The following is a 44539-nucleotide window of genomic DNA, read 5'->3' on the forward strand; positions in this document are numbered from 1 at the left end:
TGGTAACACAATCCTTGCATCACCTGCTCTTCCTGAGCTGCCAAGTTCCGTGGCGTTAGTTCCTGTTCCGTGTGTCAGTATCCTTCCGACACCGCAAAGACTACGCGAAACAGTTTCCTAAGCAACCCACCCAAGCCAGACTGCAGTCACAAAATTACTCCCTCAGCAAAACGTGAATAGTAACTTATTGTTTTTAAATCCTTTAATAAAAAGAAAAAAGACATTTCCTCGTAAGAAAACAGGATAGTCCTACCGATTTGTAAGAGATCTCTCACAAGCGATTGAGACCGGATTGAACACGAGCTTCTATACTTTCGAAACACTAAAAAGTCGTTGGGCCGATGGAGGAAACATTGATGGAAGTGTTTAACCACAATCTTGAAAACCTGTTTCAGCAATTAGGGCTCCCCTCTGATAGAGAAGCTATCAACTCCTTTATTGCTGATCACCATTTAGAATCAGGTGAAGACCTAACCTCAGCTGCTTTTTGGTCTGCGAGTCAAAAACAGTTTCTCGAAGAGGCAAAGTTGCAGGATGCCGATTGGGTTGAGCAAATTGACACTCTCGATACTTTATTGCGTAAAGACTGAAGTTGCGGTATTCATTGCCCTCTCCACGGATTTTGAAAAGATGTTAGGGAAGAGACAATGAGTACAGATTTTACCCCTTTGCTCGAGCAAGCCATTCAATCTTTGGTGAGTGAGGGGAAAGAGCCGACTGTCGCGTTAATTAAAAGTCGTCTCACCAGCCCGGTGCCCATGCCGCTTATCATCAGCGCGCTACAGCGTTGGAAGAAAAGCGGCACAGTGCCAAAAGTCGAGCTGGTGAAAAAGGATGACAGTGCGGAAGCCCGCATTAAAGATTTAGAAGAGCGGGTGAAGGCACTGACAGAACGTCTTGAAGCCCTTGAGCAACGCCTTCCTTAAATGGTTTAAAGTGGGATTACTGAAAATCCCACGATAAGTTCGATACCAACCGACAATCGTCGCATTTGAAGTGGAATACATCGTGCAGTGGTGACTCAAGTAACCAGTCGCCACCGCATTTTGGGCATTTCCGAGTCAACTCCGATTCCGCATCCTTCCCGCCAACACGGTACTGATAGTAATAGGTGGGCACTTTGGTCAGATACTCGATACGTCCGCGAATGTCCCAGCCTTTTCGAAACAGCAGACTCTCTACGTCCTGAATTTCCGCCAGCGCGGCGTGTTCAGCTTTGAACGCCCCAGCCATCTGAATTTCATCGCACGCTTGCCATTCAGTTTGCCACTTTACTTCCGCTTTATGATCGCCGTTAAAGGTCGCAGGGATGTGGTAAAGCGGTATGGGCAATAAGGTTTCACCGCAACGCAACGGTGAACAGGTATGAACATAAGTGGTGTACATCACCTGCCAGCTGCGCTCAATCTCTGGTGCGCTCTCTTCAGAATTGATATCACGCCCTAACACCTTCACCTTGGGTGACAAAAGACTCGCATCCGCCAGTTGGCTCAACTTCTGTTTAACCTGTGGGCTATTGTTCTTAGGGTTCAGACTATCTTTTTCAGGACAAACAGCTCGGACATGGAATTGCCCATCGCCCAGTACCATCGGAAATTCTCGCCCCAGCACCTGACCATTGTAGCGAAGGGCATCCATCAGGCCATTTACTGCGCGGTCTACCGCAGAAATGGTTGTATCGTCGAAGCACTCAAACGTCAATTCAACCACATACATAGACGATTATACCTCTGGCTCTAACTGCTCTAGAAACGCTTCAATGTTGGGTGCCAGCACCATTCGCTGTTTGGTGCCAATACGCTCCTTGATCACTTCACCGCTGACGTTACAAATCGAAACCACATCCAGTTCATCATCCGTCGCCGCAATAAAGATGGTCGGGTTGTGTTTAAGGCGTTTTTGCATCAGAAGATGGCCCAGCATGTTCTCTTGAAGACGCGGTAAGTCTTCTTCGCTCCACACTTGGATGAGCTCCAGAGAGTGTCCGTCAAACCTTGCCGTCATATCACCGCAATACTGTCCCGCATAAAACGACTTAATGTCCTCATGCAGCGAAATACCAATGCCTTCTTCAACATTGGAGAAATCCGCCAGCTCTTTACGTTGAACCGGTTGCCAAATCACCACCTCGTCAGTTTCCTGCACCACACAAGGCGATTCCAGGCCAAGATAGGCGTCGCTTTGTGGCTTAGAACCGTGTTTCTTGTGCCAGGCGTCCACAAAGCGCTCACTGAAAGACCAAAGCGCACGGGAGACAGAGTGATTCATTAGCAAGATTCCTCAAGATTCAGTAAACTTTGCGCATTCTAATCGATCCGTGGCAAAACCGTATGAGCAAATATCAAGATGCAAAAGAACTTGCTGGCCTGACGTTGGGTCAGAAAACGGACTATCAGGAGCATTATGCCCCTGAGCTGCTGCAACCCGTACCACGAAGCCTTAACCGCGATGACCTTGATTTGGGCGATTCGCTGCCATTTACCGGGTACGATATCTGGACGCTCTACGAACTGTCTTGGCTGAACAAAAAAGGGGTACCGCAGGTGGCGATTGGTGAAGTTCGCCTGCCAGCCACGACGCCAAACCTGATTGAATCCAAGTCTTTCAAGCTTTATCTGAACAGTTTTAACCAAACCAAGTTTGAAAGCTGGCAGGAAGTGGTAGACGCGCTGGCGAAAGACCTATCAGCGTGTGCGGGTGCTGATGTGGACGTAACACTTTCCCCTCTGGAAGAGTTCACCAATACCCCAGTGATTGCATTTGGTGGCGAGAACATTGACGAGCAAGATATCGAAATCGACAACTATGAGTTCGATTCATCACTGCTCGAAGGCGCGGCTGAAGGGCCAGTAGTGACTGAAACCCTGAACAGTAATCTGTTGAAGTCTAACTGCCTGATCACCAGCCAGCCAGATTGGGGCTCTGTACGCATTGCTTATAAAGGTAAGCGCATCGACCGTGAAAAATTGCTGCGCTACATTGTGTCATTCCGCCGCCATAATGAGTTCCATGAGCAGTGTGTTGAGCGCATCTTCACTGATCTGATGAAGTACTGCCAACCAGAGCTTTTGACCGTTTATGCACGTTACACCCGTCGTGGTGGCCTAGACATCAACCCATACCGTACTAATATGGGTAAAACGCCAAGCGAAAACAATCGATTGGCGCGTCAATAACCTCGCGAGCAGGCTCTGACTTCAGAGCCTGTTTTTCTTTATCCGATGAGGGTCTGTAGACCCGGAAACGACATTAATCTGCCATGCGATTCTTGCTAGCCGCACTGTTTTCTTTCTCTTTGTTCTTTAGTGTCTATGCCGATGCCAAACTCTATTCCACGCCGATTTTGGCGGAAGCAGAAGCATTGATCCCCACCGCACCAGAGAAAGCGCTGGCCGTCACAGAACGCTACCTGTTGCAACGCCGTTTGGCCGAATCGACTAATCGTCCCCACAGTAACAATGAATCCGACCGCTCTATCCGCACGCCGTTGAACACAGTGCACGCCTACCTTATCACCGCCAAAGCACACAGCGCCCTTGGCAATCAGGAAGCTGCATGGCAGGCATTGGATAACGCAAAAAGCACGGTCGAAGGACACGGCATGAAACAAGCCAAGCTTGAAATCATGCTCACGCAGGCCAGCATACTCTATTATCTCGATGATAAACCCGACGACGCTGTCGCCCTCTTACAAGCGCTGCTGAACACTATCGCTGACCAAAAAGGTCCGAAAACGACTGGCGTTGAGCGAATCGATTTCGAAGCCAAACTACTCAACGCGATGATCACCACCAGCGACGAGACAGAAGCAGAAAGCCTTGCGCAGTTTTCTCAGGTGGAACAGGCTTTGGGTGAGCAGCCAGATCTGGAACAGAAGGTGCGTTACCAAATTGCCATTGGCAATTATTACCTTGGGATTGAGTCTTACGAGCGTGCGCTTTCTGAGCTTCTCAGCGCGTACTGGCTTGCCAGCGAAAATGACTTTGCTTCGCAGATTGCCAGTGCCAGTCTTTCCTTGACCAAACTCTACCAGCAGCAAGGTGCAATGGATAAAGCGTTGCAACACGCTAATCAGGCCGCTGAATTCTACGAACAATACGATCTGAGCCGCGGACTGTCCGAAACCCAAACCCTTCTGGCCAACATATACAGCCAACAGGGTCGCTACAACTTCGCACTGGTCCATTACTTCAACGCACTGGACCTGGAAAACTTGCTCTCCAGAGCAACGAACATTGCCGATATCAACGTCTCGATAGCACGAACCTACCTCAAGCTACTGCGCTTTGGTCAAGCAGAGGAATACGCGACCCGCGCCATCAAGGTGGCCAGTGAACACGAATTAAACCTGCCACTGGCACAGGCTCTCATCCTCAAAGGTGAGTTGGCGGTGAAAAACAAAGAGCCTGATGTTGCTATCGATGCGCTGAAACAGGCAATGACAAACGCAGAAGCATTGAAAAACCGGGGACTGATGATCGAATGCCTAGCCCGTCTATCGCAGGCTTATGAGCAAAAAGGCGATTTCAAGCAGGCACTGAACATCCAACGCCGCTTCGACATGCTCGAAAAACGCAATGAAAGCCAAAAGCAGATACTCGAAGCGGAATCGTTCAAACATCGTCAGCGTGTGATTGAACGCCAACTGCAGCTTGAAGATATGCAGCGAAAACAGGCGGCCGACGAAGAAATCATTGTCGAACAGAAGAAAATCAACCTGTTTCTGTTGGGGGGGCTGGCCGTGCTGTTGCTGGTTCTGGTGCTGCGACATCGTGCTGCGAATCTTCGCCAGCATCAGCTGGAAGACCTGCAAAAAGAGCTCTACACCCACCCAAGAAGTGGGCTCAGAAACCTGCGTATGCTGAACGACAGACTCTCAAATTCTCTGGCGAAAAGCAGTGCTCACTTCGAACAATGGTATCTCGGCGAGATGATCCATGAGCCCTTGAGCGACAAACTCAGCTTCGCGATGTTTGAAGTACCGTTCCTTAAGGTGGTTTATCTTCAACACGGTTACCACCAAGGGTTAGAGCTAGAACGAAAACTCGGGGACTACCTGCAATCCCATATCGAGAAGCCAACGCGCCTTTATCACTTCTCTGACGCCATGTTCATTTACATTGAGCCAAATGCAGAAACGCTGAATGAACCTGAAAAGCTGGCCGGAAAAATCCAGTCGCTCATTGATGATTTTGTCCAAGAAAGCAGACTGGAAGACGTCGATGACCGTCTTCGTATCGGTATGGCGGATTACCCCTTCCTGCCACGCGCTTTTACCTCAATAAACGACAAGGAATTGATAGACATCCTACTGATGGCAACGAGTGCAGCACGTCAGGCCAGTAAACTCGAACACACCAGCCAATGGGTGCATTTAAGCGCCATAGATTCGACACCTGCCGCCTGTTTTGCTGACAACAATGTTCGTCAGGCTTGTCTGGACGGCATCAACACAGGTCTTATCAAGGTCAAAACTTCGGCACTCAGCGGAATTAACTGGCAGACGGTTCACGAATCTGATAAAAACTGACGCCAATCTATTGATAGCCCTAGTAATAAACCGTTATAGCTAACCGTTGCCCACATGTAATGGTGAAATAGTAACTTCTCTTGCAGACTTTTTTCGTGCTGCATTGAAGTTCGGAGATGTAGTCGCGTTTTATGTCCAACTTCTCGTCAGATGACGATGTCATTCTATTGAAAGAAAAGTTGCAGCAATCCCAGCTGGTTTTCCGTGATTTAGCCCTTAAATCGCGGCGCGAAGCGACGATCCTGAAACGTCTCATTTCACGATTAATTGCAGCCTCCCAGGCTCATGATGACCCTCTTCTCAACGAGCGCCTCTCACAAATCCGACGTGAGCTTGACTCTCAGGAAGATGTCAGTAGATTGATCCCGCAACTTGCATTGGTAGAGCGCATGGTCAACAGACACAATCAGGCAACGGAACGTGCCAAAGATTCACTGGAATGCCAATTCCAGCAAAGCGGGGAAACGCTTAAGTGTCTGCCCGGCTTGCCTGCGCAATTAAAACGCGACCTGCGTACTCTGTTGACCAGTCCTGCCGCAGAACAAAAAGGCAGCACTGAAAAAATTGTGGCACTGCTTCAGCTCTATGAACGCGCCCTCAAATTACTTTCTCTGCCATCCAACGGCCTCAGTGCCCGCGATCTGCTGAACATCGATCGCATCAACCAGCTATGCAGCGAACTCCAACACCTGATCACCGAACTCGACTTTGACGGCGAAGTTGGTGACCGCTTGTTGGATATCCGTAGCCGCTTGTTGCTATCACCGGATGCACAGACCCTGCTTGAACTCACTCTGGAATCTGTTCAGCTGATCCTCGATGGAACGCGCAATGAGCGCAAAGCGTCTCAAGCGTTTCTTTCCCAGCTCAATGAGGATTTGTCGATTCTGCAGCGCCACAATGGCCGATCAATCGACAGCTCGCAGGCCATTGCTACCCAGCGCAGTTCGCTCAATGAAGAACTGACAGCGTCGGTGGATTCGATTCATACCCATCTTCAAGACGCAGAATCACTGGAAGAGCTACGCCCTAATCTGTCACAGGTCGCCGTCAACCTTGCTTCTCTTGTCGCTCGTAACCGCGAGTTGGAAGAACGAGAGCAACAGTTGATGGAGCAGCTGCAGCACAACGAGCAAAAGCTGGAAGCGCTGTATCAACAAACCATGGATTACCGTCGCCGCCTTGGTGATCAGGAGCGCAAGCTGCTGCTTGACCCTCTCACCAAGGTGTATAACCGTGCCGCGCTCGATGACCGCCTGGAACATGAATACCGTTGCTGGATTCGCTACCAAACGCCTTTCTGTCTGGCGATGATCGATATTGACCATTTCAAGAGCGTGAATGACCAGTACGGCCATTTGGTCGGTGACAAAGTGCTGAAAGTGGTTGCCCGCACCATTCACCAATGCCTGCGTGATACAGACTTTATTGCGCGGTTTGGCGGTGAAGAGTTTGTGGTCCTGCTACCGGATGCGGATGAAGAAACCCGCAAAGCCCTTCTGAACAATGTTCGCGAAACGGTTTCACGTTTGCCCTTCAAATTCAAAGACACCCGCCTGACCATCACGGTTTCTATCGGTGGCAGTCTTTTCAAAGACAATGACAGCACAGTGGAAGTACTGGAACGTGCTGATAACGCCCTGTACAACGCCAAACACAACGGTCGCAACAAGCTGGTCTGGGCTTAACCCTCAAGCAATCAATCACCTACCCCCTTTTCTTACCCTACAGCGTTTTGGTTTTTTAATACCTGAACTGGATAAACCGCTTTTCTGTGTGTATGGTTAATTAACACACTGATTTTTAAACCATTGAAAATAAATTCTGATAAAAACGAAATGGTGTCACCTACACCCTCCCTCTAATACAGTGTGTTTTCTCTACACAGGAGGTGATTATGATCACTCACATCAGCCCAGTCGGGGCCATGGATCTTCTTTCCCAGCTTGAAGTAGACAGACTGAAAGACACTGCTAAAAGCGACCTTTATCGCCTGTATCGCAACTGTTCGTTAGCGGTGCTGAATTCCGGCAGCCACACAGACAGCTCCAAAGAGTTGCTGGAACAATATAAGTCTTTTGACATCCGCGTGATGCGCCGCGAGCGTGGCGTGAAGCTAGAGCTGATTAATCCGCCTGAACATGCCTTCGTTGACGGCCGCATCATTCGTGGTATTCAAGAGCACATGTTCTCGGTGTTGCGCGACATCATTCACGTTAACGTCCAGCTTGAGCATGCCAAAGTGTTCAACCTGACCAATTCAAATCATGTGACCAACCTGATTTTCGATATTCTCCGGAATGCCAAAACCCTGGTGCCGGGGAAAGATCCGAACCTGGTGGTGTGTTGGGGCGGTCACTCAATTAATCCGATCGAGTACCAATACACCCGCGAGGTCGGTCACGAACTTGGTTTACGCGAACTCAACATCTGCACCGGTTGTGGACCCGGCGCGATGGAAGGCCCTATGAAAGGGGCGGCCATTGGCCATGCAAAACAACGCGTCAAAGGCAGTCGATTCCTTGGTTTGACAGAGCCTTCCATCATTGCTGCTGAACCACCCAATCCAATTGTGAATGAACTGGTGATCCTGCCGGATATCGAAAAACGTCTTGAAGCCTTTGTGCGTGTTGGGCATGGCATCATTATCTTCCCGGGTGGTGCGGGTACCGCTGAAGAGCTACTGTATCTTCTTGGCATCTTGATGCACCCAGACAATGCTGATCAACCTATGCCTGTGGTTCTGACAGGACCAAAAGAAAGCGCCAATTACTTCCGCGTTATTGATGAGTTCATCCGTGATGTGATTGGTGAGGAGGCCACCAAGTACTACCAAATCGTCATCGGCGATCCGGCAAAAGCGGCGCGTATCATCAAGCAAGGTATGCCTGCGGTAAAAGAGCACCGCCAATCAACGGGTGATGCCTACTCATTTAACTGGTCACTGAAAATTGCGCCTGAATTCCAACTGCCGTTCGAGCCGACCCATGAAAACATGGCAAACCTCGACCTGCACATGAATCAGCGTCCAGAACTGCTGGCTTCGGCGCTTCGCCAAGCCTTCTCAGGCATTGTTGCTGGTAACGTGAAAGAGGAAGGTATCAGGGAAATTGAGCGTAATGGCCCGTTCAAAATCAATGGCGATGCTGTGCTGATGAAGAAGATGGACAAGCTCCTTCGCGGATTTGTAGAGCAGCAACGCATGAAGCTGCCTGGCTCAGAATATATTCCCTGTTACGAGATCGTTCAGGGCTCTGATGGGCGATAGGCTTTCATTTATCTCTCAAGCAATTAGAATGGCCCCAACGGGCCATTTTTATTTGGGTAATCCATGTCAATTCATCTTGTCATCATTGATGCCATGAACCTCATCCGCCGGGTGCACGCTGCGCAGCCAGATCCGGAAGATATCGCCTCGACGATTCAAGTCTGCAACCGCGCTTTGACCAAGATTATCCGCTCTTCAGAACCTACCCACATTGTCGCTGTGTTCGACCATACGGAGCAGGACAGAGGCTGGCGGGCTGAGCTGGTCCCCGAATACAAGCAAGGCCGCAAACCCATGCCAGAAGCTCTGCAAGCTGGACTGGATAAGATTCAGGATGCGCTTTGGGATATGGGTATTGATTCGCTGCTTTCGTCCGGCGATGAAGCGGACGACATGATTGCGACACTCGCGGTCAAAGTGGCCAGCCACGACGGTCAAGTCACCATAGTGTCAACCGACAAAGGCTATTGCCAGTTACTACAACCAACGCTGCGCATACGCGATTATTTTCAGCAACGCTGGCTCGACAGTCCGTTTATTGAAAAAGAGTTTGCCGTTCAGCCTCAGCAACTGACCGATTACTGGGGGCTGACGGGCATTAGCTCTAGCGGTGTTTCTGGTGTACCGGGCATTGGCCCTAAAACCGCTGCAACCCTCCTGCAGCGTTATGGCAACTTGGAACAACTTTATGCCGCTGAAGATGTTGAGCCCAAATGGCAGAAAAAGTTAGACGGGACAAAAGAACTGGCACTTCGCTGTAAGCAAGTTGCGACGTTGAAAACAGATATAACGCTGGGTTTTAACCTTCAGGATATCCGCTACACCGCCCCCTAACTCTTGCAAAGCTCAAATGCGAGAAGGCAGCCGATTGGCTGCCTTCTTGTTATTTCAGTACACGAATATGAACCGTGATTTCTTCCCGGTCGTGATAAAGATGCTTCGCCTGCATCTCAAATTTCACACCGTTTTCAATCAGGAACTTTTTCAGATTCTGTAGATCGTCTTTCACTTGCTCGAAGCGGCGATTCATCGGCAATTTAAGGTTAAAGATGGTCTCTTTCGCCCAGCCTTCAATCAGCCACTCACCCATCAATTGTGCCACACGGTAAGGCTTTTCAATCATGTCACACACCAACCAGGTCACGTTCTTACGTGGTGGCTCGAACTTAAAGCCGTCAGCAGCATGGTATTTCACCTGGCCGGTTTCCATCAGGCTTTCCGCCATCGCACCGTTATCCACCGCGTGAACGAACATTGAGCGCTTCACCAATTGATACGTCCAGCCACCCGGACAAGCGCCAAGGTCAACCGCCCACATTCCCGGTGCCAATCGTTCATCCCACTCTTCACGAGGAATAAATGCGTGGAAGGCTTCTTCCAGCTTTAACGTCGAACGGCTTGGCGCATCCGTTGGGAACTTCAAACGATGGATACCCATGTAGTGTGGTGAGTTGTTATTCGACAGTGAGTAGCCGACGAAACAGCAGCCCGGCGCAGTGAAACACACATGCAGCACTGGCTTTTTCGGGTTGTCTTTTGCCAGCAATACGCCACGTTTACGCAGCGCCTGACGCAATGGCACAGTAAATTTTCGGCAGAATTTCAGTAACTCTTTTGCCTGCGCGGTATCTGGTGTTTCCACACGGATATCACCGCATTTTGGCAGTTCCCCGCCGAGCGCCAGAATCGGAGAAATACGGTCACCCGGATCCAAATCGTTCAGGGTATCCACTACCGCAATCATCTGACGCGCAAAAATCAGTGAGGTCAGCGGCAGCGTCTGAAGCAGTTTTTCTGCATCGCCTTGCTGGTAACACTCAAACAGCACGTAGCCAGTGTTTTTTTCCACACGTGGAAAACCGTACACTTCGACTCCTGTCGCTTTGTCCTGAATCTCACCCGCACACTCTTTTTCAAAGCCCTGGCGGCAATACAATAAAATCTGGTTCATCTCGGGCCTGTTACCTATAAAAATGACGCGACATTATGATGAAGCAAGGTGCTGAACTCAAGCTTTGCGCCAGAGTGTTACCGCAGCGAGAAGCCATCCCACCAAGAAGCTGGTGCCGCCAAGTGGCGTGATAGGCCAAAGCCATCGCCAATCTGTCAGCGCCAAACCATACAAGCTGCCACTAAAACAAAGCATGCCGATGGCAATAAACCCGCAAGCAAGCGAAAGCATACGCTGTGGCTGGATATGATTCCAAAAACCCAAGGCGATTAATGCCAGCGCATGCCAGAACTGATACTGCACACCTTTTTCGATAATAGATAGCTCATAGGCGGGAAGCTGCGCTTTTAAGGCGTGAGCTGCAAACGCCCCGAGTGCCACTGCAATACCCGCGAAGATACAGCCAAGTGAAGCGTATTGGCGGCCATTCATTAGCACACCTCTTTGATAAACGCCGCGATGTGATCAGCTGCCATCTGACGGTTACCGGTTTCGGTGTGGCCCGATGCTTTTCGCGGTTTAAAACTGTGGTCACCATCAGGAATGAACGTCAGGGTGACCTTATCTGACAATGGGTAGCCCTCCAGCTCAGCGCGGTTACCGAAAGTGTCACGCTCCCCCTGCAAGATCAGTGTGGAAAGTGACAAATCGGCAAGATGCTCGCCCTTGTCTTTTTCTGGCTTACCTGGTGGGTGAAAAGGAAAGCCTAAACAAGTTACGCCTTTCACCCCCTCGACATCAGCGAGGTGACTCGCCATTCGCCCCCCCATGGACTTTCCGCCAATGACCGTTTTCTCTGTGCTATATTCCGCAATCACTTCTTTGAATGCTTCCAGCAGTTTGGGCGCGCGGTCTGGCGGACGCTTCTTACCATCTTCAGCGCGTCTGACCATATAAGGGAAGTTAAAACGCACAACACGAATGCCATAAGCGGCAATCATTCCAGCGACTTCCTCCATGAAGTCGTGCTCCATGCCTGCTCCGGCACCATGTGCAAAAATAAACGTACGTTCAGCCGACGCCGGACCATCAATCAACACACTCTTTTCCGAAAACTCACTCATGCAGAAATACTCTCCTGTTCGGCAGCAGCTTTCGCCAATACCCATTCCCTAAATGCTGCGATACGGCCTGAATCCGCATCTTTTTGTTGGCTGACAAGATAAAACGCATTTTTACTCATCAAGAAATGCTCAAACGGGCACACCAGTCTGCCAGATTCCAACTCCGGCTGTGCAAGTACATTGTTACTCAATGCGATGCCCTGCCCCAGTGCAGCAGCCTGAAGCACCATGGTGGAGTGACTAAAAATCGGGCCATAATTTAGATTAATGTCACTAATCTGATAGTACTTGGCGTAAGTCTTCCAGTCCTTTCTTGTTCTGTCATGAAGCAAAGTGTGATGCTTCAAATCTTCGAGACTATGGAGTGGCTTAGGCCCATTGAGCACTGCTGGGCTACACACTGGCAGCAGAAACTCCGGATAGAGCTCATCACAGCGCAGTCCAGGCCAATTTCCTCTTCCATAATAAATTGCTACATCGACATCGTCCGTCAGGGAGCCATCTTCCATGTCTACCGCTTTAATGCGCACATCAATTTCTGGGTGTTGTTGGTTAAAGTCCGCCAAGCGGGGGACCAGCCACTGAATCGCAAAACTTGGCGGTAAACTGATGGTCAGAGCCCCTTTCGCCCCTCGCTCTAACACCCTATCCGTGGCATCCGCTAAAGAAGTGAATATATCTTTTATATCAAGGAAATAACTTTGCCCCTCTTCCGTTAACAGGAGGGAGCGGTTACGACGTCGGAACAGCTTTAAACCAAGGAACTCTTCCAGCGCTTTTATCTGATGGCTCACGGCAGCTTGAGTCACAAACAGCTCTTCAGCGGCACGGGTAAAGCTCAAATGACGGGCTGCGGCTTCAAACACACGGAGCGAATTGAGAGGGGGAAGACGTCGGGCCATGGTGCGTCCTTAACATATAAGTTTTTCTAATGAACAGTATTATAAAATGTCGATTGTTCTGGCTCCAGAGAAAACCTATAGTTTGCGCGCACCACGGGATTCTCGTTCCCTACGTACGACAGATTTTGTGGTTGCGATGTTGTGTTTGCATATTTCGGCATCGCCGAAATTCGGTAGAGATATCTACCTTTCATACTCGCTGTATTTTTTGAATCCTATCAATCAAAAAATTTGTCGTAGCACTGAGCAGATTGCCCGGTGCTTTTTTTTGCCCTTCGTTTCGACTTGAAACCATTTCACATCCATTACTTTCTCTTGAGTTAATATGACGAAAAAGCGATCATTCGCCTCCATTAACTGAGTCAGTGAAGCGAAACCGAAACCATGACCAACCGCCCTTTTGATGTAGATATCATCCGACGCGATTTCCCATCGCTGGATCAGCACATCCATAGCCAGCCACTGGTTTATCTGGACAGTGCAGCCACGTCGCAAAAACCACGGGCGGTGATCGAGAGCATTAGCCAATACTACTCGGGTGCCAACGCCAACGTGCATCGCGGTTCCCACTCACTAACGGCTTCAGCAACTAACCGCTTTGAAGCGGCGCGTCAAACTGTCGCAGATTTCCTGAATGCCCCTGTTGAAGGTATTGTCTGGACCCGTGGCGCGACAGAAGCCTTAAATCTTATCGCGCAAAGTTATGCCCGCCAGAACCTGAAGCCGGGCGATGAAATCATCGTGACCGAAATGGAACACCACGCCAATATTGTTCCCTGGCAGTTAGTCGCCGAACAAACGGGCGCAAAAGTGGTGAAATGGCCTGTTAATCCCAATACCTGCCAATTAGAACTGACCGCGTTAGATAACCTGCTGAACACCAAAACCCGCATGGTGTGCATTGCGCATATCAGCAATGTGACAGGCACCAGAAACCCGATAGAGGCGGTTATCGAAAAGGCTCATCAGTCAGGTGCAGTAGTCGTGGTTGATGGCGCGCAGGCAGTGGTACATGAGAATATTGATGTGACAGCGATGAACGCAGACTTCTATGTTTTTTCCGGTCATAAGCTGTTTGCTCCAGCAGGTATAGGAGCGCTATACGGCAAGCCTTCACTGCTCGAAGCGATGCCTCCGTGGCATGGTGGTGGGAAAATGGTCGAGAAGGTCAGTTTTTCCGGCACCCTGTATGCCGAGTCGCCTGCGAAGTTTGAGGCTGGCACTCCCAACGTTGCAGGCGCCATAGCGCTCGGTGAGGCCATTCACTGGTTTGGCAATATTAACCACAAAGGTGCAGAAGCTCATATCGGCACACTTCAGAGCTTACTGGTTGAAGGCATCCAACACATTGAGGATGTACGCATTATCGGGTTACAACGCGGAGCCAGTGTCGTCGCCTTTACTGTCGATGGCGTTCATCACTCCGACATTGCCACCTTGTTGGATCAACAGGGTATTGCGGTGCGATCAGGACATCATTGCGCTCATCCTTTAATGGATGCGCTTGGCATCAATGGCTGTGTCCGTATATCAATTGCCCTTTACAACACAAATGAAGACATCGCCCGATGTGTTGCTGCCATTCAGAAAGCCTGTGATTTGCTTTAAAATACCGACAACCTCTTTTCGCTGACCATTGAGCCAAACCATGATAAACATTCAGCCAACCCATCCTTTTGGTACCGATATTTCGACCGAAGACATCTTAAACGAAATGTCTCAATGCAAAAGCTGGGAAGATAAATACCGTCTGGTTATTCAGATGGGAAAAAAGCTGCCAAACATGGACGAAACATTAAAAGAAGAAAGTATTTCCGTGCCTGGCTGTGAAAGTAAAGTTTGGCTTACATGGAGAATTTGCGAGGGAGTCTACTATTTTTCTGCCGACTCAGACGCAAGAATTGTTAAAGGATTGTTGGCTATCATTCTTGCTGCCGTCGAAATGAAATCAAAAGAAGATATCCTCACTTTTAATTTCGAAAGCTACCTTGAAGCCTTGGATCTTCTTGCTCATATCAGCCAATCAAGAAGTAACGGCGTCCGGGCGATCATCAATCAGCTAAAAGCCTTATAAAACCTGCCTAACAGCCCCGTTTTCGTTATAAATTCACTGTTTTAACTGACCACTTTACCGTACAAGAATCACTTTAAAGCTGAGAGGCTGGTCAATTATTCTGCGTTTATAGTTGCGAAAACGGAGGTTTCTTCCTTAAATTCATCTGGTGTATTTTTAAGCAGCACGAATACCTATTTAGTGCATCAATAAATGGTAAATAAAAAAGAAAATCGTTTATTAAACACAAAAAACACTCCAAAAGATCCAAATGAAAACCATAATTTAACACACTGTTAACTTATGGTGTTTTGTTGTAGATCAAGATCTTGTTTCTGTAATTCTCTCCTAATTCCTTTTGCCTTACTCATAAGATTGTATATCTTTAATTTCGGTGGTCATAAAACCATCACACATAATAACTATTCTAAATTCGAGACTAGATGAGTTTCCTTAGTCTCAACCCTTACGCGCTAAAACTAATAAATTACAGGTGCCTGTATTTTTGGATAACCAAATGCAGTTACAGGGGTCAAACGTTCAATTGCTTGTTGTTAAGAATGGAGTCAACAATGAAGAAACTCGCGCTCATCACCGGTTCAAAAGGTGGTATCGGCTCGGCGATCACAGAAAAATTGGTAAGTCAGGGCTATCGCGTGATTGCTACCTACTTCACCGGGAACCTGCAATGTGCCGAGGAATGGTTTGAAGAGAAGAAATTCAACTCAGACCAGGTACGCCTGTTCGAACTGGACGTGACCAGCACAGCTGACTGTGCAGAGCGTCTCCCCAAGCTTCTTGAAGAAGAAGGCACTATCGATGTTGTCGTCAACAACGCCGGTATCACACGTGATGGTCTCTTCAAGAAAATGGCAGCAGATAACTGGCATGCAGTTATCGATACTAATCTCAATAGTCTTTTTAACGTAACCCAACCTCTTTTTGCCGCTATGTGCGAAAAAGGCGGCGGCCGTGTCATCAATATCTCATCTGTTAACGGCCTAAAAGGTCAATTTGGTCAAACCAACTATGCAGCTGCAAAAGCAGGCATGATTGGCTTCACCAAGTCACTGGCATTTGAAGGTGCGAGATCCGGAGTGACCGCCAATGTTGTAGCCCCTGGCTATACAGCAACCCCAATGGTAGAAGCCATGCGCGATGAAGTGCTGGAGTCTATCAAAGGTGAGATTCCAATGAAGCGTCTGGCTCGTCCAGAAGAAATTGCAGAAGCGGTTGCGTATCTTGCAAGTGACGCAGGCGCTTATATCACCGGGGAAACGCTGTCGGTCAACGGCGGCTTGTACATGAACTAAACGGGAAAAGACGACACATGGAAAAAGTGTATATTGTCGCGGCCAAGCGTACCGCGATCGGCGCATTCACAGGTTCTCTGAAAGATGTTCCAGCAGGAAAGCTGGCAGCATTTGCAATCAAAGGCGCTCTGGAAGCAGGTAATGTTTCCCCAGACGCCATCAACGAAGTGATTCTCGGCAACGTAGTCAGTGCAGGCCAAGGCATGGGTATTGGTCGCCAGGCCGCCATCTATGCTGAATTGCCAGAAACCGTTCCAGCTTATGCCATCAACATGGTTTGTGGCAGCGGCATGAAAGCGGTCATGGACGCGGTTGCACACATCCGCTGCGGCGACGCAGAGGTCGTGGTTGCAGCAGGTGTCGAGAACATGTCTCAAATTCCGTTCGCAGCGTCAGGCTCTCTACGCGGCGGACAGAAAATGGGCGACATCGGCCTCAAAGATCTTTTGATCAACGACGGTCTGACTGACGTCTACAACCAATACCACATGGGCGTTACTGCTGAGAACGTTGCTGAGCTCGTCGGCCTAAGCCGTGAGCAACAAGACGCGTACGCGCAGCAGAGCCAACAAAAAGCCGTTGCTGCTGTTGAAGCAGGTCGATTCAAAGATGAAATCGTGCCTGTTGAAGTAAAGCAACGTCGCCAAACTGTCACTTTCGATACTGACGAATACCCTAAAGCAGACTGCACACAAGAAGGTCTGGCGAAGCTTCGCCCAGCCTTTAACCGCGAAGGTACAGTCACAGCTGGTAACGCGTCTGGTCTTAACGATGGTGCCAGCGCTGTGATCGTCGCTTCAGAAGCAGCGGTTCAGCGCCTTGGTCTGAAACCGTTGGCTGAAATCACCAGCTATGCGCAAGTTGGGTTAGATCCAAAAATCATGGGCCTTGGCCCTGTAGGTGCTGTAACAGAAGCTCTGAAAAAAGCAGAGCTGTCTATTTCCGATGTGGATCTGTTTGAGCTCAACGAAGCCTTCGCTGCTCAGGCTCTGGGTGTTGTTCACCAATTGGCGGACAACCACAGCGTCAGCCCTGACAGCATTCTGGAGAAGGCAAACGTCAATGGTGGCGCAATTGCATTGGGTCACCCGCTCGGCGCATCAGGTAACCGCGTTCTGGTTTCACTGATCCACGAGTTGGAAAAACGCGAAGGCACATATGGTGTTGCTTCGCTTTGCATCGGCGGCGGCATGGGTACGGCAGTTGTCGTGAAACGTGCTGATAGCTAAGAACGTTAAACCCCCTTGGATCTAATTAATACACTTAGGAGAAACACCATGTACACCGATATGTTTAAAGCATTCTCTGAGCAAACAGAAAAAACGCTGGCACCTTACGTTAAGTTCAACAAACTGGTTGCTAAGAACGTTGAAACTCTGACTGAACTCCAACTGAGCGCTGTTAAAACTTACAGCGAAATGGGTCTGGCACAAGTTAAAGCAGCAAGCGAAGTGACTGACGTGACTTCTATGACTGCATACAGCAGCCAACAACTGGCAGCGCTGACTAAACTGTCTCAGCAAATGATGGACGACAGCGCGAAGCTGCAATCTATCGCGAAAGAGTTCAAAGACGATCTGGAACAACTGACTACTGAAAACCTGAAAGCTGCTCAACCAGCTTAATTTTAGGTAGACCCGCCCTCTCGCTGCAGAGGGCGGTGTTGTTTCCGATCAAGAGGGTTTACACATGTATCAGAACTTCTTCTCGGACTACCTTGTAAAACTCCAAGAGAGTAACCAGCAATGGTGGAAGGATCTTGAGCAAGGCAAGGCAGCCGTAAACACCCCCCTGAACAAAGCCATCCAAGAGCAGAGTCTCGAAGACACAGCCAAACTTCTTGAGGGTGCTGCAAATCAACCCGCCGCGATGCTGCAAATTCAAATGCAGTGGTGGGAACAGCAAATGCAAATCTGGCAAAACGTTGCGCTTGCAGCAAACAAAGAAGAAATCGTTACGCCGGAAAAAGACGACAAACGTTTCCAGGACAAAGGCTGGCAGGATGAAGTGTTCTACAACTTCATCAAACAATCTTATCTGCTGTTTGGCCGCACTTATCTCGAAACCATTAACGCGGTGGAAGGATTAGATGACAAAGCCAAAGAGCGCCTGAACTTCTTTTCTCGTCAGGCTATTAATGCCATGTCACCAAGCAACTTCGTGGGCACAAACCCTGAACTGCTTAAGCTGACCATGGAAAAGAACGGCGAGAATCTGGTGAAAGGTCTGCAAAGTCTACAGGAAGATATTGAGTCCAGCTCAGATATCCTGAAGGTTCGCATGACCAACAACAACGCATTCCGTATTGGCGAAGACATTGCCAATACTCAGGGTGATGTTGTGTTCCAGAACGAACTGTTCGAGCTTATCCAGTACCGTCCGTTGACGAAAACTGTCAATGCAACGCCACTGCTGATCGTGCCGCCGTTCATCAACAAGTACTACATCCTCGATCTTCGCGAGAAGAATTCGATGGTGCGCTGGTTGGTTGAGCAAGGCCACACCGTATTCATGATGTCTTGGCGCAACCCAGGTGTTGAGCAAAAAGACGTTGAGTTCGGTGACTACGTGACCGAAGGTGTTGTGAAGGCGGTGTCTGCGATTGAGGACATCACAGGCCAATCACAAATCAACGCTGCTGGTTACTGTATCGGTGGTACTGTTCTGGCAAGCACTATCGCGTACTACGCAGCAAAACGCATGAAAGCGCGCATCAAGTCGGCGTCTTTCTTCACCACTCTGCTCGATTTCGCGCAACCAGGTGAAGTAGGTGCTTACATCAATGACAGCGTGATCAGTGCGATTGAGCTGCAAAACACGGCACGTGGTTATATGGATGGCCGCTCACTGAGCGTGACTTTCAGCTTGCTGCGCGAAAACAGCCTGTACTGGAACTACTACATCGATAACTACCTCAAGGGCAACAGCCCGGTAGATTTCGATCTTCTGTACTGGAACAGTGACAGCACCAACGTCGCAGCAGCAACGCATAACTTTATGCTTCGCGAGCTGTACCTGAACAACAAACTGGTTCAGGACAAAGGCGTGAAAGTGGGTGGCGTTTGGATTGATTTGAACAAAATCAAAATCCCTACCTACTTCATCTCAACCAAAGAAGACCATATTGCACTTTGGCAAGGGACTTACCGTGGCGCACTGAATGTGGGCGGCAACAAGACCTTTGTATTGGGTGAGTCCGGCCACATTGCTGGCATAGTGAACCATCCAGCGAAAGGCAAGTACGGTTACTGGGTGAACGATGAGCTGAGTGAGTCTGCAGAAGAGTGGTTTGAATCTGCGGAACACACTGCCGGTTCTTGGTGGACTCATTGGGATGAGTGGCTATCTGCTTACAATCCGAAGGAAAAGATCGAGCCTTATGCACAAGGTTCAGAGAACTTCCCTGTACTCGGTGTTGCACCAGGTAACTATGTGAAGCAAGTGCTTCCGATTCAGCCTGAAACTGAAGCCAAACCTGCTGCAAAAAAAGCACGCGCTAAAGCTGACGCTTAATGCTCCAAAACCAAAAAGGCCGCGAACGTTCGCGGCCTTTTTTTGTACTTTTTAAAGCAGCTATTTTTTCGCTGTCAGTTTGGTGATGATGCGTGAAACGGCGACAAAGCCAAACGTCGCGGTGACCATGGTTGCCGCTCCGAAACCGCTGGCACAATCCATTCGCTTTGGTCCTTCTGCCGTCGCTTTGGTCTCACATACAGAGCCGTCTGGCTGAGGATACTTCAACTGCTCAGTCGAGAACACACAATCAATACCAAACTTACGCCCTTGAGTTTTGGTGAAGTTATGGAAACGGCGCAGGTTATTGCGAAGCTTTGCCGCCAGTGGATCTTGAATCGTTTTAGTCAGATCCGCGACCTGAATTTGGGTCGGATCAATCTGCCCACCAGCACCACCTACTGTGATGATTTTGATCTTATTGCGCTTACAGTAGGCCAACAATGCCGTTTTTGGCTTGATGCTATCGATGGCATCAAGCACGTAGTCATAGTCTTTGGTGATGTACTCTGGAATGTTGTCTTCAGAGATAAAGTCGTCAATCAGGTTGATTTTACAATCCGGGTTGATTGCCCGAACACGCTCAGCCATCACCTCGATTTTGCTTTGACCCACAGTGCCAGACATAGCGTGAATTTGACGATTGATGTTGGTAACACACACGTCATCCATATCAATCAGGGTCAACTCGCCAATACCGCTTCGAGCCAGCGCTTCAACCGCCCATGACCCCACTCCACCAATACCGATCACGCAAACGTGCGACTGGCGCAAAATCTCAAGCTCAGTGGCGCCATACAGACGGCGAGTACCGCCGAAGCGTTGCTGATAGCTTTCCGATGCAGGTTGAGTTGTTGTCATAGTAGTTCGCTCTGTTGCTCGATTTTCGACGTGGACTGCGGTTTATACTCGCTTGAACGCAAAATGTCCATGACTCCCAAAACCGCAGTCAAGAGTATTTAATGTGCACTGGCATCAACTCTTGTTTCAACCAGTCTATTACCTGTTTCACTGGCCCCAATCTTCGTTTATAGCCATGACTAAACAGAAAGTAGCCATACAAACTGTCGAAGCTCAATGAAAGTGGGTTGCTCACTTCCTGACAATCTAACGAATCTTGAATCAAAAACTGGGGTATCAGCGCCATTCCTTCATTATGCTTCACGGCCTCTAGTGCCATGTAAAAGTGCTCAAAGCCAGCACCATAGTTAGGGCCGTTAGGTGCGACTTTTAGCTCGTGCCAGAACTGGTTCCAAATTTGGGGACGGGTAATATGGCTGATGGCATTGAGCGGCAAAAGATCTTCCACTGACTCCGCATCAGAAACCATGACTGGGGAAGCCACCAGCATCAGCCTTTCTCTCACTAAAAGCTCCGCTTCTTCTTCATGGGTCGACAAAGGCAAACAGTGAATAGCAATATCGCTTTGATATCGGTTATGGCTGTCCGACGTCACACTCGCACGAACCGCCAGTTCAATGTTCGGATAAGCTTGCCTAAATGCCGCCAAGCGAGGGATCAACCACATACTCGCCATCGAAGGTGGTACCGATATTTCAATACGGTTCTTGGTTTCTGATGTCTGCATGACGGTCGATGTAGCGTGCTGGAGGTTTTCCAGCGCTTCGACCACGGAAGGCAAATAGCGTCTTCCCGCGTCTGTCAGCTCGACCTTTCCGCCAGTACGTTCAAACAGTGAACACCCCATCAATTCTTCCAAATGAAGGATTTGTTTACTGATAGCACTTTGTGTCAGGTTTAACAGTTTCGCCGCTTTTGAAAAACTCAATGTTTGCGCCACCACCGTAAAGGTTCGCAAGGTTTTCATTGGCGGAATAGGCATTGCCATATAGCTACCCTATGAATTTTAGGCATACCCTCCGAATTTATATCGTTTGCTGTTCAATTTCCAACCTGTTCATACTGAGCATTATAACAACGATACCTTTTGCTCAGGAAAACCATGACACACATACTACAAAGACACTGTCACTCTGACTTACCTGTCGTCGCAGGCGGCAGCGGTGTATTTCTTGTTGATAGTGAAGGACGTCAATACCTCGATGGATGCGGCGGTGCTGCAGTATCTTGCCTCGGACACAGCCATCGCGGCATACTGGGTGCGATAGAAAATCAATTGCACACTATTCCATATGCTCATACTGGATTTTTCACCTCGCCAGCAGCGGAAGAATTGGCTGCACGTTTGGCAGACAAAGCGCCAGGCCCTTTAAACCATGTTTATTTGGTAAGCGGTGGCTCTGAAGCCGTAGAAGCTGCACTTAAAATGGCGCGCCAATACTTCCTTGAGAAAGGCGAAACCTCTCGAACACGATTCATCGCGCGCCGCCAGAGCTACCACGGTAATACGCTTGGTGCGCTGGGGGTTGGGGGGAACATGTGGCGCAAAGAGCCCTTCGCTCCTCTGATGCAAAATGGTGAGTTGATTGCACCATGCTATGCCTATCGGGATAAGCGTGGTGATGAAACCGACTTTGAGTACGGACAGCGCGTGGCCAATGAACTTGAAGAGAGATTATTGGCTGTCGGCCCGAAAACTGTGATTGCGTTTGTGGCTGAACCCGTTGTTGGCGCGACCGCTGGCGCTCTGGTCGCTGAGAAAGGTTACTTCAAACGCATCCGTGAAATTTGTGACAAGTACGGTGTCTTGCTCATCCTCGATGAAGTGATGTGTGGGTGTGGCCGCACTGGCACTTATTTTGCCTATGAGCAGGAAGATATCGTCCCTGATCTGGTGACCATGGCAAAAGGACTCGCTGCAGGTTACCAGCCTATTGGCGCGGTGATGATCCACGACAAAATCTATGAAGCGATTTTCCATGGCACGGGATATTTCCAGCATGGGCACACTTTTATGGCTCATCCTTTGGCATGTGCCGCAGCGTGTGCCACGCTTGATGCACTGGAAGACGGCGTGCTCAGTGAAGTGACTGAACGGGGTCGTTATCTGGTCAAACAGTTAAACAATACATTGGGCGATCACCCTTTTGTCGGGGATATCCGCGGACGTGGCATGTTCATCGGTCTGGAGTTTGTGCAAGACAAAGCGTCAAAAACACCGTTTGACCCTTCGCGCCCACTCCACGCAAAGGTGAAAAAGACTGCGATGGCGAATGGCCTGATGTGCTACCCCATGGGCGGCACCATTGATGGTAAACGCGGTCATCACATTCTGTTGGCTCCACCATTTATCATCACAGAGAACGAAATTGACGAGCTGGTAAAACGTTTGGCCGTCACATTAGACAACGTATTCGCATAGGAACGTCGGGTGCAAAAAGGAAGAACCATTATTGTTGCGCCGAATGGTGCAAGACGTGGCAAGGAAGACCATCAACAATTGCCAATGACCATTGACGAAATGGCCGTATGCTTAACGCAGTGTCACCAAGCTGGTGCTGCGATGGCTCACATGCATGTGCGTGATGGACAGGGCAAGCATTCACTGGATGTTGGACTGAATAAAGAGTGGCTCGTGGAAACACGGGCCCGTTTTGATTCTGACATGGTCATCCAACTGACGACCGAGGCAGTTGGACTGTATCAACCCGAAGAACAAATGGCTTTGGTACGAGGCACCGAGCCGGAAGCTGTCTCCCTCGCCCTTCGCGAACTTCGCCCCAACGCTGCGTTTGAAAAAGACGCCAGCCGTTTCTTTTACGAGCTCAATGAGCGACGTATCTATGTGCAGTACATTTTGTATGACGCTGCAGATTTGTCGCTTTACTTTCAAATGGTTAATGACAAGACGTTGCCTAATACCGGTCATCACCTACTATTGGTACTAGGCAAGTACAAAAAAGACATGTTGTCAGCACCAACTGATTTGCTCGAATTTGATATTAAACGCATAACCAGCGAGGGAATTTCGTGGGCGACCTGTGCATTTGGAGAACATGAGCATCAATGTCTAAGTGCAGCGATGTCATTGGGAGGAGATATACGCGTTGGCTTCGAAAATAACCTAATGAATTTAATGGGACAGTGTGCGGATAATAATGCAGAACTTGTACAGCAAATCGCCGTTATGTCTCAAAACATGGGTTTATATATCAACTCTGCAGAAGATTTAAGAAAAAATATCTCCTGTAGCTTTGAATCGTGAGGCGCATCTCTTGCGATCGAAAAACTAACTATCAGATAATTTCGGCGCAATATGGGCTCACAAATTATTAACAGCGGACTCTCACCGCGTTAGCAATCACATCATCGACAAGGACTAAAGCATGAAAGCGTTAAAACCAACTTTGGCCGCAATGAGCTTTGCAGCTGCTTTAACTGCCGTACCCGCACAAGCTAATCAATTCGTTACTATCGGTACTGGTGGTGTCACTGGTGTTTACTATCCAACAGGTGGTGCAATCTGCCGTCTGGTAAACAAAACCAAGAAAGAACACGGCATCCGTTGTTCGGTTGAGTCTACCGGTGGTTCTATCTACAACATCAACACCATCCGCGCAGGCGAACTGGACATGGGTATTGCCCAGTCTGACTGGCAGTTCCACGCTTACAATGGTTCAAGCAAATTCCAAGACCAAGGTGCTTACAAAGACCTGCGCGCAGTCTTCTCTGTTCACCCAGAACCGTTCACTGTTGTTGCACGCGCAGACTCAGGCATCAAAACGTTTGATGATCTGAAAGGTAAGCGTGTCAACGTGGGTAACCCAGGTTCAGGCCAGCGCGGTACTATCGAAGTACTGATGGGCGAAATGGGCTGGACCATGGACGACTTCAAGCAGGTTTCTGAGCTGAAAGCCGCAGAGCAGTCTAAAGCACTGTGTGATAACAAAATCGACGCAATGGTTTACACTGTGGGTCACCCAAGTGGTGCAATCCAAGAAGCCACCACTGCGTGTGATAGCGTGATTGTTGAAGTGAACAACGCAGCATCTAACAAGCTGGTTTCTGACAACGACTACTACCGTACTGCGACTATCCCAGGCGGCATGTACCGTGGTAACGACGGTGACGTTCAAACCTTCGGTGTTGGTGCAACTTTTGTTTCTTCAGCTGAAGTACCAGAAGACGTTATCTACAACGTAACCAAAGCGGTATTTGAGAACTTTGATGACTTCCGTCGTCTGCACCCAGCATTCGCAAACCTGAAGAAAGAAGAAATGGTTTCTGACGGTCTGTCTGCACCTCTGCACCCTGGCGCAGCGAAATACTACAAAGAAGTTGGCCTGATCAAATAAGCCACTCTTTCCAAATAAAAAAGGCGGGTTTCAAACCCGCCTTTTTTGTCTCTATTGGTTAGGTTACTGCTGAGCAGGCTCTTCATTCTCAACTGGCTTTGTCAGCTTCCACACACGACCGAAGTGTTTGTGGTGACCAGCCTTAATACCCGCTTCTTCCCCCATGCCATGATAAAGATCGAGGTGGTTTTTCTTCACAGCGCCGCCTGTATCCAGCGCCATTAGCAATTTCAGTACATGCTGACCGTTCCAGTTACCCTCTTCATTAAGCTGCGGCACTTCTGCCAGTAACACTGTACCCATTGGCAAAAATTCACGGTCAGCAGCCACTGACGCACCGGACAACAATGGAATGCCCGCAGTCCCTGTCACCGGATGCGCCGCTTTAGGGGCGAAGAAAACAAATGATGGATTCTGATTGAGCAACTCAATCACTGTGGGTTCGTCTTGCTGTGCGACCCAGTCTTTAATGGCTTTCAGTGACATTTTTTCACGCGGCACTTCATCACGTTCGATCAACACTTTGCCAATGCTGACATAAGGGTGGCCATTTTTACCACCGTAGGCAAAGTACTCAAGCTGGTCGTTATCGCCAAAGTGAATGAAACCACTGCCCTGCACTTCCATGATGAAGTTGTCGATCAGCGATGCACTGTAACCCAGTTCCAAACCCAGACCATCGAGCGCGCCGTTGTAGATCTCTTCACGTGTCGGACACTTTTCATCGCACTGAGGCATGGCGTATACCGGATAACGGAACAAGGCATCCGGCTCGTGGCGCATTTCAATCACTGGAGAGAAGTAGCCGGTAAACAGCACATTGCCATAACCGTCACCGCCGCCCATCTGCTCAAGAGACAAGCCGTAGTCGCTCAATGCCGTTGGCTCTCCACTTTCTGCCAACCAGGCTTTCACGCTTTCATAAACGGCCTGATTCGCTTTCGTCAATGAAGGAGAACGAGACTCAACCTTCTCCAGTTGAGCCGGAAACAGAGAGTAGTCTCGGGATTTATCCGAGGCAACTTGCTCGACCGGATTAAGAACTTGATTAAAACGTCCATCAACATATTGCTGACCTCGGTCAGTGGGACGCGCGCACGCGGCAAGGAGTAGGGAAATGCCGACAACAGAAAGTGCCTTTTTCACAGGTCATCCTGAATCAGAAAACAATGAAAAAGAGGGTGACAGAACCCTGTCTTTTCTGCAATCAAAAGGCGAGATAGACCGCATAAACCCTCAAAATTACTGGGAGATATAATGCGATCGAAAGCATATGCACCGAACTTTGAAATACTTTGTCACATTTCTGTCATAGAAATTCGTTTAAATCCGATGAAAAGAAAATGTCTTAAAAACTAAACACACTCGTAAAGGAGTACGGTATGGATTTAAAAGTAGGACGTAAGACGCTGCTCGACACTGACTCTATCGAGTATCAATGGATTCGCACGTTAGCCAGTGACGGTAGCAGCGATGAAATGATCAATAACAGCATTCGCCGGTGCCTCGGTGGGAATGAAGATATCGCAGATCGGATTCGCCGTGTGGCACTTGGCTTGTGCCCCGTGACTGAACTATTGAGAGTGTTACCCGCAAACTATTGATTGAGCGTCAACGCTTCGTAAATGGTGTGCTGTAGTGGTAAGGCTTTTCTCTTTGTAACGTATTTTTATCTTCCACGGTGTAAAGGTAAGTATTATTTCCCACCGTATAAATGAGTTTGCTGCCAGTAAACTCATAGTAACTGGTCGTGCGGGCACCTTTTATGTAGATACCATCTTTTCGCACTTCGAACTTGTCCGCAGCGTACGACGGCACACCCTGCTCAACCCATTCACCGTATATGATTGTTTGGTCCACTTCAGTGAAGATAGGAATATCATTTGCCGCCAGGTAGCCAATGGCCCCCGAAATCAACACGACGAAAAGCGTTAAAGATTGTCCGACGATACCCACAAATAAACTCTCAAATAAGAGACAAACTCTCAATTACTAACAATACTATTATAAAAAGGACATCACTGCCGACCAAATCAGGCATCCAATGTTTGAATCCGTGTCACGCCCCTTGCCAAATCCAGAATAATTAGTCACTATCACAGCATATAAAGTCACAATCATGGAGTAAGGTGTTGAAACTTCGCAGTACAGCACTCGTAAATGGATTTAGGCAATCAGCGCCTTATGTGAACGCACACCAGAACAAAACCATCGTTGTCATGCTAGGTGGTGAAGCGATTGCAGATCCCAATTTCGGCAATATTGTCAATGACATAGCGCTTCTTAACAGCCTGGGTTTGCGGCTGGTATTGGTGTATGGCGCCCGCCCTCAAATCAGTCAGAACCTTGCTAAGCAAGGGGTTGAGACGCCTTACCATAAAGGTGTTCGTGTCACAGATTCTGCTGCACTCGAAGTGGTAAAACAAGCTGCAGGTCAGCTACAACTCGATATCACTGCCCGCCTCTCCATGAGCCTAAATAACACGCCCATGGCTGGCGCGCAGATCAACGTGGTCAGCGGGAACTTTGTGATTGCACAACCACTTGGCGTGGATGAGGGTATAGATTACTGCCATAGCGGGCGGATCCGCCGGATCGATATTGATGGCATTCATCGACAGCTCGATCAACACTCGATCGTTCTACTCGGTCCAGTCGCCAGTTCGGTAACTGGCGAGTGCTTTAACCTCACTTCTGAAGAAGTGGCTACCCAGCTTGCGATTCGCCTCAATGCAGACAAGCTCATCGGCTTTTGTTCGCTGCAAGGTGTGATTGGTCCTAATGGCAATGTACTCTCAGAACTTTTCCCGCATCAGGCAGAAGAAATTTTGCGTCAGCGAGCAACAGCGGGTGATGAGAACTCCGGTACTGTCAGATTCTTACGTGGTGCCGTTGCTGCATGCCGTTCAGGCGTGCCAAGAAGCCACCTTCTCAGTTATAAAGTCGATGGTTCACTGATTCAGGAACTCTTCTCCGTGGAAGGTATCGGTACACAGATTGTGACCGAAAGTGCAGAGCGAATCCGTCAGGCCACTATTGATGATATCGGCGGTATTCTTGAGCTGATCCGTCCATTGGAGGAGCAAGGGATTCTGGTGAGACGCTCACGGGAGCAACTGGAGCAGGAGATTCCACGTTTTACTGTGATTGATAGAGATGAGCGCATCATTGGTTGTGCGGCACTTTATCCTTACCCCGAGTCACAAACAGCAGAAATGGCCTGTGTTGCCGTTCATCCTGAATACCGTGATAGCGACCGCGGCACCAACTTGCTTCAATATATCCAGCAACAGGCGGTGCAATCGGGTATCAAAACGATTTTTGTGCTGACCACCCGCAGTATTCACTGGTTCCGTGAGCACGGGTTTGTAGAAGCCGATGTCACTGCACTGCCGGATGCCAAGCAAGAACTTTACAACCTGCAGCGCCGCTCCAAGATACTGACCCTCGCACTTAACGGACGTGTAATGCGTCTGCCAAGCCGCTAAACCGCTGCGTTTTCCGTTTCACCGCCCGCGCCAAACTGGTGCGGGTGGCATAAACATCCAATCTGTCTTTTGCCCGTGTCACACCGGTATACACCAGCTCTCTTGTCATGACGGGGGTCGGGGTAGGTGGCAACATCAAAATGGTATGACTGAATTCAGACCCCTGGGATTTGTGAATTGTCATTGCATATGCCGTTTGATGCTCGGGAAGACGGCTTGGCAGAAAGGCCTTTACTGAACCGTCCGCCATTTCAAACACCACACGAAGCCCTTCTTCCTGTTTCACCACAATGCCGATATCACCATTGTATAGGCCAAGACCATGGTCATTTTGCGTCACCATAATGGGTCTTCCGGGATAAAAAATCTCTTCCCCTGGTGCGATCAAACCCGTTTTTGTCAGCGCTTTTTCAATTGCTGTGTTCAAGCCTTTCACCCCAAACGGGCCGTCTGAAAGCGCACATAGCAGGCGGATATCAGAGAAATGTTTCAGCAAGGTGCGGTTATCTGCACCCTCTGATAATGCCGAGAGATAGCAGCGGTACCCGTTGACCACCATAGCAATGGCTTCGCCATACACATCGCCATCAAGATCATGAAGGGCGATATCACTAAAGCCTTGTTGCAGCACCCTTTCAACCCAGCGTGTTTCGCCGGCGTTAATGGCATAGGCCAGTTGGCCAACACCGGATTTAGCATGGAAGCGGTAGCTTTTGCGCAGCAAACATACGCCATCAGACACAGCAGGTACAGAAGCTTCCTGCGGTAAACAAAAGCCTGTCAGTGACGCTAAGGTCTTTGCGCGTTCAGCACTAAAACCACTTCCGGCATGCAGACAGATATCACCCAACACAGCACCCGCCTCAACAGAAGCTAACTGGTCGCGATCTCCCAGAAGAATCACTCTGGCATGCTGAGGCAATGCCGCGAGCAATCGGGCCATCATAGGCAAATCAACCATTGACGCTTCATCGACCACCAGCACATCAAGGTGAAGCCGATTACCAGCATGATGTCGAAACTCAACACGGTTTGGAATGGCACCGAGCAGTCGGTGAATGGTTGATGCCTGAGTCGGAATTTTGTCTCTCACCTCATTGCTCACCGGCAATGCCGCAACGGCTTTTCCGATGGATTCGGTCAAGCGGTTTGCCGCTTTCCCCGTCGGTGCCACCAGCTTGATTTCAGGGCCATTCGGGTTGTCGCTACTGCTGACGATCGCCGCCAGAAGCTTCGCCACTGTTGTCGTCTTCCCCGTTCCAGGGCCACCAGAAATCACTGCAAAGCGATAACTCAGTGCCACGGCGGCCGCGACTTTTTGCCAGTTTAGCCTTGCGCTGTCTGGCACCAGACTCAGCACCTGGGTATCCGTTGCTCCTGAATCTAGCGCCGTTTTCAGTCCGTCTACATCAACCTGCGTCAAATCGTTGATATCGAAGAAGTCGACCAGTTTCTCCGCTTTTTCGCTATCTTCCCATGTGCTGTAGAACTGACGGAGCAAAGCCATATCCGGTAGGAAAAGATCGTCCAACACGCCGCGCAGCGTCATCGGCAAAGGAAGCTCAGTGGCACGTGCAGTAATTTCGTTAGTCACCAGACGCTCTGCAGCCCAATAACGATAAAGATAGAGGCGAGAGCCACTCAGCACCATCGGTGTCGGTTCACTTCCATCACCGACAACCGGAGATGCAGACACCAACGCGAGCACATTTTCTGGTGTCATCAAGATGGCCAGTTCCGCGGATTCCGCTGGCATCAGGTCAAAGAGCCTTGCGCTGTCTAAGGCTGTCAGATCAACACAGACATTACCTTTACCCAGCTCAAAACTGACTAAAGCAGCCCATCCCACCATAGGAGATTCAACGTCCCCAAGCTGCTCACCGATAAACTGGGAAAACTGACGGTCGATAGCTCTGATGGCTTTTCGCTTATACAGCGCGTTGAGTTTTTCACTTATCGCCATTTAGGCTCTCCCCATCAGAAAGCTGTCCTTCGCCGGAAAAAATGGCATCAAGACCATCGAGAAGCTCAAGGGAAGGTGAAGTGTAAAAAATCCCATGGCGAGTACCCGCTTCAATACCACGAACAAAAAGATAGAAAACACCGCCCAGATGACGCTCAGGCGAATAATCTGTTAAACGCTGACGCAGGAAACGATGCAGAGCGAGAGAGTAAATCTGGTATTGAAAATCATAGCGGTGATCCGCCATGGCATCTGCCAGTGCCTCCTCAGTGTAATCGGCAGGCGAATCTCCAAGATAGTTCGACTTCCAGTCCAACACGTAATAACGCCCCTGCCAGCAGAACACTAAGTCGATAAAACCTTTCAGCATGCCACTGGCGGTATCAAAGTGCAGCTCACCAGCCTGCGCTGAAAGAGGATCGTGTTCGGCAATTAACCGGTTCACACGGCCACTATCAAGTCTTTCCACCGGCATCACGAATTCCATCTCGGTCAATCTTGCGGGTTCATCAACCTCAGACAGCATCAATCCTTCATCGCTGAGCGGCTGCGAAACGACATCAGACAACAGTTTCTGCAATACAGGAATCCAGCTTTCGTCATAGTTTTCGAGCAGCAGGTAATGGCGGATCATTTCGGCCACTCCCTCGCTGAACATGTCCTGCCCAAACTCGACATTTTCAAACAAGGTGTGCAGGAAAGTCCCCGGACGCGCACCTTTCGGAAACTGGAATATGGTAGGCGCGCTGTCGGTCTCCGTGTCGCTTTCATCATGCTGCTCTTCAGCGGCATCAATATCAAAGGCTGGTAAATCAGGTAGCGCACTGCTGTGGCCTTGCTTCACCAAACCGGAATAACTGGTCAGGCGCCAATCACGGCGGATACGTCCTCCGAAGGTTCGCGCTTCAATGACGTCATCATGAGCCAACTCTGGCTCCAGTTTGCCGTCCACCACTTTAGGTGGTTCGGTTTTCTCAATGCCGTCACAGCACGCTGCCAGTGAATCAACAGCAGCAACCAACCCCGCTGCATCTGAGGCCTCACCTTTTTGAATCAGGTAACCCAATGCCGATTTATGAAGTCCGGTATCACCGGAAGATTTCCTCCCATCTTTGAGCGGTGCCAAACCGATAAAGCAGCCGTAAACGGCACGGGTCAGAGCAACGTAAACGAGTCGGAGATCTTCGGCCAAACGCTCTTTATCTGCCTGTTCAATAGCAAAGTCAGGTTCAGTCAACGACAGCACGGGCGTATGGTCTTCATCATGGAAAAATGGTCTGTCTGATGGACGGAAATTGCAGGCAAACGGTAAGTAAACCAGATCGTATTCCAGACCTTTAGATTTGTGGATGGTGACGATTTGCACCAAGTCACGCTCAGACTCCAAACGCACCTGCTGCTCTTCACTGTTGCCGTTAGGGTTATCGATATGGTCAGCCAGCCAACGGATAAGGGCATGATGGCTATCCAATGTCTGACTTGCCTGCTGCAAAAGTTCGCCTAGATGCATCAGGTCAGTGAGTGCCCGCTCACCATTGTCTTCACAAAGTAAGCGTTCTGCGATACCACGGCGTTGCATCACCTGACGGAGCATGGGCATCACGCCTCGGGTAAACCATACCGTTTGGTAGGTAGAAAACTCCATCACCGCCCTCTCCCACGCTTTTTCGTCATGGTTCAAGGTATCGATTTCACTGGCCGTCAGCGCAAATAGGCCGCTTGCCAGTGCAGCACGAAGTGTTCGCTCACTATCAGGCGTCAGTACCGCAGCAAGTAGCCTTTGAACATCCGCTGCTAGATGGTTTGAGAACACGCTGTCGCGGTTAGAGAGGTAAACGGAAGCAATGCCCTGCCTTGCCAAGGCAATCTTTACTTTGGCGGCCTCGCTACCAGTTCTCACCAGAACTGCAATATCTCCTGCCTGAATAAGCTTGCGTTTTTCACCTTTGCAGAAATGCGCGTTACCTTCCTGCGCTTTTGTCAGCACTTCACGGATGTTGCTCGCCGTGGCATGAGCCATTTGCTTTTCATAATCCGCTTTCGAAACCAGATCTGCCGTTTCATCCAGCCAAAGGGTCATCGAGGCTTGTTTATTGCCATTGACCTCCCAATAGCGTTCATCAGCCCCCGGCGAGTAAGCGACAGCAGTAAAAGGAATATCTTCGTTATAGATAAAAGGCGATTCCGCATTTTCAAAGACATGATTGACCGCTTTTACCACACCTGCTGTCGAACGCCAGTTGGTGCCAAGGTTGTAATGGTCGGCCACCTGACGGCGTGCATGGATGTAAGTGAAAATATCAGCACCACGGAAAGCATAAATCGCCTGCTTAGGGTCCCCAATCATAAAGAGGCCACATTCAGGCTGCTCGGCATAAATATCGCTGAATATTTGGTATTGCTGAGGGTCGGTATCCTGGAATTCGTCAATCATGGCGACCGGATACAATGTGCGGATACGCTCAGCCAGAATGCCTTCACTGTCACTTTCCAGTGCCGATGAAAGCTGCGACAGCAAGTCATCGAATGACAACCAACCAAAGCGTCGTTTTTCTTGAGCCAGTAATGTTCTCACTTGACGAATGGCGTTTGCCGTCAACGCATCTTTCAGTGTTGGTGGGTTGGCCACCAGCTTATCAATCGCGTCAAAAACCGGATGCGCCGGCACTTCGCCTTTCTTAGTTTTTTCTGCCAGCATCGATGCCGAAAAGCGCTCAAGATTTTTCGGCAATTCATAGCTGGCTGTTGAACAGGACGCCCAGTCCGTGACTTCAGAAAGCCAGTTTGGCAGCGATTTTTTACTGTAGCTGCGTTTATCAACGCCTGATCCTGAGATCAAAGCTTCAAGATCAGCGACAGCTTCTCGCCAGAGTCTTTTCACCTCTTCGATTTTGGCCAGGTTCTCCTGATGCAAGTCATCGAGGTTTTCCGGCATATTCGGCGCTTTGATGGTGACCAGCGGTCCAGAGAGATAAGTGCTAATGTCTTTCAACAGTGACAGTGGCGATTCCCAGTAACCCCGCACGACACCGGCAAGCGACTTGGGCAATGGATAGAACTGACGTCGCCAGTAATCCGAAACCGCACGTTCGCGTAAAGCGCTCTCATCAGTAATGAACTCATTGGTAAACAGGCTGCCAGACTCGAAAGCATTTTGGGTCAGCATACGCTGACAAAAACCGTGAATGGTGTAGATCGCCGCTTCGTCCATCTGGCGCTCGGCTTGCAGAAGCAAACGCTCTGCGTGTGAATAATCCTGCACCTCTTCCAGTAGCGGTTTGATCACAGGATCTTCGCTATGCCCTCGACTGAACGCGAGACGGGCATCATGGATACGCGCGCGGATACGATCACGAAGCTCCTGAGTGGCCGCTTCGGTAAAGGTCACCACCAGAATCTGATCAACACTCAGCGGCAAAGCGTGCGCTGTATCTTCGGCGCCATGCCCCAACAGTAGTCGTAAATACAGACCCGCAATGGTGAAGGTTTTCCCCGTACCAGCAGACGCTTCAATCAGTCTTTGTCCGTGAAGGGGAAATGACATGGGGTCAAGAAGTTGGGTTGGCATGCACTGTTGGCTCAAAGGGGAATAATGTCCCTAGTTTATACCCAAACCACCTGAAAATGCTCGCTTTCAGAGTTCATTGTTCGGTTCAATTCGAGGCTAATTTCACGATAAATAGTCATTCCATTTCCATAGAGGCGAATGAAGGAATACAAGCGTTGAAACTCTCTCTTTAAGCGAGTTATCTGAGTCAAAAACACGCAGTTTGTGTAGAGATATTAATACTGTGACATTTTGTCATTGGACTGCAGACGCTGAAATTATCTACTTCCTTTACAATCACGTTGCAAAAACTGGACATTTTATGTAATGAAAAATAAGTCTGCGAAGCAGATCAATCAAAAACAATTATCATTACGAGTCTATCTATTGATAGTTTTCTCTAATTGAGTAACCCTTCGTGTTTCATTTTCGTTACGGACATCTAAATACACGGATATACTAAGTATGAAATTTGTTGAAAATCTATCTGTGCGATATAAGTTGCTACTTATTGTATGCATCTCAGTGATTAGCATTGTCCTGCTAACAGCTTTCCAAGCGAGAAGCCTGCATAAAGACCTCCTATTGGAGAGAAAATCTAGCTTAATGCAAACCATCGAGCTGGCGACGCAAATAGTCGACAGTCATTATCTGAGTGATCCCTCCGAAGCTGGTCGTGAGAAAGCGATGGCCGCCATCCAACCGTTAACTTTTGGTGCGGACGGTTATTTCTTCGCTATCGATAAAAAAGGCATCATGCAGGCAGGCGCGAAAAGTCTGCTCGGTAAAGATTTCAATAGCTTCCGAGACAGTAAGGGAAACCTGCTTCTCAGAGATTTCCGTCGTGTTGCCCAGCCAATAGAGGGCGGCTTTACCAGCTACTGGTTCCCAAAACCGGGCGGTAAAGAGCCTTTGGAAAAAGTCAGCGCCGTAAAACGCTATGAACCTTGGGGGTTGCTGATTGGTACTGGCCTCTACGTTGATGACTTAGAGACACTGGTATGGAAAGAAACCTCACAGGCTGCATTTTTTGCGCTGTGTGTCACTGCTATTCTGGTGCTGCTGGCAACCATGCTCTCTCGCATGCTAGTCAATTCAGTACGTGAAATTCAGCGCGCACTGAGCGTGGTAGCTGGTGGTGATTTGACCGCTCGCGCCAATGTCAACAGCACTGATGAGCTGGGCGAAATGTCACGTAACCTCAACGCTGCTTGTGAGCAATTGCAAGGCCTGCTTTCCAACGTGGATTCCACGTTGCTTCAGCTAGATTGCGACAGCAAAACCATGGCTGATTTGGCGAACCGCTCTACGGATGGCATTCGCAACCAAAGCCAGGAGCTGGATTTAGTGGCCAGTGCGATGGAAGAAATGTCCTCTGCCATCAAGGATGTAGAATCCAGTACACTCAATGCACAAGAGAGTACGCGTCATTCCCGTAAGCTGGTAACTGAAGCAGAAGCATCACTGTCCGCCTCTCTGGGTAAGTTTGAGCAGGTGAATGACGACGTGATTGATGCTGAAAAGAGCATCCGTGAGCTGGCCGCATCAAGCGACCAAATCAGCGATGTGGTCACTGTGATTAACGATATCTCTGAGCAAACTAACCTGTTGGCGCTCAATGCCGCGATTGAAGCAGCACGTGCAGGTAGCGCAGGCCGAGGGTTTGCGGTGGTAGCAGATGAGGTACGTAAGCTTGCGCACTCCACGAAGGAGTCGACAACTCAAATCAACGCCATCATCGAAAGGCTGCAGGAGCGTGCTCAAGTCGCCGCTAAGATCATGAGCAGCGGTACAGACAAAACCGCACAAAGCCTTGAGCAGGCAAGACTTGCCCAAACTCAGCTGACAGCCCTATCTCAACTGATCAATGAATTGGAGCAAATGAACACTGCTGTGGCAGCATCCACCTCACAGCAAGCCAGCGCTTCTCAGGAAGTGGCCCGCAGTGTGGTCAATGTCAGCGATATTTCTCACACCAACCGCGAAGCGTCGGAAGATACACTAGGACTGAGCGATAAGGTAAAATCTCTGAGCGACACCGGACGCAGTCAATTGTCGAAGTTCAAGATCAACGCTTGAGTGTATGAAGAAGACTGACTCCTGAGTCAGTCTTCTTTTTTCTCGCCATTTAGCGCAGGTAGCAACAAAGTCTTACCCAGTTCAAAAACCTGATCGAGCAGCTCATCTTCTACGTGTGGCCAGACCCGAGCCACGTAAGCATTTTCTCCTTCTCCAGAGACCATATAGCCCCCTTCAAAGGCTGCGCGCATCTTGCTGCGCACTTTATCCAATGTTGCATCGTCTTCAGACCAGTGACCTTTCTTATCAATGCAAGCCGCTAAGCCTGCCTGCGCAGTATTTGGCAGATAAGGCAGTGGTGCTTCCGTCCCCGCAAGATAATATTCGATGTAAACCCCAAGGCTCGATAAAGCGTCTTCTTTGGCAATAGGACTCCACACAACATCGTCATCTACTCCGATGAAGCGTGTTTCCAGTTGCTCACCTGACGCGCACTGGCAAAGATGATCAATCCATGCTGCCAGCTTGTCTCTCGCCCTGACTTTTCCACTTCGATACAAAATGCGACCGGCGCGGTAACGCTCATCCAGCCAGCCTTGAAGTTTGACCACGCCACGGGAGGTGGCGACAGAAAGATTAACCTCCAACGCTTGTCGTTTGTCGCTCAACAATGGTTTCAATTGCGCGTACTGAGCCAAAATTCCGGCTTGTTCCGTCTCAAGTGTCAATTCACCAAAATGATTGAGTGGCAAGCTGCCGCTCGCTTTTTGCTGCCTGAAGAAGGCTTCCAGCGAGGCTTCACTGTCATCATGGGCAATAACATGGGAAAGGAGCGCATCGCGTAACTGGTAACGGTGAAGATTATCGAGCGCAAAGGGTTCAGCGTCTTCCATTGCCCCTTCCGGCGACTCAAAGAATACCTTTAAGCGGCGGTTGAAAAAGTACTGAACAGGTAAGCGCCAAAATCGCTGAAGCTCTGCAAGTTCGACCACACCGGATTGCAGATCAGGCTCTTCACTCAGTGCTTTACCATCAAGGAAAGGCGCTGCAAGTTGCCCTTCGCCACGCGCTGCTGGTAACCATTCCACCGCGTAACTTTGACGACTTTCAATAAAGGCCTGCCGGCTGAAAGGGACGAGTGGATTATGGTGATTCAAGGCGTTGAGCAGATGCTCGCCGGATTCGTGCTCCGGCAGAGCTTGGTCACCTTCAAGACAATATCCTAAACGGCAATAATCGAGTAATTCAGTCACCAATACAGAAGGCACTTTTTCTGTGTTGTCCTGAACGGAACGGCCTACATAGCTGATGTATAAACGTTGCTGCGCTGATTGCAGCGCTTCGAGGAACAGGTATCTGTCATCATCCCGACGGGAACGGTCACCTGCGCGGGTGCGGCCCGCCATCAAATCAAATCCAACCGGCGCAATGGTGCGCGGGTAATCGCCATCGTTCATACCAAGCAGGCACACCACCTGAAACGGGATAGAACGCATGGGCATGAGAGTACAGAAGTTCACCTGACCAGCAAGGAAGCGCTGACTGACACGCTCACCGCCGAGCTTTTCTTTCAGGTAATCACGCACTATCGGTAACGCCAACGTTTGGTTGAATCCAGCGTCATCCAGTTGGGTCAGCCAGTTATCCAGTTGAGTGCGGATAAGCTGCCCAGCTAATTCTTCGCCCGTATCCAGTGCAAACATCTCGTCAAAGAGTGATGTGAGTGCCTGCACCCAGGCATGTCCGTCTTTTGCGCCGAGCAGCACTTTTTGCGTCGCCGACATCACACGGAAGAACTCACCCAACTTACCTGCCAGCTCTGCTTCCAGCCCTTGTACTTCGTCATACGCCAACACATCGTTGTAAAGCCCGGCCTCGCTCGGCATAGCGTAGCCCAGCAACATGCGGTTAAGACCAAACAACCAGGTGTTCTGGTGTTGAAGAGGCAGGGAGAAATGATCCGCCGTCGAATCATCGAGTCCCCAGCGAATGCCGGATTCTTCTACCCAGAATTTCACCTTCTCAAACTGGCGGTTATCAAAACCAAATTGACGCATCACGGAAGGCACTTCGAGGATTTCCAGAAGCTCCGCTGCGCTGCAACGGCTGTCTGGAAGCCCCAATAATCGCAAGAACGTTGTTAGGATTGGACTTTCCTGATCCGCGGTGCGGTCGGAAATTGAAAACGGAATAAAACGCTCACCGGGCGCATTGCCGAATACCGCCTGAATTGCCGGGCTGTAGGCATTAATATCTGCAACCATCACAATGATATCCCGTGGAGATAAATCCGGGTCTTGTTCAAGCATCTCAAGCAGCCTGTCGTGCAGCACTTCCACTTCACGCATCGGACTGTGGCAAACCTCCACCATAACAGAGCGATCTTCAGCAGAAATGCCCACCTTGCTCTCACTGGTAAGGGTTTCCTGGATGTTGCCCGGTTCAATCAAATCAAGAATATCAGCCTGAATATGATGGAGTAGGCTGTCACGCTGCACATCGACAAAACCCTGATCGACCTCATTACACTGGAGTTCAGAAATCAGCAGCAGGTTGTCACGGCCAAGCTTACCCATAGACGCCAGCAGGCTATTACCGACTTCGGCCGAGTCATCTTCACTGACTAATGGCAGGGCAAACTGCGCCGGCTCCTGAGTATCGCTGGCGCGGCTAATGCGTGAATCCAAGCTGGCTGCACGTCTCGCCAGATAACGTTTGTCGCGGATATCTCCCCAGTAATAACGACAGGGGTTAGTGAACATATAGTGGACATCGACATGCTCACCTAGCGCTTTGAGGGCATCTAGATAACGAGGAGGCAAAGCAGAAATGCCAAACACAAAAACGCGCTCAATACCTTTCAGACCTTCTGGTTTCCCTTTATGAGACGCTAGCGCCTCGATAAACTCTTCATAGAGATTGGCACGGTGAAACGGCGACTGCTCCTGCTGAAGGGTGTAATCGTAAAGCGCCTGCCAAAGTGTGGGTTGCCAGCTTTTCTCCTCAGCCAACTCATCAACAATCTGCTCGTTTTCCCATGCCTTTATCCACTCTGGTCGGTACACCAGATATTGGTCATAGATATCGGCAATCTTACCCGCCAGTTGGTAAAGCTTCTGATTGTCATCATCGCCTTCGAGGTAACGCTTGAGTTCATCAAAGTCCGGTTGATCAAGGAGCTCTGGCAGGACAGTCATCAACTTCCAGGTCATCGCTTCTTTGTTGAAAAAGCTTCGCTGCGGCACATCATCCAAAATCTGAGTGAACATCTGCCAAATGAAAGTGGCGGGAAGTGGGAACTCAACGTTCGCAACTATCCCCTGTTCTTTGGCTATTTCCAGCTTGAGCCACTGCGCCATGCCCGGGCTTTGCACCAGGATTAATTCCTTTTGGAAAGGATTATCCAATGGCTTTTGCTGAATAATGGCGACCAGCAGACTTTTCAAAAGATCCAACTGGTTAGAGTGATAGACAGTGAACACGGGCAAGACTCTTGAGAACGGTATTGGAGAGATTGTGGCGGAATGCCCTCAAGAGTGCAATTTCATGCAGTTAGAAATGAAAAAGCCTGCACAAGATGCAGGCTATTTGGGGTCATTTCGCGAACGTTATGCTGTGGCTGGCATTTTCCATTGCAGGGAAATGAAGCGGCGGTAATGCATGGCCACATACCCAACCACGATAGTGGCGACTACCAACTCGATAATACCCAGCACATAAACCTGATTCACGTAAGTTGCCGCCACGCCAACCGACTCTAACCAAGCCGCAGTTTTAAACAATGCTGTCGCGCCGATCACCATTGGGAAGGTAAACGCGGCATAGCCCGGTGAGAATGGCAAACGCAACAACCTGGCAAATGACACGTAAATCACCAGTGTCATCAGCAAGGCAATCCCCAGAAGTACTGCCACAATGACAGGTGAGGGAGATTGACTCACGGTTAAGTAACCAGCCAGAGACAGACTTGCCGGAGCGGCCAGAATCGCAATGGTTGGTTTCGCCGCATCTGGCACCTCACCACAGAAAATCAGGCGGTAAAGCATGAGTGGCAACAATACAGCATAAGCCAGTAAACCAAATAGCATAATGCCGTCCGCCACGGGACGCAGCGCAGGGTTACCTGAGAAAGCAACATCCGCAACTATCAGGCCCACAGGTGGCACAAACCAGCTCGGTACCATGTGTGTCAGTGAGAAGTCACGGGCACGGTGATAAACAAAAGAAACAAGGAACGCGACGTGGGCGACCACGGCCAGCATCCAAAGAGAATCGCCCGCAAGAGGAGACACTTTGCCAACAGAAGCAGAAACAATCATCACGCCCATAGCAAAAGTAGGCACCACACTGCCGACAACAGGGTGCTGCAAATCGCACCAAAGACCTTTGGGAGAAAAAGTAAATTTCAGTGCGATCATCAATAACATCACACCACCGATCACCGCCCCTAAAACCTGAGCATTCCCACCGAAATTACCGACATTTTCCCAGCTCCAACCAAGGCTTGCGATTGCCAGCGCGAGTCCAGCCATTGGAGTAGGAAGTAAGTTGAGACGTCTACGCATTGCTCTGTCACATCTTTAGAAGAAAAACACATAAAATATGATAGAACGGCATCAGCATTTAGTATATCTGAATATCTTTAACCCAAAGTTAAATTATACTTAACCTAGGTTAAATCGACGGGTAAATAGCTAGATGTCATTGTCTCTTCGCCAGCTACAGGTTTTTGTCGCCGTTGCGCAGGAAAAAACCATCACGGCTGCATCCAGTCTACTTTTCCTCTCCAAACCTGCTGTCAGCATGGCTATAACAGAGCTGGAAAGTCAGCTGGGACACAAACTGTTTGAGCGGGTCAACAACCGTTTGATACTCAACGATCAAGGCCGTCGGCTCCTCCCGATGGCAGACGAACTGCTTACCCGAAGTGATGAAATTACCAAGGTTTTGAACTCTGATGGCGAACTATCCGGCCACCTTAGGTTGGGCGCGAGCGATACGATAGGAAACCAACTGGTGCCATTTTTGCTGAGGGATTTCAGGGCACAAAGTAATCATATTGACCAAGAGCTGGTGATATCTAACAGTCAGTCGATCATCGACAGATTGCTCGCATTTGAACTCGATATTGGACTGATTGAAGGACAAGGCGAGAGTAAGCACCATTTGGGAAATGATGATTTACACATGCAGCCTTGGCTCTCTGACGAAATGTGTATTGTTTGCGCCATCGACCATCCTTTGGCGCAAAAAGAGGGAATTACTTTGTTTGATTTGGAAAACCATGCCTGGCTGTTGAGGGAAACAGGCTCCGGCACCCGTGAGCATTTCCTCTCACGAATCGCCCCAAGGTTAGAGAACTGGACGGTAGCTTTTGAGCTTCGAACCACTGAAGCCATTATCAATTGTGCAGCTGCAGGACTCGGTTTGGCTTACCTTTCAACACTGGCCGCCAGGCATGCCATCAGCAATAAAAGACTTCATAAGCTGACATTGCCGCTCGATCTGCGCCGTCAGTATTGGTTGGCACACCACAAAAGCAAACACCACTCGCTGCTGTTTGAACGTTTTCTAACCTTTACCAGCGAGTGGCAAGTTAACGATTAATAGCTGTTATCACCCACGCTGAAAGCAATAATCTGGCTAATTTGGCAAAGTGGACGTCCACTTTCTTCCTGCCATTGATTAAAAGCTTCCTGCGCCGCATTCAAAGATTTTTGGGTATCCCGGCCACCATCAATGATCTTGTGAGCCCGCAGATATCCCTCAACATCGCCAGACAAGATAAAAGTATCTTTACCCATCATGCGAAGTGAATAAGGCCCGGTATTACCACCTAAGCGACTTCCATGCTTTTTCAGGTGTGCCCATAAGCCAATGATGTCACTTTCCGGCCACTCCGCGACAAACTTGGCAAAGCTGCCGTGTTGCTTCGCTGCGCTTTTCATCATCTGTGCATTGTGGGGAATGGTCATGACTTTACCCAGATGGCGAATGATCGCTGGGTTAGTGGCTTTCTCCTCCCACATCTCAGGCGGAGTTAGGCACATTTTTTCAATATCAAAGCCCCAGAAGACTTCTTCAAAACCTGGCCACTTGTTTCTCACTACCTGCCAATTCATTCCCGACTGGAAGATCTTCTGACTGAATGTCGCTAGCCATCGATCATCCGGGATCTCGCTAAGTTCTTTTTTGCTCTTAGGGTGTGCCAGACGCTGCTCCAGATCGCTGTTACTTCCCTTTCTTGTTGCTGCTCGATGATAAATATCTGAGAATTTTTCCAATGCCATCACAGTAATCACGGTTAAACTAGACAGGTAACTTTACTCTACTGTATAAACAGACAGTAAACAAATTAAGAGAGGTTAACCATGGCCGTTATCGTCAAATATGTGGTTGAACGCAACGGAGAAGAGAAGATGACTTTTACCTCTAAAGCGGAAGCTGACGCGTATGACAAAATGCTCGACATGGCAGATGAGCTATTTGAGCTGCTGGGTAAAAGCGAAGTCACAGGCGATGAAGCGCAACGCGAAGAATTGTCCCTTTTCCTTGCGCAAAATCGTGAAGAAGTACTCTATGCTCTGGGGGCTAAACGCAAGCCAACCCCAAAGCCAGCAAAGAAAAAGGCTGAAGCGCCAAAGGAAGATGACGCCGAGGCGGCTTAACTTCTCAATAAACGCTCCCATACGGAGCGTTTTTTATTTCAACATTGTCCTAATTTTCGGTCTATTTAACCCATATTCACTGCAAGAGCCGTTAATCTAAAGGATTCTCTCCCCTCACCCTTCAATCTTGATGCACTTCACTTTAAGATGTCTCCAGCTATCACAATTATCATGCAGCATCTGATATCAACCGATGCTGGTGGAAGAGACAAGGAGACTCCCGGATCATGGCCAGTTTTGCTCTAGCGTTTGGCACCGCGACCAAAAACAAAGATGGAAAAATCATCGAAGCATTTTTCCCAACCCCAGTTCTTAACCCTTCAGACTCTCTGGTTTCAGCTCTTGCTGACGTTGTAGGTTACCAGGGCGGTAACGAGGCGTTTGAAGTGGAAGCAGCACAATGCGCAGCTATCGCTTCTGCTTTCGCAGCAGCTGACGAGCAGGCAGCAGCATCATTTGCGGCCAAAGCAGCGGAGTCTAACCAACCACTCGTTCTGACTATTCTTGCGACTGACGAAAAGCCAGCAAGCGTGGCAGAGGGCTTCCTTAAGCTCCAACTCATTTCTCACCGTCTTGCTAAGCCTCATGGCATCGTGCTGGATGGCATTTTTGGCCTACTGCACAACATCGCGTGGACTAACCAAGGACCAATCGATCTACCAGAGCTGGCTGAACGTCAAATGGAAGCTCGCCTGAAAGGTGAAACCCTGACAGTAGATTGCGTAGACAAGTTTCCTAAGATGGTTGATTACGTGGTTCCTGCAGGCGTTCGTATTGCAGACACCGCGCGTGTTCGTCTGGGTGCGCATGTGGGTGAAGGTACCACTGTTATGCACGAAGGCTTCATCAACTTCAATGCAGGCACTGAAGGTGTCAGCATGGTCGAAGGTCGTATTTCCGCAGGTGTGATGGTCGGTAACGGCAGTGACATCGGTGGTGGTGCTTCAATCATGGGCACCTTGAGCGGTGGCGGCCAGATCGTTATCTCTATCGGCGAAAACAGCCTGTTGGGTGCGAACGCGGGTCTTGGTTTCCCACTGGGTGATCGCTGTACCATCGAGTCAGGTCTTTATGTGACTGCAGGTACAAAAGTCTCCATGCTGGATGCAAATGGCCAAGAAGTAGAAACTGTAAAAGCACGGGACCTTGCTGGCAAAACAGACCTTCTGTTCCGTCGCAACTCAGTGACCGGTAAGATTGAGTGTCTGACGAACAAATCTGCGGTTGAGTTAAACGCTGAGCTGCACGCGAATAACTAATGCTTTGAGATATGTACTAACAATAAAGGCTGACATTCTCGTCAGCCTTTTTTATATGTATCTATGTTGTTCGGTAGCTTAGAAAGGAAAATGATCCATTTGCGATGAACCACGCCCGATGTTCCAATTTTGATAGAAAATCCAGCCATCATTTCGATCATCACAAAATCCGTCATATCGCTCACCCATAAATCCCATTTTGAATGCACGGGAGGGGTCACAGAACTGCTCTTTTGAAGATTCGTATGAAGTTAAATAAACTTCTTTTGAGTCCATATCGGCTGCACCAAGCTCAGCTAAAGACTTATCGGAGCGTTTTGGCAATTGCAATGAAACGTCTCTTTCAGCTAGGCCAGTCCAATCTTGGTTTTGTGCGAGATCAAGCGTCGAGGTGCTGGTACACCCAGCTGCGAGTAAAACTGGCAAAAGTACCATCAGCTTTTTCATAATCACACTCCTCTACGCTAAAGATTTAATCTAACACACTTTTATGAACGGTTGCTGAACACTTAAGCAATTGGTTACGTAGTATTTAGCCAAAGAGATTTCATTACCGCCAAAACGCAAAAAGGCCATCCTTTCGGATGGCCTTTTTGACGGTATTAGAAGCCTGGCGATGTCCTACTCTCACATGGGGAGACCCCACACTACCATCGGCGCTGTTACGTTTCACTACTGAGTTCGGCATGGAGTCAGGTGGGTCCATAACGCTATGGTCGCCAAGCAAATTCGTTAAAATCTTGGAAAGCTGTTTTTAATTCTCGTTCTACACATTCAATGTTCTA

38 protein-coding genes and 1 rRNA gene are annotated in these 44539 nt (G+C 49.2%); 22 read left to right on the forward strand and 17 right to left on the reverse strand.

What is annotated here, in order from left to right; genetic code table 11:
• Positions 1-356 precede the first annotated feature (356 nt).
• Positions 357-590, forward strand: coding sequence for a DUF2789 family protein (locus RN22_RS02770; protein WP_046302993.1), 234 nt, complete (start codon positions 357-359; stop codon positions 588-590).
• A gap of 57 nt (positions 591-647) precedes the next feature.
• Entirely contained in the window at positions 648-926 is a 279-nt protein-coding gene (locus tag RN22_RS02775) for a DUF5320 domain-containing protein (protein ID WP_046302994.1), read from the forward strand.
• A gap of 16 nt (positions 927-942) precedes the next feature.
• On the opposite strand, the gene RN22_RS02780 is transcribed toward RN22_RS02775, so the two are convergent.
• Entirely contained in the window at positions 943-1716 is a 774-nt protein-coding gene (locus tag RN22_RS02780; RefSeq protein WP_046302995.1) for a Zn-ribbon-containing protein, read from the reverse strand.
• Between the two features lie 6 nt (positions 1717-1722).
• Positions 1723-2268, reverse strand: a complete 546-nt coding sequence (gene syd, locus RN22_RS02785; protein WP_046302996.1) for a SecY-interacting protein — start codon at positions 2266-2268, stop codon at positions 1723-1725.
• 62 nt (positions 2269-2330) lie between these two features.
• On the opposite strand from syd, the gene queF reads away from it, so the two are divergent.
• The 5 genes from queF (at position 2331) to xni (ending at position 9632) form a co-directional block, all read left to right on the forward strand.
• Positions 2331-3176: an NADPH-dependent 7-cyano-7-deazaguanine reductase QueF gene (gene queF / locus RN22_RS02790; RefSeq protein ID WP_046302997.1), complete on the forward strand. Its 846-nt coding sequence runs from the start codon at positions 2331-2333 to the stop codon at positions 3174-3176.
• Positions 3177-3259: 83 nt separating this feature from the next.
• The gene (locus RN22_RS02795; protein WP_046302998.1) at positions 3260-5530 is read left to right on the forward strand and encodes a GGDEF domain-containing protein; all 2271 of its coding nucleotides are present in this window, start codon (positions 3260-3262) and stop codon (positions 5528-5530) included.
• Positions 5531-5661: 131 nt separating this feature from the next.
• On the forward strand, positions 5662-7218 hold the full coding sequence (locus RN22_RS02800; protein WP_046302999.1) for a diguanylate cyclase: 1557 nt from the start codon (positions 5662-5664) through the stop codon (positions 7216-7218).
• Positions 7219-7427: 209 nt separating this feature from the next.
• Positions 7428-8798: a nucleotide 5'-monophosphate nucleosidase PpnN gene (gene ppnN, locus RN22_RS02805; protein WP_002536348.1), complete on the forward strand. Its 1371-nt coding sequence runs from the start codon at positions 7428-7430 to the stop codon at positions 8796-8798.
• A gap of 63 nt (positions 8799-8861) precedes the next feature.
• Complete coding sequence (xni, locus tag RN22_RS02810; RefSeq protein ID WP_046303000.1) at positions 8862-9632, forward strand: flap endonuclease Xni; 771 nt, start codon at positions 8862-8864, stop codon at positions 9630-9632.
• A gap of 49 nt (positions 9633-9681) precedes the next feature.
• Here the strand turns inward: xni and rlmM are convergent, their stop codons facing one another.
• The 4 genes from rlmM to RN22_RS02830 are packed head-to-tail and all read right to left on the reverse strand — an operon-like array spanning position 9682 to position 12715.
• Entirely contained in the window at positions 9682-10749 is a 1068-nt protein-coding gene (gene rlmM, locus RN22_RS02815) for a 23S rRNA (cytidine(2498)-2'-O)-methyltransferase RlmM (protein WP_046303001.1), read from the reverse strand.
• 57 nt (positions 10750-10806) lie between these two features.
• Entirely contained in the window at positions 10807-11181 is a 375-nt protein-coding gene (locus tag RN22_RS02820) for a DUF423 domain-containing protein (RefSeq protein WP_046303002.1), read from the reverse strand.
• Entirely contained in the window at positions 11181-11813 is a 633-nt protein-coding gene (locus RN22_RS02825; protein WP_046303003.1) for an alpha/beta family hydrolase, read from the reverse strand. Before RN22_RS02825 ends, RN22_RS02820 begins: the two co-directional genes overlap by 1 nt.
• Complete coding sequence (locus RN22_RS02830; protein ID WP_002536340.1) at positions 11810-12715, reverse strand: transcriptional regulator GcvA; 906 nt, start codon at positions 12713-12715, stop codon at positions 11810-11812. The genes RN22_RS02825 and RN22_RS02830 overlap by 4 nt, the downstream gene beginning before the upstream one ends.
• A gap of 384 nt (positions 12716-13099) precedes the next feature.
• Here RN22_RS02830 and csdA point away from each other — a divergent pair, with 384 nt between their 5' ends.
• From csdA to phaC, 6 genes are all read left to right on the forward strand, one after another.
• Positions 13100-14323, forward strand: a complete 1224-nt coding sequence (csdA, locus tag RN22_RS02835) for a cysteine desulfurase CsdA (protein WP_046303004.1) — start codon at positions 13100-13102, stop codon at positions 14321-14323.
• Positions 14324-14363: 40 nt separating this feature from the next.
• Positions 14364-14789, forward strand: a complete 426-nt coding sequence (gene csdE / locus RN22_RS02840; RefSeq protein ID WP_082111343.1) for a cysteine desulfurase sulfur acceptor subunit CsdE — start codon at positions 14364-14366, stop codon at positions 14787-14789.
• Positions 14790-15340: 551 nt separating this feature from the next.
• Positions 15341-16081 carry an SDR family oxidoreductase gene (locus tag RN22_RS02845; protein WP_046303005.1) on the forward strand — a complete coding sequence of 247 codons (741 nt, stop codon included), beginning with the start codon at positions 15341-15343 and terminating at the stop codon, positions 16079-16081.
• A gap of 17 nt (positions 16082-16098) precedes the next feature.
• Positions 16099-17310, forward strand: a complete 1212-nt coding sequence (locus RN22_RS02850; RefSeq protein WP_002536333.1) for an acetyl-CoA C-acetyltransferase — start codon at positions 16099-16101, stop codon at positions 17308-17310.
• A gap of 48 nt (positions 17311-17358) precedes the next feature.
• Positions 17359-17706 (forward strand): phasin family protein, encoded by a 348-nt coding sequence (locus RN22_RS02855; RefSeq protein ID WP_002536332.1) that lies wholly within the window; start codon positions 17359-17361, stop codon positions 17704-17706.
• Positions 17707-17770: 64 nt separating this feature from the next.
• Entirely contained in the window at positions 17771-19594 is a 1824-nt protein-coding gene (gene phaC / locus RN22_RS02860) for a class I poly(R)-hydroxyalkanoic acid synthase (protein WP_046303006.1), read from the forward strand.
• Between the two features lie 60 nt (positions 19595-19654).
• Here the strand turns inward: phaC and tcdA are convergent, their stop codons facing one another.
• Entirely contained in the window at positions 19655-20455 is an 801-nt protein-coding gene (gene tcdA / locus RN22_RS02865) for a tRNA cyclic N6-threonylcarbamoyladenosine(37) synthase TcdA (RefSeq protein WP_002536327.1), read from the reverse strand.
• Between the two features lie 88 nt (positions 20456-20543).
• Positions 20544-21443: a LysR substrate-binding domain-containing protein gene (locus RN22_RS02870; protein ID WP_046303007.1), complete on the reverse strand. Its 900-nt coding sequence runs from the start codon at positions 21441-21443 to the stop codon at positions 20544-20546.
• A 114-nt stretch (positions 21444-21557) separates the two neighbouring features.
• Here RN22_RS02870 and RN22_RS02875 point away from each other — a divergent pair, with 114 nt between their 5' ends.
• From RN22_RS02875 to RN22_RS02885, 3 genes are all read left to right on the forward strand, one after another.
• Complete coding sequence (locus RN22_RS02875) at positions 21558-22877, forward strand: aspartate aminotransferase family protein (protein ID WP_046303008.1); 1320 nt, start codon at positions 21558-21560, stop codon at positions 22875-22877.
• A 9-nt stretch (positions 22878-22886) separates the two neighbouring features.
• Entirely contained in the window at positions 22887-23720 is an 834-nt protein-coding gene (locus tag RN22_RS02880; RefSeq protein WP_046303009.1) for a 3-keto-5-aminohexanoate cleavage protein, read from the forward strand.
• Positions 23721-23841: 121 nt separating this feature from the next.
• On the forward strand, positions 23842-24810 hold the full coding sequence (locus RN22_RS02885; protein WP_002536320.1) for a TAXI family TRAP transporter solute-binding subunit: 969 nt from the start codon (positions 23842-23844) through the stop codon (positions 24808-24810).
• 63 nt (positions 24811-24873) lie between these two features.
• Here RN22_RS02885 and mltA read toward each other — a convergent pair whose 3' ends face one another.
• Positions 24874-25956 (reverse strand): murein transglycosylase A, encoded by a 1083-nt coding sequence (gene mltA / locus RN22_RS02890; protein WP_046303010.1) that lies wholly within the window; start codon positions 25954-25956, stop codon positions 24874-24876.
• A 236-nt stretch (positions 25957-26192) separates the two neighbouring features.
• Here mltA and RN22_RS02895 point away from each other — a divergent pair, with 236 nt between their 5' ends.
• Positions 26193-26414, forward strand: coding sequence for a hypothetical protein (locus tag RN22_RS02895; protein WP_002536314.1), 222 nt, complete (start codon positions 26193-26195; stop codon positions 26412-26414).
• A 7-nt stretch (positions 26415-26421) separates the two neighbouring features.
• Here the strand turns inward: RN22_RS02895 and RN22_RS02900 are convergent, their stop codons facing one another.
• Positions 26422-26766, reverse strand: coding sequence for a DUF2850 domain-containing protein (locus RN22_RS02900; RefSeq protein ID WP_046303011.1), 345 nt, complete (start codon positions 26764-26766; stop codon positions 26422-26424).
• 176 nt (positions 26767-26942) lie between these two features.
• On the opposite strand from RN22_RS02900, the gene argA reads away from it, so the two are divergent.
• Positions 26943-28298 carry an amino-acid N-acetyltransferase gene (gene argA / locus RN22_RS02905; RefSeq protein ID WP_197076240.1) on the forward strand — a complete coding sequence of 452 codons (1356 nt, stop codon included), beginning with the start codon at positions 26943-26945 and terminating at the stop codon, positions 28296-28298.
• On the opposite strand, the gene recD is transcribed toward argA, so the two are convergent.
• On the reverse strand, positions 28264-30261 hold the full coding sequence (gene recD / locus RN22_RS02910) for an exodeoxyribonuclease V subunit alpha (protein WP_046303013.1): 1998 nt from the start codon (positions 30259-30261) through the stop codon (positions 28264-28266). The two genes, argA and recD, sit on opposite strands and share 35 nt — an antisense overlap.
• Positions 30248-33829 (reverse strand): exodeoxyribonuclease V subunit beta, encoded by a 3582-nt coding sequence (gene recB, locus RN22_RS02915; RefSeq protein ID WP_046303014.1) that lies wholly within the window; start codon positions 33827-33829, stop codon positions 30248-30250. The genes recD and recB overlap by 14 nt, the downstream gene beginning before the upstream one ends.
• Positions 33830-34273: 444 nt before the next feature.
• Between recB and RN22_RS02920 the strand changes: the two genes are divergently transcribed.
• Entirely contained in the window at positions 34274-35887 is a 1614-nt protein-coding gene (locus RN22_RS02920) for a methyl-accepting chemotaxis protein (RefSeq protein WP_046303015.1), read from the forward strand.
• A 26-nt stretch (positions 35888-35913) separates the two neighbouring features.
• On the opposite strand, the gene recC is transcribed toward RN22_RS02920, so the two are convergent.
• Together recC and RN22_RS02930 are read right to left on the reverse strand one after the other, a co-directional pair.
• The gene (gene recC, locus RN22_RS02925) at positions 35914-39309 is read right to left on the reverse strand and encodes an exodeoxyribonuclease V subunit gamma (RefSeq protein ID WP_046303016.1); all 3396 of its coding nucleotides are present in this window, start codon (positions 39307-39309) and stop codon (positions 35914-35916) included.
• 126 nt (positions 39310-39435) lie between these two features.
• A complete protein-coding gene (locus tag RN22_RS02930; protein ID WP_046303017.1) occupies positions 39436-40359 on the reverse strand; it encodes a TDT family transporter in 924 nt (307 codons plus the stop codon).
• Between the two features lie 166 nt (positions 40360-40525).
• On the opposite strand from RN22_RS02930, the gene RN22_RS02935 reads away from it, so the two are divergent.
• Positions 40526-41434: a LysR substrate-binding domain-containing protein gene (locus tag RN22_RS02935; RefSeq protein WP_002536302.1), complete on the forward strand. Its 909-nt coding sequence runs from the start codon at positions 40526-40528 to the stop codon at positions 41432-41434.
• On the opposite strand, the gene RN22_RS02940 is transcribed toward RN22_RS02935, so the two are convergent.
• On the reverse strand, positions 41431-42117 hold the full coding sequence (locus RN22_RS02940; protein WP_046303018.1) for a DNA-3-methyladenine glycosylase I: 687 nt from the start codon (positions 42115-42117) through the stop codon (positions 41431-41433). The two genes, RN22_RS02935 and RN22_RS02940, sit on opposite strands and share 4 nt — an antisense overlap.
• 81 nt (positions 42118-42198) lie before the next feature.
• Between RN22_RS02940 and RN22_RS02945 the strand changes: the two genes are divergently transcribed.
• Positions 42199-42495 carry a YebG family protein gene (locus RN22_RS02945; protein WP_046303019.1) on the forward strand — a complete coding sequence of 99 codons (297 nt, stop codon included), beginning with the start codon at positions 42199-42201 and terminating at the stop codon, positions 42493-42495.
• A gap of 227 nt (positions 42496-42722) precedes the next feature.
• Positions 42723-43754: a 2,3,4,5-tetrahydropyridine-2,6-dicarboxylate N-succinyltransferase gene (dapD, locus tag RN22_RS02950; RefSeq protein WP_046303020.1), complete on the forward strand. Its 1032-nt coding sequence runs from the start codon at positions 42723-42725 to the stop codon at positions 43752-43754.
• Between the two features lie 78 nt (positions 43755-43832).
• On the opposite strand, the gene RN22_RS02955 is transcribed toward dapD, so the two are convergent.
• Positions 43833-44201 (reverse strand): DUF2799 domain-containing protein, encoded by a 369-nt coding sequence (locus tag RN22_RS02955; protein WP_046303021.1) that lies wholly within the window; start codon positions 44199-44201, stop codon positions 43833-43835.
• Between the two features lie 161 nt (positions 44202-44362).
• Positions 44363-44478, reverse strand: a 5S ribosomal RNA gene (gene rrf, locus RN22_RS02960).
• Between the last annotated feature and the right edge of the window lie 61 nt (positions 44479-44539).

Origin of the sequence: Grimontia sp. AD028, assembly GCF_000973155.1 — a bacterium.
Classification (GTDB): Bacteria; Pseudomonadota; Gammaproteobacteria; order Enterobacterales; family Vibrionaceae; genus Enterovibrio; species Enterovibrio indicus.

What these genes read in the sequence shown, in the direction of transcription:
- RN22_RS02855 (WP_002536332.1), top strand. Translation starts at nt 17,359, where the DNA reads ATGTACACCGATATGTTTAAAGCATTCTCTGAGCAAACAGAAAAAACG.
- RN22_RS02770 (WP_046302993.1), top strand. Translation starts at nt 357, where the DNA reads ATGGAAGTGTTTAACCACAATCTTGAAAACCTGTTTCAGCAATTAGGG.
- recD (WP_046303013.1), bottom strand. Translation starts at nt 30,261, where the DNA reads ATGGCGATAAGTGAAAAACTCAACGCGCTGTATAAGCGAAAAGCCATC.
- csdA (WP_046303004.1), top strand. Translation starts at nt 13,100, where the DNA reads ATGACCAACCGCCCTTTTGATGTAGATATCATCCGACGCGATTTCCCA.
- RN22_RS02845 (WP_046303005.1), top strand. Translation starts at nt 15,341, where the DNA reads ATGAAGAAACTCGCGCTCATCACCGGTTCAAAAGGTGGTATCGGCTCG.
- RN22_RS02940 (WP_046303018.1), bottom strand. Translation starts at nt 42,117, where the DNA reads ATGGCATTGGAAAAATTCTCAGATATTTATCATCGAGCAGCAACAAGA.
- RN22_RS02945 (WP_046303019.1), top strand. Translation starts at nt 42,199, where the DNA reads ATGGCCGTTATCGTCAAATATGTGGTTGAACGCAACGGAGAAGAGAAG.
- RN22_RS02775 (WP_046302994.1), top strand. Translation starts at nt 648, where the DNA reads ATGAGTACAGATTTTACCCCTTTGCTCGAGCAAGCCATTCAATCTTTG.
- ppnN (WP_002536348.1), top strand. Translation starts at nt 7,428, where the DNA reads ATGATCACTCACATCAGCCCAGTCGGGGCCATGGATCTTCTTTCCCAG.
- RN22_RS02870 (WP_046303007.1), bottom strand. Translation starts at nt 21,443, where the DNA reads ATGGCAATGCCTATTCCGCCAATGAAAACCTTGCGAACCTTTACGGTG.
- RN22_RS02930 (WP_046303017.1), bottom strand. Translation starts at nt 40,359, where the DNA reads ATGGCTGGACTCGCGCTGGCAATCGCAAGCCTTGGTTGGAGCTGGGAA.
- RN22_RS02955 (WP_046303021.1), bottom strand. Translation starts at nt 44,201, where the DNA reads ATGAAAAAGCTGATGGTACTTTTGCCAGTTTTACTCGCAGCTGGGTGT.
- dapD (WP_046303020.1), top strand. Translation starts at nt 42,723, where the DNA reads ATGGCCAGTTTTGCTCTAGCGTTTGGCACCGCGACCAAAAACAAAGAT.
- tcdA (WP_002536327.1), bottom strand. Translation starts at nt 20,455, where the DNA reads ATGACAACAACTCAACCTGCATCGGAAAGCTATCAGCAACGCTTCGGC.
- RN22_RS02850 (WP_002536333.1), top strand. Translation starts at nt 16,099, where the DNA reads ATGGAAAAAGTGTATATTGTCGCGGCCAAGCGTACCGCGATCGGCGCA.
- recB (WP_046303014.1), bottom strand. Translation starts at nt 33,829, where the DNA reads ATGCCAACCCAACTTCTTGACCCCATGTCATTTCCCCTTCACGGACAA.
- RN22_RS02830 (WP_002536340.1), bottom strand. Translation starts at nt 12,715, where the DNA reads ATGGCCCGACGTCTTCCCCCTCTCAATTCGCTCCGTGTGTTTGAAGCC.
- RN22_RS02885 (WP_002536320.1), top strand. Translation starts at nt 23,842, where the DNA reads ATGAAAGCGTTAAAACCAACTTTGGCCGCAATGAGCTTTGCAGCTGCT.
- RN22_RS02795 (WP_046302998.1), top strand. Translation starts at nt 3,260, where the DNA reads ATGCGATTCTTGCTAGCCGCACTGTTTTCTTTCTCTTTGTTCTTTAGT.
- RN22_RS02780 (WP_046302995.1), bottom strand. Translation starts at nt 1,716, where the DNA reads ATGTATGTGGTTGAATTGACGTTTGAGTGCTTCGACGATACAACCATT.
- RN22_RS02800 (WP_046302999.1), top strand. Translation starts at nt 5,662, where the DNA reads ATGTCCAACTTCTCGTCAGATGACGATGTCATTCTATTGAAAGAAAAG.
- RN22_RS02935 (WP_002536302.1), top strand. Translation starts at nt 40,526, where the DNA reads ATGTCATTGTCTCTTCGCCAGCTACAGGTTTTTGTCGCCGTTGCGCAG.
- csdE (WP_082111343.1), top strand. Translation starts at nt 14,364, where the DNA reads ATGATAAACATTCAGCCAACCCATCCTTTTGGTACCGATATTTCGACC.
- xni (WP_046303000.1), top strand. Translation starts at nt 8,862, where the DNA reads ATGTCAATTCATCTTGTCATCATTGATGCCATGAACCTCATCCGCCGG.
- RN22_RS02825 (WP_046303003.1), bottom strand. Translation starts at nt 11,813, where the DNA reads ATGAGTGAGTTTTCGGAAAAGAGTGTGTTGATTGATGGTCCGGCGTCG.
- rlmM (WP_046303001.1), bottom strand. Translation starts at nt 10,749, where the DNA reads ATGAACCAGATTTTATTGTATTGCCGCCAGGGCTTTGAAAAAGAGTGT.
- queF (WP_046302997.1), top strand. Translation starts at nt 2,331, where the DNA reads ATGAGCAAATATCAAGATGCAAAAGAACTTGCTGGCCTGACGTTGGGT.
- syd (WP_046302996.1), bottom strand. Translation starts at nt 2,268, where the DNA reads ATGAATCACTCTGTCTCCCGTGCGCTTTGGTCTTTCAGTGAGCGCTTT.
- RN22_RS02920 (WP_046303015.1), top strand. Translation starts at nt 34,274, where the DNA reads ATGAAATTTGTTGAAAATCTATCTGTGCGATATAAGTTGCTACTTATT.
- RN22_RS02895 (WP_002536314.1), top strand. Translation starts at nt 26,193, where the DNA reads ATGGATTTAAAAGTAGGACGTAAGACGCTGCTCGACACTGACTCTATC.
- RN22_RS02875 (WP_046303008.1), top strand. Translation starts at nt 21,558, where the DNA reads ATGACACACATACTACAAAGACACTGTCACTCTGACTTACCTGTCGTC.
- RN22_RS02820 (WP_046303002.1), bottom strand. Translation starts at nt 11,181, where the DNA reads ATGAATGGCCGCCAATACGCTTCACTTGGCTGTATCTTCGCGGGTATT.
- phaC (WP_046303006.1), top strand. Translation starts at nt 17,771, where the DNA reads ATGTATCAGAACTTCTTCTCGGACTACCTTGTAAAACTCCAAGAGAGT.